59 protein-coding genes, 1 tRNA gene and 1 pseudogene (2 of these 61 cut by a window edge) are annotated in these 54,375 nt (G+C 62.3%); 32 read left to right on the top strand and 29 right to left on the bottom strand.

The window, feature by feature from the left end:
* The 4 genes from ACZ9EJ_RS11630 to purM form a co-directional block, all read right to left on the bottom strand.
* Window positions 1-295 carry the 5' portion of an RES family NAD+ phosphorylase gene (locus tag ACZ9EJ_RS11630; protein ID WP_046640432.1) on the bottom strand. Its footprint begins 224 nt before the window's first position, so 295 of the gene's 519 nt are visible here — the first part of the coding sequence; the start codon lies at window positions 293-295; its stop codon lies off the left edge, out of view.
* A complete protein-coding gene (locus tag ACZ9EJ_RS11625) occupies window positions 292-609 on the bottom strand; it encodes an antitoxin Xre/MbcA/ParS toxin-binding domain-containing protein (protein WP_370649720.1) in 318 nt (105 codons plus the stop codon). The genes ACZ9EJ_RS11630 and ACZ9EJ_RS11625 overlap by 4 nt, the downstream gene beginning before the upstream one ends.
* A gap of 114 nt (window positions 610-723) precedes the next feature.
* On the bottom strand, window positions 724-1,407 hold the full coding sequence (purN, locus tag ACZ9EJ_RS11620) for a phosphoribosylglycinamide formyltransferase (RefSeq protein ID WP_046640434.1): 684 nt from the start codon (window positions 1,405-1,407) through the stop codon (window positions 724-726).
* A complete protein-coding gene (gene purM, locus ACZ9EJ_RS11615; protein WP_046630019.1) occupies window positions 1,404-2,477 on the bottom strand; it encodes a phosphoribosylformylglycinamidine cyclo-ligase in 1,074 nt (357 codons plus the stop codon). The genes purN and purM overlap by 4 nt, the downstream gene beginning before the upstream one ends.
* Window positions 2,478-2,656: 179 nt before the next feature.
* Here purM and ACZ9EJ_RS11610 point away from each other — a divergent pair, with 179 nt between their 5' ends.
* From ACZ9EJ_RS11610 to ACZ9EJ_RS11585, 6 genes are all read left to right on the top strand, one after another.
* Window positions 2,657-3,853: an AI-2E family transporter gene (locus ACZ9EJ_RS11610; RefSeq protein WP_046630020.1), complete on the top strand. Its 1,197-nt coding sequence runs from the start codon at window positions 2,657-2,659 to the stop codon at window positions 3,851-3,853.
* A 7-nt stretch (window positions 3,854-3,860) separates the two neighbouring features.
* Entirely contained in the window at window positions 3,861-4,580 is a 720-nt protein-coding gene (gene hdaA / locus ACZ9EJ_RS11605) for a DnaA regulatory inactivator HdaA (RefSeq protein ID WP_046630021.1), read from the top strand.
* Between the two features lie 92 nt (window positions 4,581-4,672).
* Window positions 4,673-4,879 carry a hypothetical protein gene (locus tag ACZ9EJ_RS11600; RefSeq protein WP_052764591.1) on the top strand — a complete coding sequence of 69 codons (207 nt, stop codon included), beginning with the start codon at window positions 4,673-4,675 and terminating at the stop codon, window positions 4,877-4,879.
* Window positions 4,860-7,052, top strand: a complete 2,193-nt coding sequence (locus ACZ9EJ_RS11595) for an RNA degradosome polyphosphate kinase (protein ID WP_046630022.1) — start codon at window positions 4,860-4,862, stop codon at window positions 7,050-7,052. The genes ACZ9EJ_RS11600 and ACZ9EJ_RS11595 overlap by 20 nt, the downstream gene beginning before the upstream one ends.
* A 5-nt stretch (window positions 7,053-7,057) precedes the next feature.
* Complete coding sequence (ppx, locus tag ACZ9EJ_RS11590; protein ID WP_046640435.1) at window positions 7,058-8,578, top strand: exopolyphosphatase; 1,521 nt, start codon at window positions 7,058-7,060, stop codon at window positions 8,576-8,578.
* A 137-nt stretch (window positions 8,579-8,715) separates the two neighbouring features.
* Entirely contained in the window at window positions 8,716-9,423 is a 708-nt protein-coding gene (locus ACZ9EJ_RS11585) for a DJ-1/PfpI family protein (protein ID WP_251089987.1), read from the top strand.
* Between the two features lie 62 nt (window positions 9,424-9,485).
* Here ACZ9EJ_RS11585 and ACZ9EJ_RS11580 read toward each other — a convergent pair whose 3' ends face one another.
* Window positions 9,486-10,844 carry an esterase-like activity of phytase family protein gene (locus tag ACZ9EJ_RS11580; RefSeq protein ID WP_046640436.1) on the bottom strand — a complete coding sequence of 453 codons (1,359 nt, stop codon included), beginning with the start codon at window positions 10,842-10,844 and terminating at the stop codon, window positions 9,486-9,488.
* A gap of 128 nt (window positions 10,845-10,972) precedes the next feature.
* Window positions 10,973-11,930 (bottom strand): annotated as a pseudogene (locus ACZ9EJ_RS11575) (AraC family transcriptional regulator).
* Between ACZ9EJ_RS11575 and ACZ9EJ_RS11570 the strand changes: the two are divergent.
* Window positions 11,929-12,336, top strand: coding sequence for a DUF2000 family protein (locus ACZ9EJ_RS11570; RefSeq protein ID WP_046640437.1), 408 nt, complete (start codon window positions 11,929-11,931; stop codon window positions 12,334-12,336). The pseudogene ACZ9EJ_RS11575 and the gene ACZ9EJ_RS11570 overlap by 2 nt on opposite strands.
* Here the strand turns inward: ACZ9EJ_RS11570 and ACZ9EJ_RS11565 are convergent.
* The gene (locus tag ACZ9EJ_RS11565) at window positions 12,308-12,625 is read right to left on the bottom strand and encodes a hypothetical protein (protein WP_046640438.1); all 318 of its coding nucleotides are present in this window, start codon (window positions 12,623-12,625) and stop codon (window positions 12,308-12,310) included. The genes ACZ9EJ_RS11570 and ACZ9EJ_RS11565 overlap by 29 nt on opposite strands.
* 97 nt (window positions 12,626-12,722) lie before the next feature.
* Between ACZ9EJ_RS11565 and ACZ9EJ_RS11560 the strand changes: the two genes are divergently transcribed.
* Together ACZ9EJ_RS11560 and ACZ9EJ_RS11555 are read left to right on the top strand one after the other, a co-directional pair.
* Window positions 12,723-12,998 (top strand): FitA-like ribbon-helix-helix domain-containing protein, encoded by a 276-nt coding sequence (locus ACZ9EJ_RS11560; RefSeq protein WP_052764592.1) that lies wholly within the window; start codon window positions 12,723-12,725, stop codon window positions 12,996-12,998.
* Entirely contained in the window at window positions 12,995-13,414 is a 420-nt protein-coding gene (locus ACZ9EJ_RS11555; protein ID WP_046640439.1) for a type II toxin-antitoxin system VapC family toxin, read from the top strand. The genes ACZ9EJ_RS11560 and ACZ9EJ_RS11555 overlap by 4 nt, the downstream gene beginning before the upstream one ends.
* On the opposite strand, the gene rnd is transcribed toward ACZ9EJ_RS11555, so the two are convergent.
* Complete coding sequence (gene rnd, locus ACZ9EJ_RS11550) at window positions 13,411-14,556, bottom strand: ribonuclease D (protein WP_046630029.1); 1,146 nt, start codon at window positions 14,554-14,556, stop codon at window positions 13,411-13,413. The genes ACZ9EJ_RS11555 and rnd overlap by 4 nt on opposite strands.
* A gap of 77 nt (window positions 14,557-14,633) precedes the next feature.
* A complete protein-coding gene (locus ACZ9EJ_RS11545; RefSeq protein ID WP_046640440.1) occupies window positions 14,634-15,872 on the bottom strand; it encodes an MFS transporter in 1,239 nt (412 codons plus the stop codon).
* A gap of 337 nt (window positions 15,873-16,209) precedes the next feature.
* On the opposite strand from ACZ9EJ_RS11545, the gene aspS reads away from it, so the two are divergent.
* Window positions 16,210-18,000 (top strand): aspartate--tRNA ligase, encoded by a 1,791-nt coding sequence (gene aspS, locus ACZ9EJ_RS11540; RefSeq protein WP_037080690.1) that lies wholly within the window; start codon window positions 16,210-16,212, stop codon window positions 17,998-18,000.
* Between the two features lie 70 nt (window positions 18,001-18,070).
* On the opposite strand, the gene ACZ9EJ_RS11535 is transcribed toward aspS, so the two are convergent.
* Complete coding sequence (locus tag ACZ9EJ_RS11535) at window positions 18,071-19,225, bottom strand: serine hydrolase domain-containing protein (RefSeq protein ID WP_046640441.1); 1,155 nt, start codon at window positions 19,223-19,225, stop codon at window positions 18,071-18,073.
* A 245-nt stretch (window positions 19,226-19,470) separates the two neighbouring features.
* Here ACZ9EJ_RS11535 and ACZ9EJ_RS11530 point away from each other — a divergent pair, with 245 nt between their 5' ends.
* Window positions 19,471-19,791: a DUF1236 domain-containing protein gene (locus tag ACZ9EJ_RS11530; protein WP_046630032.1), complete on the top strand. Its 321-nt coding sequence runs from the start codon at window positions 19,471-19,473 to the stop codon at window positions 19,789-19,791.
* A 74-nt stretch (window positions 19,792-19,865) separates the two neighbouring features.
* On the opposite strand, the gene ACZ9EJ_RS11525 is transcribed toward ACZ9EJ_RS11530, so the two are convergent.
* Window positions 19,866-21,056, bottom strand: a complete 1,191-nt coding sequence (locus ACZ9EJ_RS11525; RefSeq protein WP_046640442.1) for a hypothetical protein — start codon at window positions 21,054-21,056, stop codon at window positions 19,866-19,868.
* Between the two features lie 256 nt (window positions 21,057-21,312).
* Here ACZ9EJ_RS11525 and parC point away from each other — a divergent pair, with 256 nt between their 5' ends.
* A complete protein-coding gene (gene parC / locus ACZ9EJ_RS11520; RefSeq protein ID WP_046640443.1) occupies window positions 21,313-23,595 on the top strand; it encodes a DNA topoisomerase IV subunit A in 2,283 nt (760 codons plus the stop codon).
* On the opposite strand, the gene ACZ9EJ_RS11515 is transcribed toward parC, so the two are convergent.
* From ACZ9EJ_RS11515 to ACZ9EJ_RS11495, 5 genes are all read right to left on the bottom strand, one after another.
* Window positions 23,596-24,483 (bottom strand): DMT family transporter, encoded by an 888-nt coding sequence (locus tag ACZ9EJ_RS11515; RefSeq protein ID WP_046640444.1) that lies wholly within the window; start codon window positions 24,481-24,483, stop codon window positions 23,596-23,598.
* A 10-nt stretch (window positions 24,484-24,493) separates the two neighbouring features.
* A complete protein-coding gene (locus ACZ9EJ_RS11510) occupies window positions 24,494-25,255 on the bottom strand; it encodes an arginyltransferase (protein WP_046630036.1) in 762 nt (253 codons plus the stop codon).
* Window positions 25,256-25,382: 127 nt separating this feature from the next.
* Window positions 25,383-25,841, bottom strand: a complete 459-nt coding sequence (locus tag ACZ9EJ_RS11505) for an RDD family protein (protein WP_046630037.1) — start codon at window positions 25,839-25,841, stop codon at window positions 25,383-25,385.
* 61 nt (window positions 25,842-25,902) lie between these two features.
* The gene (gene hemB / locus ACZ9EJ_RS11500) at window positions 25,903-26,916 is read right to left on the bottom strand and encodes a porphobilinogen synthase (RefSeq protein ID WP_046640445.1); all 1,014 of its coding nucleotides are present in this window, start codon (window positions 26,914-26,916) and stop codon (window positions 25,903-25,905) included.
* A gap of 92 nt (window positions 26,917-27,008) precedes the next feature.
* The gene (locus ACZ9EJ_RS11495) at window positions 27,009-27,389 is read right to left on the bottom strand and encodes a cupin domain-containing protein (RefSeq protein WP_046640446.1); all 381 of its coding nucleotides are present in this window, start codon (window positions 27,387-27,389) and stop codon (window positions 27,009-27,011) included.
* Window positions 27,390-27,506: 117 nt separating this feature from the next.
* On the opposite strand from ACZ9EJ_RS11495, the gene ACZ9EJ_RS11490 reads away from it, so the two are divergent.
* Window positions 27,507-27,944 carry a DUF6163 family protein gene (locus ACZ9EJ_RS11490; protein ID WP_046630040.1) on the top strand — a complete coding sequence of 146 codons (438 nt, stop codon included), beginning with the start codon at window positions 27,507-27,509 and terminating at the stop codon, window positions 27,942-27,944.
* Between the two features lie 233 nt (window positions 27,945-28,177).
* Complete coding sequence (gene ldtR / locus ACZ9EJ_RS11485; protein ID WP_037081118.1) at window positions 28,178-28,693, top strand: transcriptional regulator LdtR; 516 nt, start codon at window positions 28,178-28,180, stop codon at window positions 28,691-28,693.
* A 132-nt stretch (window positions 28,694-28,825) separates the two neighbouring features.
* Here the strand turns inward: ldtR and ACZ9EJ_RS11480 are convergent, their stop codons facing one another.
* The gene (locus tag ACZ9EJ_RS11480) at window positions 28,826-29,062 is read right to left on the bottom strand and encodes a hypothetical protein (protein WP_046630041.1); all 237 of its coding nucleotides are present in this window, start codon (window positions 29,060-29,062) and stop codon (window positions 28,826-28,828) included.
* Between the two features lie 122 nt (window positions 29,063-29,184).
* Entirely contained in the window at window positions 29,185-29,406 is a 222-nt protein-coding gene (locus tag ACZ9EJ_RS11475) for a hypothetical protein (protein WP_046630042.1), read from the bottom strand.
* 421 nt (window positions 29,407-29,827) lie between these two features.
* On the opposite strand from ACZ9EJ_RS11475, the gene ACZ9EJ_RS11470 reads away from it, so the two are divergent.
* From ACZ9EJ_RS11470 to ACZ9EJ_RS11450, 5 genes are all read left to right on the top strand, one after another.
* The gene (locus tag ACZ9EJ_RS11470; RefSeq protein ID WP_046640542.1) at window positions 29,828-31,159 is read left to right on the top strand and encodes a L,D-transpeptidase family protein; all 1,332 of its coding nucleotides are present in this window, start codon (window positions 29,828-29,830) and stop codon (window positions 31,157-31,159) included.
* A gap of 177 nt (window positions 31,160-31,336) precedes the next feature.
* Complete coding sequence (glyA, locus tag ACZ9EJ_RS11465) at window positions 31,337-32,626, top strand: serine hydroxymethyltransferase (protein ID WP_046640447.1); 1,290 nt, start codon at window positions 31,337-31,339, stop codon at window positions 32,624-32,626.
* Between the two features lie 61 nt (window positions 32,627-32,687).
* Window positions 32,688-33,167, top strand: coding sequence for a transcriptional regulator NrdR (gene nrdR / locus ACZ9EJ_RS11460; RefSeq protein ID WP_007771094.1), 480 nt, complete (start codon window positions 32,688-32,690; stop codon window positions 33,165-33,167).
* Window positions 33,168-33,169: 2 nt separating this feature from the next.
* Window positions 33,170-34,480 carry a bifunctional diaminohydroxyphosphoribosylaminopyrimidine deaminase/5-amino-6-(5-phosphoribosylamino)uracil reductase RibD gene (ribD, locus tag ACZ9EJ_RS11455; protein ID WP_046640448.1) on the top strand — a complete coding sequence of 437 codons (1,311 nt, stop codon included), beginning with the start codon at window positions 33,170-33,172 and terminating at the stop codon, window positions 34,478-34,480.
* A complete protein-coding gene (locus tag ACZ9EJ_RS11450; RefSeq protein ID WP_046630045.1) occupies window positions 34,480-35,094 on the top strand; it encodes a riboflavin synthase in 615 nt (204 codons plus the stop codon). Before ribD ends, ACZ9EJ_RS11450 begins: the two co-directional genes overlap by 1 nt.
* Before the next feature lie 15 nt (window positions 35,095-35,109).
* On the opposite strand, the gene ACZ9EJ_RS11445 is transcribed toward ACZ9EJ_RS11450, so the two are convergent.
* A complete protein-coding gene (locus ACZ9EJ_RS11445) occupies window positions 35,110-35,631 on the bottom strand; it encodes a GNAT family N-acetyltransferase (RefSeq protein ID WP_046640543.1) in 522 nt (173 codons plus the stop codon).
* A 205-nt stretch (window positions 35,632-35,836) separates the two neighbouring features.
* On the opposite strand from ACZ9EJ_RS11445, the gene ribH reads away from it, so the two are divergent.
* From ribH to ACZ9EJ_RS11425, 4 genes are all read left to right on the top strand, one after another.
* Window positions 35,837-36,295, top strand: a complete 459-nt coding sequence (gene ribH, locus ACZ9EJ_RS11440; protein ID WP_007759364.1) for a 6,7-dimethyl-8-ribityllumazine synthase — start codon at window positions 35,837-35,839, stop codon at window positions 36,293-36,295.
* 4 nt (window positions 36,296-36,299) lie between these two features.
* Window positions 36,300-36,779 carry a transcription antitermination factor NusB gene (gene nusB / locus ACZ9EJ_RS11435; protein ID WP_007759363.1) on the top strand — a complete coding sequence of 160 codons (480 nt, stop codon included), beginning with the start codon at window positions 36,300-36,302 and terminating at the stop codon, window positions 36,777-36,779.
* Between the two features lie 29 nt (window positions 36,780-36,808).
* Entirely contained in the window at window positions 36,809-38,032 is a 1,224-nt protein-coding gene (locus ACZ9EJ_RS11430; protein WP_046640449.1) for an MFS transporter, read from the top strand.
* Between the two features lie 218 nt (window positions 38,033-38,250).
* Window positions 38,251-40,392: a sodium-translocating pyrophosphatase gene (locus tag ACZ9EJ_RS11425; protein ID WP_046630047.1), complete on the top strand. Its 2,142-nt coding sequence runs from the start codon at window positions 38,251-38,253 to the stop codon at window positions 40,390-40,392.
* A 74-nt stretch (window positions 40,393-40,466) separates the two neighbouring features.
* Here ACZ9EJ_RS11425 and ACZ9EJ_RS11420 read toward each other — a convergent pair whose 3' ends face one another.
* Window positions 40,467-40,982 (bottom strand): outer membrane protein assembly factor BamE, encoded by a 516-nt coding sequence (locus tag ACZ9EJ_RS11420; RefSeq protein WP_037080654.1) that lies wholly within the window; start codon window positions 40,980-40,982, stop codon window positions 40,467-40,469.
* Here ACZ9EJ_RS11420 and ACZ9EJ_RS11415 point away from each other — a divergent pair.
* From ACZ9EJ_RS11415 to ACZ9EJ_RS11380, 8 genes are all read left to right on the top strand, one after another.
* The gene (locus ACZ9EJ_RS11415; RefSeq protein WP_251090017.1) at window positions 40,903-41,256 is read left to right on the top strand and encodes a hypothetical protein; all 354 of its coding nucleotides are present in this window, start codon (window positions 40,903-40,905) and stop codon (window positions 41,254-41,256) included. The two genes, ACZ9EJ_RS11420 and ACZ9EJ_RS11415, sit on opposite strands and share 80 nt — an antisense overlap.
* Window positions 41,207-41,758 (top strand): ubiquinol-cytochrome C chaperone family protein, encoded by a 552-nt coding sequence (locus ACZ9EJ_RS11410; protein ID WP_046630048.1) that lies wholly within the window; start codon window positions 41,207-41,209, stop codon window positions 41,756-41,758. Before ACZ9EJ_RS11415 ends, ACZ9EJ_RS11410 begins: the two co-directional genes overlap by 50 nt.
* 6 nt (window positions 41,759-41,764) lie before the next feature.
* Window positions 41,765-42,331 (top strand): YceD family protein, encoded by a 567-nt coding sequence (locus tag ACZ9EJ_RS11405; RefSeq protein ID WP_046640450.1) that lies wholly within the window; start codon window positions 41,765-41,767, stop codon window positions 42,329-42,331.
* Window positions 42,332-42,482: 151 nt separating this feature from the next.
* Window positions 42,483-43,529, top strand: coding sequence for a phosphate acyltransferase PlsX (plsX, locus tag ACZ9EJ_RS11400; protein WP_046630083.1), 1,047 nt, complete (start codon window positions 42,483-42,485; stop codon window positions 43,527-43,529).
* A 17-nt stretch (window positions 43,530-43,546) separates the two neighbouring features.
* Window positions 43,547-44,518: a beta-ketoacyl-ACP synthase III gene (locus ACZ9EJ_RS11395; RefSeq protein ID WP_046640451.1), complete on the top strand. Its 972-nt coding sequence runs from the start codon at window positions 43,547-43,549 to the stop codon at window positions 44,516-44,518.
* Window positions 44,519-44,639: 121 nt separating this feature from the next.
* Window positions 44,640-44,978, top strand: coding sequence for an integration host factor subunit alpha (locus tag ACZ9EJ_RS11390; RefSeq protein ID WP_007770264.1), 339 nt, complete (start codon window positions 44,640-44,642; stop codon window positions 44,976-44,978).
* A 153-nt stretch (window positions 44,979-45,131) separates the two neighbouring features.
* A complete protein-coding gene (locus ACZ9EJ_RS11385) occupies window positions 45,132-45,665 on the top strand; it encodes a MerR family transcriptional regulator (RefSeq protein ID WP_046640452.1) in 534 nt (177 codons plus the stop codon).
* 99 nt (window positions 45,666-45,764) lie between these two features.
* Window positions 45,765-46,229 (top strand): BA14K family protein, encoded by a 465-nt coding sequence (locus tag ACZ9EJ_RS11380; protein WP_046640453.1) that lies wholly within the window; start codon window positions 45,765-45,767, stop codon window positions 46,227-46,229.
* A 129-nt stretch (window positions 46,230-46,358) separates the two neighbouring features.
* Here the strand turns inward: ACZ9EJ_RS11380 and ACZ9EJ_RS11375 are convergent.
* The 9 genes from ACZ9EJ_RS11375 to ACZ9EJ_RS11335 all read right to left on the bottom strand — a co-directional run bounded on the left by ACZ9EJ_RS11375 (window position 46,359) and on the right by ACZ9EJ_RS11335 (window position 52,593).
* Window positions 46,359-46,435 (bottom strand) — tRNA-Pro (locus ACZ9EJ_RS11375).
* 179 nt (window positions 46,436-46,614) lie between these two features.
* A complete protein-coding gene (locus ACZ9EJ_RS11370) occupies window positions 46,615-46,938 on the bottom strand; it encodes a hypothetical protein (RefSeq protein WP_046640454.1) in 324 nt (107 codons plus the stop codon).
* A 182-nt stretch (window positions 46,939-47,120) separates the two neighbouring features.
* The gene (locus ACZ9EJ_RS11365) at window positions 47,121-47,309 is read right to left on the bottom strand and encodes a hypothetical protein (protein WP_046635375.1); all 189 of its coding nucleotides are present in this window, start codon (window positions 47,307-47,309) and stop codon (window positions 47,121-47,123) included.
* 105 nt (window positions 47,310-47,414) lie between these two features.
* The gene (locus ACZ9EJ_RS11360) at window positions 47,415-47,564 is read right to left on the bottom strand and encodes a hypothetical protein (protein ID WP_046635376.1); all 150 of its coding nucleotides are present in this window, start codon (window positions 47,562-47,564) and stop codon (window positions 47,415-47,417) included.
* 75 nt (window positions 47,565-47,639) lie between these two features.
* Entirely contained in the window at window positions 47,640-47,882 is a 243-nt protein-coding gene (locus tag ACZ9EJ_RS11355) for a DNA-binding protein (RefSeq protein WP_251091090.1), read from the bottom strand.
* 82 nt (window positions 47,883-47,964) lie between these two features.
* A complete protein-coding gene (locus ACZ9EJ_RS11350; protein ID WP_046640455.1) occupies window positions 47,965-49,236 on the bottom strand; it encodes an O-antigen ligase family protein in 1,272 nt (423 codons plus the stop codon).
* Window positions 49,233-50,786 carry an undecaprenyl-phosphate glucose phosphotransferase gene (locus ACZ9EJ_RS11345; RefSeq protein ID WP_046640456.1) on the bottom strand — a complete coding sequence of 518 codons (1,554 nt, stop codon included), beginning with the start codon at window positions 50,784-50,786 and terminating at the stop codon, window positions 49,233-49,235. Before ACZ9EJ_RS11345 ends, ACZ9EJ_RS11350 begins: the two co-directional genes overlap by 4 nt.
* Window positions 50,787-50,867: 81 nt before the next feature.
* Entirely contained in the window at window positions 50,868-52,028 is a 1,161-nt protein-coding gene (locus tag ACZ9EJ_RS11340; RefSeq protein ID WP_046640457.1) for a glycosyltransferase family 4 protein, read from the bottom strand.
* A 7-nt stretch (window positions 52,029-52,035) separates the two neighbouring features.
* Complete coding sequence (locus ACZ9EJ_RS11335) at window positions 52,036-52,593, bottom strand: polysaccharide biosynthesis/export family protein (protein WP_251091099.1); 558 nt, start codon at window positions 52,591-52,593, stop codon at window positions 52,036-52,038.
* A gap of 214 nt (window positions 52,594-52,807) precedes the next feature.
* Between ACZ9EJ_RS11335 and ACZ9EJ_RS11330 the strand changes: the two genes are divergently transcribed.
* On the top strand, window positions 52,808-54,375 hold the 5' portion of the coding sequence (locus tag ACZ9EJ_RS11330; RefSeq protein WP_046640458.1) for a GumC family protein. It continues 664 nt past the right edge of the window; the window shows 1,568 of its 2,232 coding nt (coding positions 1-1,568); its start codon is at window positions 52,808-52,810; its stop codon lies off the right edge, out of view.

The raw sequence follows: 54,375 nt of genomic DNA, 5'->3' as shown, positions 1-54,375 counted from the left end.
AGGCGGACGCCATGACATCGAACGATATGCCAAGCGCATTTTGCGAAGCCTCGTCCGTGAGGTCGGCGACGTCGTCGCAATCGATGTCGTATGAGCAGATGGTCAACGGGTGGATCCTGTGCCCAAACCCTTGGCTTGCTTCGGTGATCGCCCCCTCGATCGAAGTAGAGAGGTAGAGTGCCGGTACGCCCTTGGGATTGAAACGGGCACCGCGAATTGCCGCGCCTTCGCCGGATATCGGGCTGATCGCCCAGCGAGGATCATGGGCGCGATAGCAGACGCCCTGGAACCTCAAGCAAAGCCGCCGGTCGCTAGGTGATCGAGGTAGTCGCGCAAGGCTGCCGCTTTGCCGCTCTTGACGATGCTCTCTGCTGTCCGGCCACCGAAGGCCGGAATTGGCTCGGCGCGATACCAGGCGAGGGCTTGCCGTTCGCTTCCTGCCCATTCGCTGACGCGGTGAATAATCTCCGCCATTTCACCGATCCGTGTGGTCGCTGCGGGAGACTGCGCACGCTCCTTGCGCTGGAGCGTGTTGGCGGAAAGCCCGGCCGTCTCGGCCAGTTCGCGTTTCGAGATCCCGAGGCGGATGGAGACAGCTTCGGCTTCCATCGAAGGCATCCCTAGATCGCGAATCCTCTGAGTTGTGCTGGCCATGCCGGTCTCCTGTACGAAGATTACGTACAGAATGTAGGACGTGGGGCGGCGCTTGTCGAGTCCGGGCGCTTATCTGCCCGCCGAGAAGATCCGCTGATCCGCGATATCGGTCGCAGTGCCGGGTGAGGTAACCGCCCGGCCATCCTCCATCCGCACCTTGCCTTCCGCCAGCAGCTTCAGCGCCAGCGGGTAAAGCTTGTGTTCGACAGTCAGCACGCGGCCGGCCAGGGTCTCCGGGGTGTCGTCGGCAAGCACCGGGACGGCGCCCTGGGCGACGATCGGGCCTTCATCCATGCCCTCGGTGACGAAATGCACGGTGCAGCCGGCGATCTTTACGCCGGCCTGGATGGCGCGTTCATGGGTGTGAAGGCCGGGGAAGAGCGGCAGAAGGGCAGGGTGGATGTTGAGGATGCTGCCTTCGTAGCGGCTGATGAATTCGGCGGAGAAGAGCCTCATGTAGCCGGCGAGGCAGAGGATGTCCGGCTGGACCTCGTCGAGGGCCGCGAGGATCGCCGCCTCGTGTTCGGCCTTGCCGGCAAAACCCTTGCGTTCGAAGACGAAGGTTTTGATCCCGCGCGCTTGCGCCTTCTCTATACCGCCCGCCGAGGGCTTGTCGGAAAAGACGGCGACGATTTCCGCCGGGAAATCCGGCGCGGTGCAGGCATCGGCAAGCGCCAGCATGTTGGAGCCGCCACCGGAAATGAATACGGCGACGCGCTTTCTGCGCGCCGTTTCTGCCGCCGGTGCGCTCATAGACCGAGCGTGCCCTGGTAGATCACGCCGGGGCCGCCTTCGGCGCGTTCGACCATGCGGCCGAGCGGCACGACGATCTCGCCCTCATTGGTCAGAGTGTTGGTGACGGCCTGGGCGTTTTCAGGCGCGACCACAACGATCATGCCGATGCCGCAATTGAAGGTGCGCAGCATTTCCTTCGGCTCGACGCCGCCGGTCTTGGCCAGCCACGAGAACACGGGCGGCACGGGGATGCTGTCGAGATCGACTTCGGCCGCCAGGTGCTTCGGCAGCACGCGCGGAATGTTTTCCGGAAAACCGCCGCCGGTAATGTGGGCGAGGGCCTTCAACGCGCCGGTCTCGCGGATCGCCTTCAGGAGCGGCTTCACGTAGATGCGGGTGGGCGTCAGAAGAGCCTCACCCAGAGTCATGCCCTCACGGAAGGGAGCGGGTGCGTCCCATGCGAGGCCGGAAAGCGTCACGATCTTGCGGACCAGCGAGAAGCCGTTCGAATGAACGCCGGACGAGGTAAGGCCGAGGATGACGTCGCCGGAAGCGATATCGCCGACCGGCAGCAGCTGGCCGCGCTCGGCGGCGCCGACCGCAAAACCAGCCAGGTCGTAGTCGCCGTCGGAATACATGCCGGGCATTTCGGCGGTCTCGCCGCCGATCAGCGCGCAACCCGCCTCGCGGCAGCCGGCAGCAATGCCGGAGACGATCGCCGCGCCCTGGTCCGGGTCGAGCTTGCCGGTCGCGAAATAGTCAAGGAAGAGCAGCGGCTCGGCGCCCTGGACCACCAGATCGTTGACGCACATGGCGACGAGATCGATGCCGACCGTGTCGTGGAAATTAGCGTCGATGGCGATCTTCAGCTTGGTGCCGACGCCGTCATTGGCGGCAACCAGGATCGGATCGGTGAAGCCGGCGGCTTTCAGATCGAAGAGTCCGCCGAAGCCGCCGATCTCGCCGTCGGCGCCGGGGCGGCGGGTCGAGCGTACGGCCGGTTTGATCTTCTCGACCATGAGGTTGCCCGCGTCGATATCGACGCCGGCATCGCTATAGGTGAGACCGTTCTTGCCCGCCTCGCTCATCGTTCATCTCCAATGATCGTTGTAGCGGCCCGCAATTGCACGACATGGCGCTGGATGCAAGCGTTGGACGCGGTTTTGAAGGCTTTTCACAGGTCTTGCTGCGCCGCTTCCAAACCCTTGACCTGGGTCAAGGGCTTCCCTATCCCTTTTTCCGCCCGGGCAATTCAGAGGAAGCGGCGATGGCATATCATATCAGCGGCGCGAGTCTGAAGCGCTACATCTTCTTCTGGGTCGGCGTTCTCATCGTCTTCGTGGTGTTCCTCTGGTTCTTCCGTTCGATCCTGCTGCCTTTCGTGGCCGGGATGGCGCTCGCCTATTTCCTCGATCCGGTGGCCGACTGGCTGGAGAGACGGGGCTTGAGCCGGCTGATGGCGACGGTGGTGATCCTCGTCTGTTTCGTGCTGGTCTTCGCGCTGTCGCTGATGCTGGTGATCCCGATCATCATCAACCAGTTCACCGAGTTCGCGGCCGCCCTGCCGGGCTATATCTCCCAGCTGCAGCAGATCATATCGAGCCCGGAAAGCTCTTTCCTGCCCCATTGGATCAGCGCCCAGATCGAGACGGTCAAGCAGAACTTTTCCGAAGTGCTGAGCCAGGGTGCCGGTTTCGTAGGCTCGCTGCTCGCCCAGATCTGGAATTCCGGCAAGGCGATCATCGACGTCGTGTCGCTGTTGATCGTCACGCCCGTCGTCGCTTTCTATATCCTGCTCGACTGGGACCGGATGGTTGCCAAGGTGGATAGCTGGGTGCCGCGCGACCAGGTGGCGACGGTCCGCGAGATCGCCCGGGAAATGGATGAATCCGTCGCTGGCTTCATTCGCGGCCAGGGCTCGCTCTGCCTCATCCTCGGCATCTTCTACGCGGTCGGCCTGTCGGTCGTCGGGCTCAATTTCGGGCTTCTGATCGGCTTCATCGCCGGCATGATCAGCTTCATTCCCTATATCGGTTCGCTGATCGGGCTGGTTCTTTCGGTCGGCGTCGCGCTGGTGCAGTTCTGGCCGGATTATCCGTGGATCCTCGCCGTCGCCGGCGTCTTCTTCGTCGGCCAGTTCATCGAGGGCAATATCCTGCAGCCGAAGCTGGTCGGCGAAAGCGTCGGCCTGCATCCGGTCTGGCTGATGTTTGCCCTGTTTGCCTTTGGCGCCATGTTCGGTTTCGTCGGTCTGCTGATCGCAGTTCCGGCCGCCGCCGTGGTCGGCGTGCTTGTCCGCTTCGCGCTGTCGCGGTATCTTGACAGCGACATCTATTTCGGGCGAGCGGCTTCGCTTCCCTGGGAAGAGGCCGAGCGGCCGCACGTGCTGGAACACGGCGAAAGCGCTGGGCAGATAACCGCCCCGAATGAACCTCACGCGAATGACTCTCAGAAGAGCATTTGAAAGACCAATGACCGAGACGAGCGAGCGCGAGCGGCGCAGGCAAGAGCAGTTGCCGCTGCAATTCACCCATGATGCGGCGAGAACCCGGGACGACCTCCTGGTGTCCGAACGCCTGGCTGCGGCCGTGGCGATCGTTGACGAATGGCCGGCCTGGCCGTCGCCGGTCGTCGTGCTGGCCGGCCCGGTGGGGTCCGGAAAATCGCATCTGGCGCATATCTGGCGGGAAAAGGCGAGGGCGGCCGAGATCCATCCGATCGCCGGTTCGAATGCCGCGGCGGTTGCCGCTGCAGGCCCGGTCCTGTTCGAGGATGCCGAACGCCGCGGTTTCGACGAGACCGAACTCTTCCACGTCATCAACAGCGTGCGCGAAAACGGCCACAGCCTTTTGATGACCTCGCGCCTCTGGCCGGTTTCCTGGGGCGTCACCCTGCCGGACCTCAAATCCCGGCTGAAGGCTGCGACCGTGGTGGAAATCGGCGAGCCCGACGAGGACCTGCTGGCCCAGGTGATCGTCAAGCTGTTTGCCGACCGCCAGCTCTATATCGACGACAAACTGGTGGGCTACATCGTCAACCGGATGGAACGGTCGCTCGGGGCGGCGCAGACGATCGTCGAGCGGCTGGATCGCCTGGCGCTGGCGCGCGGCACGCGAATAACGCGTCCGCTGGCCGCCGAGGTGCTGAACGATTTTGGGAATTCCGGAACCGGGGCCCAAGACGGCGATTGACTGTGACAAGATGGTTGCCGAGTTTATGGTGTTGCGTAACGATTTGCCCGACTGGGACGAATGTCGCGCAACGGATGAGATGAGGGTGGCAAGTGGATACGTTCGCCATCCTCATTCCTGTGCTTGTCGCAGGAATCCAGCAACCGCGCGTCTGCGCGGTGAAAGGCTCTTCTCAGCCCGAGGACTTGGGCTGGCTGGATCCCTGTGACAAGCATAGGGATGAGGACGGAGAATTTAGCCTGCCATCGGGAAACGATGGTGCGGCGGTGGAGGTGAAGAATGGATTCGATCACGACTGAAACGCGCGAGCCTGGTCTGGAAGCGGCCAATACCGACTTCGACCTGATGACCAGTCCGGACCGGTTCATCAATCGTGAATTCTCCTGGCTGCAGTTCAACCGCCGCGTTCTCGAGGAAACGCTGAACACCGCCCATCCGCTTCTGGAGCGGGTCCGCTTCCTGTCGATCTCGGCGGCCAATCTCGACGAATTCTTCATGGTGCGCGTCGCCGGCCTCGAAGGCCAGGTACGTCAGGGCATCGTCATTCGCAGCCCGGACGGCAAGACGCCGGCCGAACAGCTCGACAATATCCTGCAGGAGATCGACAACCTGCAGATGGAGCAGCAGGCCTCGCTCGCCGTGCTGCAGCAGTATCTCGCCAAGGAAGACATTCTGATCGTCAGGCCCGGGGCTCTGTCCGCCGAGGATCGCAACTGGCTGGCGAACTCCTTCGACGACGAGCTTTTCCCGGTCCTGACGCCGCTGTCGATCGACCCGGCCCATCCGTTCCCGTTCATCCCGAACCTCGGTTTCTCGATGGGCCTGCAGCTGCACAGCAAGCACGGCAAGGAGCCGATGACCGGCCTGTTGCGCCTGCCGACCACGCTCGACCGCTTCATCCGCCTGCCGGATCTCAACACGGCGATCCGCTACATCACGCTGGAGGATGTGGTCGGCATGTTCACCGACCGGCTTTTCCCCGGCTACGAGGTGAAGGGGGCCGGCACGTTCCGCATCATCCGCGACAGCGATATCGAAGTCGAGGAAGAGGCCGAAGATCTGGTGCGCTTCTTCGAGACGGCGCTGAAGCGCCGCCGTCGCGGCAAGGTCATCCGCATCGAGACCGATTCGGAAATGCCGGCGTCGCTGCGCCAGTTCGTGGTGCAGGAACTCGGCGTGCCGGAAAACCGCGTCGCGGTTCTGCCGGGCCTTCTGGCGCTCAACACCATGTCGGAGATCACCAAGGCGCCGCGCGACGACCTGCGCTTCGAAACCCACAATGCCCGATTTCCCGAGCGGGTTCGCGAACACGCCGGCGACTGCCTCGCCGCCATCCGCGAAAAGGACATGGTGGTCCACCATCCTTATGAGTCATTTGACGTGGTTGTGCAGTTCCTTCTGCAGGCGGCGCGCGACCCGGACGTGCTCGCCATCAAGCAGACGCTCTACCGCACCTCGAACGACAGCCCGATCGTCCGGGCGCTGATCGACGCGGCCGAAATGGGCAAGTCGGTGACGGCGCTGGTCGAGCTCAAGGCCCGATTCGACGAAGAGGCGAACATCCGCTGGGCACGCGACCTGGAGCGCGCCGGCGTGCAGGTGGTCTTCGGTTTCATCGAACTTAAGACCCATGCCAAGATGTCGATGGTGGTCCGCCGCGAAGACGGTAAGTTGCGCACCTATTGCCATCTCGGCACCGGCAACTACCACCCGATCACCGCCAAGATCTATACGGACCTGTCCTTCTTCACCTGCAACCCGAAGATCGCCCATGACATGGCGAACATCTTCAACTTCATCACCGGATACGGCGAGCCGGCCGAGAGCATGAAGCTGGCGGTCTCGCCCTATACGCTCCGGCCGCGCATCCTGCGCCATATCGAGGAGGAGATCTGCCACGCCCAGGAAGGCAAGCCGGCGGCGATCTGGATGAAGATGAACTCGCTGGTCGATCCGGAGATCATCGACGCGCTCTATCGCGCCAGCCGCGCCGGCGTCGAGATCGATCTCGTGGTGCGCGGCATCTGCTGCCTGCGTCCGCGGGTGGCCGGGCTCTCCGACAATATCCGCGTCAAGTCGATCGTCGGGCGCTTCCTGGAGCACAGTCGCATCTTCTGTTTCGGCAACGGGTTCGGCCTGCCGTCCGACAAGGCGCTGGTCTATATAGGCTCCGCCGACATGATGCCGCGCAACCTCGACCGCCGGGTCGAGACGCTGGTGCCACTCCTCAATCCGACCGTGCACGAGCAGGTCTTATCCCAGATCATGCTCGGCAACCTGATTGACAACCAGCAGAGCTACGAGATATTGGCCGACGGCACGTCGCGGCGCATGGAAGTGCGCAAGGGCGAGGAACCTTTTAACGCGCAGCACTATTTCATGACCAATCCGAGCCTCTCGGGGCGCGGTGAAGCCCTGAAGTCGAGTGCTCCGAAACTTATCGCCGGCCTTGTGTCGGGACGCAAGAAATAGGCAATATGGTACGATCAGAAGCCCAGGGGCGCCTTCCGGGGATCGCTCCTGTCTCCGTCATCGACATCGGCTCGAACTCCGTCCGCGTCGTTATCTACGAAGGCCTGTCCCGCGCGCCAACCGTCCTCTTCAACGAGAAGGTGCTGTGCGGCCTCGGCAAGGGATTGGGCTCGAACGGCCGCATGGACGACGAGGGCGTCGCGCGCGCCCTGTTGTCGCTGAAGCGTTTTCGCGCGCTATCCACCCAGGCTCGCGCCACCGAAGTCTATGTGCTGGCGACCGCTGCTGCCCGCGAAGCATCCAACGGGCCGGATTTCATCCACCAGGCGGAAGAGATCCTCGGCCAGCAGGTGCAGCTTCTGTCCGGCGAGGAGGAGGCGCGGTATTCGGCACTCGGCGTCATCAGCGGCTTCCATGATCCCGACGGCATTGCCGGCGACCTTGGCGGCGGCTCGCTGGAACTGATCGACATCAAGGGCAAGGAGTTCGGCAAGGGCATCACCCTGCCGCTCGGCGGGCTGCGGCTGTCGGAATCCTCCGGCAATTCGCTTTCCAAGGCGCGCACCTTCGCCCGCAAGCAGGTGAATACGGCGCGGTTCCTGGAAAACGGCGCGGGCCGCACCTTCTATGCCGTCGGCGGCACCTGGCGAAACATCGCCAAGCTGCACATGGAAATGAGCAAGTATCCGCTGCACATGATGCAGGGCTACGAGCTGTCTCTCGAGGACATGCAGAAATTCCTCGACGAAGTGATTGCGGCCAAGGACAGCAAGGACCCCGCCTGGCAGGCCGTCTCCAAGAGCCGCCGTTCGCTGCTGCCCTTCGGTGCCATCGCCATGCAGGAAGTCCTGGCGGTGATGAAGCCCGCCAGGGTGAGCTTTTCGGCGCAGGGCGTTCGCGAGGGCTATCTCTATTCGCTGCTTTCCGACGAGGAGAAGGCGGGCGATCCGCTGCTGGTCGCCGCCGACCAGCTCGCCATCCTGCGCGCCCGATCGCCCGAACACGCCCGCGAGCTCGCCGACTGGACCGGCCGCATGGTGCCGGCCTTCGGGATCGTCGAGACGGAAGAGGAAAGCCGTTATCGCCAGGCCGCCTGCCTGCTCGCCGATATCAGCTGGCGGGCCCATCCGGACTATCGCGGCCTGCAGGCGCTGAACCTGATCGCCCACTCCTCCTTTGTCGGCATTACTCATGCCGGCCGCGCCTATCTGGCGCTCGCCAACTACTACCGTTTCGAGGGCCTGCACGACGACGGCGCGACCGGGCCGCTGGCCACGATCGCCACGCCCCGGCTGCTCGACCTTGCAAAACTGCTCGGCGGCCTGCTCCGGGTCGTCTACCTGTTCTCGGCCTCGATGCCGGGCCTCGTCGACCAACTGACCTTCCGCCCGTCCTCCGAGCCGGATCTCGACCTTGAATTCGTTGTGCCCTCCACCTACCGCGACTTCGCCGGCGAACGGCTGGACGGGCGTTTGCAGCAGCTGGCGAGGCTGACGGGCAAACGGCTGGCTTTCCGGTTCGAGTAGGGCGGGCTCGCGGGAGAGGGCAGGAGAGCGGCTGCCTCGCGGCAGGGCATCAGAAATTGTCAGGTTGCGTCCAGCAGTATTTTCTCGTGTATGCTCGCGAAGTGACATTATTCGTTTAATCGGCTGAGCAAGATTCGATGTCTCTGAATGCGCGCCCTCGTGAGATCGGCTTTGTCCTGTTTACCGGACTGACGCAGCTCGATTTGACTGGGCCTTGGGAAGTTCTGACGCGGCTGCCCAATACCCGTTGCCATTTGCTGGCTGACGGTCACGCTCCCGTTCGAAGTGCGAGCGGACTGAGTATTGTTCCAAACATGCTGCTTGAAGCATGCGGTCAGCTCGACATCGTGGTTGTTCCGGGCGGGCCCGGCCATCTGGATGCGATGCAGGATGAACGCCTTCTCTCGTTTCTACGGCGCCAGGAGCCTGGTTGCCAATTCCTGATGGCGGCCTGCACGGGTACGCTGGTGCTTGCTGCCGCCGGCCTGCTTCAGGGCTACGAGTGTACCACCCACTGGACGGCGCTGCATAGGCTCTCAGCTTTCGGAGCAATTCCCGTAAACCGGCGGGTCGTATTTGACCGGACGCGGGCCACCGGTGGCGGCGTGACGGCAGGTATCGATCTTGGTTTGGTCATGGCCGCCAAACTGGCAGGTGAAGATGTCGCGCGGAAAATCCAGTTGATGATGGAATATGCGCCTGAACCTCCATTCGCCGGATCGCCGATGACGGCCGACCCTGCGACAGTAAAGGCGTTGGAAGCACCATCGGATATCGCAGATCAGATAAGAGCCATCGATGCCGACGCGATATCCCGACTTAGGGGAGAAGCTCGGCCCGCATAGCGGTTGCGGACCTGAGCGCCCGGCTTCCACCGGACGCTCTTTGCTTCTGAGACGCTTCCCGCTTACTTCGCAGCCAGAAACTCACCCACTTCGAGCACGCTGAACTCGTTGTTGTCGGCCTTGTCGACGGCGCGGCCTGCCGAGAAGGGCAGGTTGTTGTCGTTGCCGATGATGATGTGGGTGGCGTCGATGACATCGACGTTCTCGATCGTCACGAACGGCATGTCGTAGACGCCGGCGACACTGCCGGCCTTCTTCTTGTTGTCCGGGTCCTGGATGTTCATCAGGTCGATATAGCCGATCTTGCGGACGGCCTTGCCGACATTGGCGTCGGTCATTTCGATCTTGTAGACGCGCTTGTGTTTGGCCGGTGCGTTGAAGCAGGTCGGCTCCGGCTTTGCCGGGTCGGCGCAGGGCTTGTCGGCGGTGCCGGCACCGTTGTCTCGCTCGATGACGAGAGCGGTGGTCGCGTCGATCATGTTGAAGTCGCCGATGGCTTCGCCGCCCTTGGAGAGCGGATAAAGCCAGGAGCGGCCGGTCCATTTCTTGGAGGCGACGTCGAACTCGATGACGCGCAGTGCCGTCAGCCCCTCTGCGTCTTCGACCTTGCCGTCTTCCTTGTAGAGCGGGCCTTCGAGCAGGCCGTAGAGCTTGGCCCCGTCCTTGGACATGGCAAGGCCTTCATAACCGCCGGAGCGCTTCACGTTGAAAACCGGTACCTTGGCGACCGGGTTCGCCTGCAGCTGCACGAGCGGGCTGTCGGGAGACGTGACCGGCTTGCCGTCGACCGTAGTGGCGACGACGTCGGTCAGCCGGCCCTGCATGTCGACCTTGATCAGGTAGGGGCCGAATTCGTCGCCGAGCCAGAAGCCGTCGGCAACCGGCTGGATCGATTCGATGTCGAAATCGGCGCCGGTGAGGTAACGGGTTTCCGAAGCTTCCGTGGCGATCGGGAATGGCGCGATCTTGTTCGGGTCGGAGAGGAAGACGTTCTTGACGACTTCGGCCTTGTTGGCGGCCCAGTCGAATTTCATCTGGTGCAGGAACAGCATCGCGTCGGAGGAATTGCTCTTGCCGCCGAAACCGTTGTCCGACAGCGTCCAGAATGTGCCGTCGGCCATGGTCTTGATGCCGGAGAAGCCCTGGACCGGCTGACCGTCGAGCGGCAGCTTGACGTCGGTGACGCGGGCGCCGTCCTTGCCCGGCAGGGTGCCGAGGGCCTCGGTGCGCTTGCGGTCGGCGGTGGTGAACTTGCCGGAGGTCTTGAGGAACGCCGGCGCATCGGCCGGAGCCGGAACGACCGTGTTGGCAGGCAGGATCGCCTGGCCGGTGAGCTTGGCCGGGAAAACCTTGTCGTCGGCGGAAGCAGAGCCGCCGATCAGCGCGGCGAGCGCGACGGTAGCGAGCAGAATTTTGGTCATGGGATCACCTGTTGGTTGGCGCGTCAAAGACGCCAACCGGTTAAGGTGAGTGCATGACGGCGAGGTGATGGAAGATTGACGCTTCGATGAAGCTTTGATGACGGTAATTTCACAAATGCCACGAGAGCTTAGGCGCTGCGCGTGAGCGCCATCCAGCGGCCCGGCGTCATGCCGAATGTCTTCTTGAAATGACGGGTGAAATGCGCCTGATCGGCAAAGCCCGTATCGATCGCGACATTCGCCAGCGTGCCGCCCTGTGACAGCAGGATCTTCGCCCGGTCGAGCCGGCGCATGATGAGATAGCGGTGTGGGCTGGTGCCGAGAAGCTTCCGGAATTGCCTGGCGGTGGTGTAGCGGTCGAAGCCGCTGACCTCCTCAAGTTCCTCGGAAGAGATTGTTCGGTCAGAATTCGCCTGAAGGTAGTCGCGGCAGCGCAGAACCGCCTGCTGCGCGCGCGGGGTGCCCGGTGCACCACCCCTACCGTCCGCATGGCGCCACAGGCTTGTTGCCATGCGGTCGATCAGGTCGTCGAGCAACAGGTCCCGCGGTTCGGCCTCAAGATCGTCCAGGGCTTCGAAAAAGACACTGCCGGAATTCCGCATCCGCGATGATCGGGTCCGGCACGAAGGGCAGGCCGCGCGAACCGCCGGCCGCCTCGATCAACCGCTCCGGCGGCAGGTAGAGCATGCGGTAGCGCAGCCCGGCGTCGGTGCCGGCCGCTCCGTCATGCACCTCGTCCGGATGCAACACGATGACATTGCCGGGCAGGCTGGCGCGGGCGGCACCGCGATACTGGAAGGTCTGTACGCCGGAAAGCGTCATCCCGATCGCGTAGGTGTCGTGGCGATGAGGCTCGAAACCGAGCCCGTGGAACCGTGCCTCGATCCGCTCGATGCCGCGCGAGGAGGGCGCCTGGACGATGCCGTCAGGCGCGCCTCCTGCGCTGCCGTCAGGCGCGCCCCTTGCGCTGCCGCCGGATGTGCTTGCGGCGCTGCACGAACGTTCAAGACCGGCCGCATCGGCTGCCGCTATCTCGTCAGTTCTTGCATGACCTTTGGCATAACCTTCAACGGAGTTGTTCTTCATGTTCGATACCAAGATCGCGATCGTGCTTCGCGATGACCTCGCCCCCTGGCAGGAGCTCAACGTGACCGCGTTTCTGACGAGCGGCATCATCGCGCAAAATCCCGCGATCATTGGTGAAGCATATCGGGATGCGGCGGGTCATGTCTACAATCCGATGAGCATCCAGCCGATCGTGGTACTGACCGCCGACCAGGAGACGCTGCGCACCATCCATCAGCGCTCGCTTGAACGGGAGGTGACGACGTCGGCCTATGTCGAGGAAATGTTCTCGACCGGGCATGATGCGGCCAATCGCGAGGTATTCGCGCAGTTCTCGCCGGAGGATGCGAAACTGGTCGGCATAGCGCTCAGGGCCGAGAAGAAGATCGCCGACAAGATTACCAAAGGTTCGAAAATGCATAAGTGACTGCGAAGAACATATTCTTCGGAATGATCCAGAGCGCGGCGATCGGCGTGGCCGAGGCCATGACATAGGCGGTGATGCTCAACAGCAAGTAGTTGATCCAGGCAGTTGTCCGCGAGGTTCCGAGGCCTGCAAGGGCGACGAGCAGGTTGGCGGCGCAGATCACCCGGATGATCGGGCGGATCCAGAGCGGCGAAAAGGCTCCAAGGCCCACCGCTTCCATGAGGAGGACGAGCAACAGCGAGAGCAGGACGACGACTGCGATCAGGACATTCGATGTCGGGTAGCGCATCGGTCGCTCCGGACTTGAGGCATGGATGGGCTCGCGTTGAAAAGGGTCTACCGAATGGATATTATAGGAAAATAAGCAATATCTGATCGGAGGTGAGATGATGAATGCAATCACCATACGAAACCTGTCCGACGAAGTCAGCCGCGCATTGGAAGCTCGGGCGGTAAGGAATGGAACGACTGCGGAAGCTGAAATCGAGCAGATTTTGGAGGACGTGCTGCTGCCGAAGGAGCCGATCGCCCACGATGTCTCGCAGGCGGTAGAATCGCTGAAACTCGGGACAGCGTTGTGGGAGCTCGGCCAGGAATTCGGGGGGCTAGACCTGGACATTACGCGTGATCCTGCTCCGATCAGGCCGGCCTCGTTCGAATGATCGTTCTCGACACGAATGTGATTTCTGAGCCGGCAAAGCCGATACCCAATCAATCCGTCGTCACGTGGCTGAACGCTCAGCCCGCCGAGACACTCTATTTGACGGCAACGAGCTTGGCGGAACTGTTCGCCGGAATCGAGATATTACCGGATGGCAAGAGGAAGGCGCAGGTCCATCAGAGAATGTCAGATCTAGTCGGGATGTTCTTCGGCCCGAGAATCCTGTCATTCGACCGGGATGCTGCAATCGCCTATGCCTTGATCATGGCGCTGGCGACCCAAAAGGGGCGAGCTATTTCATTCGCCGACGGTCAGATCGCCGCGATAGCCCAGGTCCACAGCTTCACCGTCGCCACCCGGGATACCGCGCCGTTCGAAGCGGCGGGCATTCCGGTCATCAATCCCTGGAAGCTCTAAAGCTCCACCGCCTCGACCTTCTTGTTGACGAAGCGAAGGGCCACGCCGCCACTGATCAGTTTCAAGGCGGTTTCGCCGAAAAGGTCGCGGCGCCAGCCGTGCAAGGCTCCGACATCGGCGGCCTCGCCTTCGGCGGCGATCCTTTCGAGATCGTCGGTGTTGGCGATGATCTTGGCGGCGACGCCCTGCTTGTCGGAGATCAGCTTCAGGAGAACCTTCAGCAGCTCGACGGCGGCGGCGGTGCCTTCCGGGACATGCACATGTTTCGGCGCATGCGGCATCTCGGTCTTCGGCAGGGCGAGCGCGGCATTGACCGCTTCGATGATCGCGGTGCCGGAGGCGGAGCGCTCCCAGCCCTTTGGAATGGTGCGGAGCCGCGACATGGCTTCCACGTCCTTCGGTTGCTGCTGGGCAATCTCGTAGATCGCGTCGTCCTTCAGCACGCGGGAACGCGGCACGTTGCGGCTGCGCGCTTCGCGCTCGCGCCAGGCGGCGACGTATTTCAGGACGGCGAGTTCGGCCGGCTTGCGCAGTCGCGACTTGAGGCGCGCCCAGGCGTCGTCGGGATGCAGGTCATAGGTGCCGGGCGATTCCAGCACGGCCATTTCCTCGGTCAGCCACAGCGCCCTGCCTTCCCGTTCGAGCTGGGCCTTGAGGAAGAGATAGACGTCGCGCAGATGGGTGACATCGGCCAGCGCATATTCGAGCTGCTTGTCGGAAAGCGGCCGGCGGCTCCAGTCGGTGAAGCGCGAGGACTTGTCGATATGGACGTCCTTGATGCGGCTGACGAGCTGATCGTAGGAGACCGAATCCCCGAAGCCGCAGACCATGGCGGCGACCTGGGTGTCGAAGATCGGATGCGGCACCAGATTGCCGAGATGGTAGATGATTTCGATATCCTGGCGGGCGGCGTGAAACACCTTGGTGACGGCGGGATTGGCCATCAGCTCGAAAAAGGGTTTCAGGCTCAGCCCCTTGGCGAGCGGATCGACAAGGACTTCGACAGTCGGGCTTGCCATCTGGATGAGGCACAGCTCAGGCCAGAAGGTCGTTTCCCGGAGGAACTCGGTATCGATAGTGATGAAGTCCGATTGGGCCAGCTGGATGCAGGCTTCTTCGAGTGCGGCGGTCGTTTGGATCATCGTTTCATTCACGTGAGGGTGATCAACCTTCCTTCTCCTTCCGGCCGCATATGTCAATACGGAACGGTGTTTAAGCGTTACTCGCGCTCGTCTTTATCGGGCGGGCCGGCGAGCCGGTTGAAATAAGCCGACGTCCGGAGCAATGCCCGAAACCGCCAGGAACGCTCCGACGGGGGCACGGAGGGACGCGCCCGCATGCGCCTCAAGGTGAAGATCATGAAGCCGAGGAAGATGAACGAGGTGTAGGCGAAAAAGGCGCGTGGCCCGAAATACTGCAGCAGGATCGAGGCGAGCAGCGGCCCGATGGTCGCACCAACCGACCAGTAGAACAACAGGCCGGCCGAAACCAGCGCATGCTCGCCGGGCTTGGCATAGTCGTTCCCATGCGCCGAGCACAGCGAATAGAGCGGCATCGAGAAGGCGCCGAACAGGAAGACGCTGACGATATTGGCAGTCTCGTTGGTACCCGCCCCGAAGGAGAGGTAGGCGCCTGTTATGATCGAGCCGATCGTCGTCCACAGGATGACACGGCGCCGGTCGAGCCGGTCGGAATAAAGGCCGAGCGGATATTGCAGCACCACGCCGCCGATGATGCCGGCGCTCATGAAGGTGGCGATCGAGGTGATGCTCATGCCGATCTCCGCCGCATAGATCGGCCCGATATTGCGGAAGGCCGCCATAGACAGGCCGACCGAGATGACGCCGACGACCGCCAACGGCGAAATCCGCCACACAGCCTTCAGGTCGAACGTGATCGTTTCCGGCGGCGCCGGGCTCGATTTGTCGGCGATCGAGATCGGCACCAGCGACAGGATCAGCGCGATCGCGATGATGTTGAAGATGACCGGCCCTTCGATGCCGACGGTCGGGATGATGTATTGCGCCACCGTCACCGAGCCGAGGTCGACGAAACGGTAGATGGAGAGCGTACGCGCCCGGTTGGCGTTGGTGACCTTGGCGTTGATCCAGCTCTCGACCGTTGCAAACAGGCTGGCGACCGCTATGCCGATCACGAAGCGCATCGCGAACCAGAAGGTCGGGTCGATGATCATCGATAGCCCGATCGAAGCGGATGCGGTGACCGCCGCCATCGCCGAGAAGGTGCGGATATGGCCGATCTGCCGGAGCAGCCGCGTCACATACATACAGCCAACGGCGAAGCCGATGCTGTAGCCGGCGCCGATCATGCCGATGGTCGACGGCGAAAACCCCTCGGCCGAGCCTCGCAGCGCGATATAGGTTCCCTGAAGTCCGTTGCCGCCGATGAGGATGCCTGCGGTGACGAGAAGGGGGATCAGCGGACGGATATGGCTCATCGGGGAGGGCTTTGCAGGGGAATCGGGAGAGGTTTTGGGCGGTTCCACCCGTTCTATATCCCGAACCATCGGCAGGGCCAGCGATAAGCGACATGCCCGGTCTTTCTGATGCGAGCGCCTTAGGGAGAGGGCGATGCGCGGCCTGTTCGGGACTGCCGCGGCACGCTGACCACAGCCGGATCTCCTGTCATTCACTGGCGGCGTTTTGGGCGGCAGATCGGTTCTGCCTTGACAAAGCATGTCCATCATGCGCTTTTCCCGCCGATTTTCCATAAAGCCGGCAGGCCGTGCTACGCACGCCGAAAGACCGCAAAACTTAACCGTCCAGGATACTGAAATGCACCGTTACCGCAGCCATACCTGTGCCGCCCTCAAGAAGTCCGACGTCGGATCGACCGTCCGCCTGTCCGGCTGGGTGCATCGCGTGCGAGATCACGGCGGCGTGCTGTTCATCGACCTTCGCGACCATTACGGCATGACCCAGGTCGTCGCCGATCCGGACAGCCCCGCCTTCAAGACCGCCGAAATCGTTCGCGGCGAGTGGGTCATCCGCATCGACGGCCTCGTCAAGGCGCGCTCGGAAGACACCGTCAACAAGGGCATGGCGACCGGCGAGATCGAACTCTACGCCCAAGAGATCGAAGTGCTCTCCGCCGCCAAGGAACTGCCGTTGCCGGTGTTCGGCGAGCCGGACTATCCGGAAGACGTGCGCCTCAAATATCGCTTCCTCGATCTGCGCCGCGAAACCCTGCACAGGAACATCGTCAAGCGCACCCAGATCATTTCCGACATGCGCCGCCGCATGGGCGAGATCGGTTTCGCCGAATATTCGACGCCGATCCTGACCGCGTCGTCGCCGGAAGGCGCGCGCGACTTCCTGGTGCCGAGCCGCATCCATGAAGGCAAGTTCTTCGCGCTGCCGCAGGCGCCGCAGCAGTACAAGCAGCTTTTGATGGTCGCCGGTTTCGACCGTTATTTCCAGATCGCTCCCTGCTTCCGCGACGAAGACCCGCGCGCCGACCGTCTGCCGGGCGAGTTCTACCAGCTCGACCTGGAAATGAGCTTCGTGACCCAGGAAGACGTCTGGAACACGATGGGTCCTGTGATGACCGGCGTGTTCGAACAGTTCGCCGAAGGCAAGCCGGTCACCAAGGACTGGCCGCGCATTCCCTATGACGTGGCGATCCGCAAATACGGCTCCGACAAGCCGGACCTGCGCAACCCGATCGAGATGCAGGCCGTCACCGAACATTTCGCCGGCTCCGGCTTCAAGGTGTTCGCGGGCATGATCGCTTCGAACCCGAAGGTCGAAGTCTGGGCGATCCCGGCCAAGACCGGCGGTAGCCGCGCATTCTGCGACCGTATGAACGCCTGGGCGCAGTCGACCGGCCAGCCGGGCCTCGGCTACATCTTCTGGCGCAAGGAAGGCGACAAGCTCGAAGGCGCCGGCCCGCTTGCCAAGAACATCGGCGAGGAACGCACCGAGGCGATCCGCACCCAGCTCGGCCTTGATGACGGCGATGCCTGCTTCTTCGTCGCCGGCGACCCGGCCAAGTTCTACAAGTTCGCAGGCGAAGCCCGGACCCGCGCCGGCGAGGAACTGAACCTCGTCGACCGCGACCGTTTCGAAATGTGCTGGATCGTCGACTTCCCGTTCTACGAATGGAGCGAGGAAGAAAAGAAGCTCGATTTCGCTCACAACCCGTTCTCGATGCCCCAGGGCGGCATCGAGGCGCTGGAAAACCAGGATCCGCTGACGATCAAGGCATTCCAGTATGACGCGGTGTGCAACGGCTTCGAGATCGCCTCCGGTTCGATCCGCAATCAGTCGCCGGAACTGATGGTCAAGGCCTTCGAAAAGGTCGGCCTCAGCCAGGCGGATGTCGAGGACCGGTTCGGCGGCATGTACCGCGCCTTCCAGTACGGCGCGCCTCCGCATGGCGGCGCTGCCTTCGGCATCGACCGTATCGTCATGCTGCTCGTGGGCGCCAAGAACCTGCGCGAAGTGACGCTGTTCCCGATGAACCAGCAGGCCCAGGACCTGTTGATGGGCGCCCCGTCGCCGGCAACGCCGCAGCAGCTGCGCGAACTGGCCATCCGGGTGGTTCCGACGCCGAAGAAGGACTGAGTTCTCTGAAGAACGTAAAAAGCCCGGCCATGTGCCGGGCTTTTTGATTCAATCTCTGAGGATGATGGACCTAAAGGTCGGCAGCGACGGCCTTTTTCAGGTCCAGCGTGAACTGGCCCGACATGCCTTCGAGCGTCGTATTGGTCAGCCCCACCAGCGTGATTTTCTTCGTCTGGTCCATGAACCAGTGGTGGCCGTAGACCCCGCCCCATTGCAGCGAGCCGGGCGACACCGGCAAGCCGGCCTTTACCGGATCGCGCACGATCGCCCAGCCGAAACCGAAACCGAAGCCCGGCCGTGCAGGCTCCAGCAGATCGCCGATCTGGTTGGTCGTCATAGCCCTGACCGTCTTTTCGGACAGCAGCGGCGCGCCGCCCCTGGCGATGGTTTCGAGCACGGTCAGCACGTCGGAGGCGGTCCCGGCCATGCCGCCGCCGCCGGAGTGGAACGAGGCGAGGTCGAAGATGCGATCGGGGGCGAAGGTCACCGTGCCGTTGAGGACGGGCACCTTTTCCGTCTCGCTCATCCGCTTCGGTTCGGGCGAACCGTCGACGTAGGGGGCCGCGAGCCGGCTGCGGTCGGTGACGGTGAAGCCGGTATCGAAGAGGCCGAGCGGCTGCATTACCAGTTCGGCAACGGCCTCGCCGAGGCGCTTGCCGGTTTCCGTCTCGATGACGCCGCCGAGTACGTCCATCGAGACCGAATATTGCCAGCCGGTACCGGGCGCAAAGAGCAGCGGCACCGAGGCGATACGGCGCAGGTTCTCCTCGAGCGAAAGGCCCGGCTGATCGACGCCGTCCGAGACGCCGGCGCGGACATAAGGTCCATCATCCCGCTCGAAGCAATAGCTGAGGCCGGACGTGTGGGTGAGAAGATGGCGGATGAGGATGACCGGCTCGAAGCCGTCCTCGAGGCGGGGCCGGAAGTCCGGCAGCCATTTCGTCACCGGGTCATCGAGGCCTATCCGGCCCTGTTCGACCAGCCGCATGGTGGCGATGGTGACGATCGGCTTGGTGATCGAGGCCAGCCGGAAAATCGTGTCCTCGCTGGTTTTGAGGCCCGCTTCCCGGTCCGCAAAACCGGCGGCGCGGCGGTAGACGATCTCGCCATCCCTGGCGACCATCACGACGGTGCCGACGAGCCGTTTGGAGGCGAGCGCATTGTCGATCGCCGCGTCGATCGTGGGGCAGGATATCCGGATCGATGGTTGCATTGGCAAATTCATGGGGCAAAACCTCCGCTAAAGACACCGTTATCTAGGGTCACCTCGGAGAGGGACGATCCTGTGAGCGACAAGAAACATCTGCATCTGTCCGGTTGTCGGTCCCCGCTTCACCACCGCAATGCTGTCGCTCATGCCTGCCTGTGACGTCAGGATGCCGTCCCGGCGTCCCGTGCGTCAAGCGAATAGGGGGAACCATATCCGCGTGCTGGTGTTGTTAGGACAGCAGAAGCATAGGGAGAAAACACATGCGCAAAACCCTACTGGCCGCATCGGCGGTCGTGATCGCCCTCTCGGGCGCGGCTTACGCCCAGACGACGATCATCACCCAGGATCCGGTTACGACCAATTCGACGGTGGTCCTGCCCGGCGAAGTCCGCACCTACGTCATGGAGCAGAGCGTTCCATCAATCTCCTACCAGGGAGAGATCGCTGTCGGAGCCGCCCTGCCGGAGACGGTAGAAGTGCGCAGGGTCGATGGTTACGACGATTACGCCTATACGGTCGTCAACGATCGACGCGTTATCGTCAATCCGCAGACCCGGACCGTCATCCAGGTTCTGGAATAGCGTCATCCGGCTCTTTTCGAGCAACAAAAAACCCGGCGAGCGATCGCCGGGTTTCTCATGTTGAGGGCGGGGACTCAGTCGTTGGCGGTGACCTTGACGCCAAGAACCTTCGGCAGCGTGTTGGGGGCGCCCATGGCGGCACCCATGATCATCGGGAAGGGGACGGCATCGGCCGGTTCCGCGCTGATCGTGAAGCTGCCGGGCTTGTCGAGATAGGTGTTGACGGCCGCGCTCACCATGTTCTGCAGTTCCGGCACGTTGTACTGCGCCAGCATCAGCGGCGTCATGCCCTTCAGCATCTGTGCCATGGCTTCGCCCGTGGTGCCTTGGCTCTTGCCGGCGTAGTCGAGCGCCTTCTTGGTGATGCCGGCATCCTCGAAGCGAATCTCGGCGCTGTTGAAGGTGAGGCGCTGCATCAGGCCGAGCATCGCAAGGCCCGCGGCCTGCTGGGCTTCTTCCTTGTTCGGATTGGCTTCCATCGCCTTGGCGGTCTCGTTCGCCGACTTGATGAAGTCGAGCGTGTAGCCGGACATGCTGAAGGCGAGGTTGAATTTGCCGACCTTGGCGAAATCGAGCGCGTATTCGTCGATGTCGAGCGTGCCGTCCTCGAGGGTCCAGGCGCCGGACATGGCAACCTTGCCGTCAAGCGAGGTGATGCCGAGCTGCTGCAGCGTGTCCTTGGTCTGGGCGTCCTCGACAAGGCTGAGGTCGCTCTTGATGCCGTTGACCTGGAGGTCGAAGCCTACGGCGGAGTTGTCGTCGGCGACCTCGGTGGTGACGTTCGTCTCTTCGACCGAGAAGGCCGGCTTGCCGTCGATGGTGGCCGTTATCTTGCCGACATGGGCTTCATCATAGAGCAGGATCGCATCGAGGCTGTCGCCGGTCGCATTGGCCGGCACGGTGAGGCCGCTGATCGAGATGTCCGAGGCGGTGAAGGCGGTCTTGTCCTCGGTCGCATTGACGTTGTCGAACGTGACCTTCTCGACCGTGTAGCCGCCGCTATCCTCTTCGACGCCCTCGAACTTGACGGTGCCGAGCGGCAGGCTCTGCTTGCCGGCCTCGACCAGGAACTTGGCATTGGTGAGCGTGACGTCCGAACCGCTGACGGTGGCCTTTTCCGCCGAGAAGCCGGCGCCGCCCTGGATCGAGAGCGCGTTGTTGATCTTGGCGACGAGATCGTTGCCGTCGAGCGCAAACGCCGGGCCGGCGAAAGTCGAAATCGCAGCGCCTGCGAGCAGAAGCCGGGCCTTCGTGGAGTATTGCATCGGATTTCCTCCTGGCGGGCAATGATCCGGCCCGCGTTTGGTTTTGGGTTTGTCGGTAGTTCGGTTACTGTTCGCGGCACCTTATAGGCAAGCCGGGTAAAAGGTTTATGGCTTTGTTCCACATTCCTTTCGTCAAAATTGCGGCTGACGATTCAGGGTAAACCAAACGCTGATTTCAGCTTCGGAAAAGCCTTCATCCACAGGCTGTCGCCCGGTCTTTCTTGCCGAGAATCAGGCTTTCCGCTAGTCAAGGCCCATGGGAAAAAACCTGACACCACCTTCCGGCGACGGCGGCGACAACATCCTGCCGGTCGATCTGAAAGCAGCGCTCGAAGAGCGTTACCTCGCCTATGCGCTTTCCACAATCATGCACCGTGCGCTGCCGGACGTGCGCGACGGCCTGAAACCCGTCCACCGCCGCATCGTCTACGCGATGAGCGAGATGGGCCTGCGCCCCAACGCCGCCTTCCGCAAATGCGCCAAGATCGTCGGCGAGGTGATGGGTAATTTCCATCCGCACGGCGACCAGTCGATCTACGACGCGCTGGCGCGCCTGGCGCAGGATTTCTCGCAGCGTTATCCGCTCGTCAACGGCCAGGGCAATTTCGGCAATATCGACGGCGATAGCCCCGCCGCGATGCGTTACACCGAATCGAAGATGACGGCGGTTTCCGAACTCCTGCTCGAAGGCATCGACCAGGACGCGGTGGATTTCCGCGACACCTACGACGAATCGAACTCGGAACCGGTCGTGCTGCCCGGCGCCTTCCCGAACCTGCTCGCCAACGGCACGTCGGGCATCGCGGTCGGCATGGCGACGTCGATCCCGCCGCACAATGTCCATGAGCTCTGCGACGCGGCGCTGCACCTGATCAAGAACCCGGCTGCCACCGTCGAGGATCTGATGGCGGATCCGGCCGAACCCGCCAAGGGCGGCATCGAAGGTCCCGATCTTCCGACCGGCGGCATCATCATCGACAGCCGGGAATCGATCGTCGAAGCCTACAAGACCGGCCGCGGCGGTTTTCGCGTCCGCGCCCGCTGGGTGATCGAGGATCTCGGCCGCGGCGGTTATCAGATCGTCGTCACCGAAATCCCGTTCCAGGTTCAGAAGTCGCGACTGATCGAAAAGATCGCCGAACTGCTGCTCGCCCGCAAGCTGCCGCTGCTCGAAGACGTGCGCGACGAATCGGCCGAAGACGTGCGCGTCGTTCTGGTGCCGAAGAGCCGCACGGTCGATGCGACGCTGCTGATGGAATCGCTGTTCAAGCTTTCCGAGCTCGAGACCCGCCTGCCGCTCAACATGAACGTTCTCTCCATGGGCCGCGTGCCCAAGGTGATGGCGCTCAACGAAGTGCTGCTGGAATGGCTGGCGCACCGCCGCGACGTGCTGGTCCGCCGCTCGCGCTTCCGGCTGGCGGCGATCGACCGGCGCCTGGAAATCCTCGGCGGCCTCTTGATCGCCTACCTCAACATCGACGAGGTGATCCGCATCATCCGCGAGGAGGACGAGCCGAAGCCTGTGATGATGGAGCGCTGGTCGCTCTCCGACATCCAGGTCGAGGCGATCCTCAACATGCGGCTGCGCGCCTTGCGCAAGCTCGAAGAAATTGAGATCCGCACCGAGCACGACAACCTCACCAAGGAGAAGGCGGATATCGAATCGCTGCTCGCCTCCGAGGACAAGCAGTGGCGGGTGATCGAGCACGAGATCCAGGACGTCCGCAAGAATTTCGCCAAGGGCCGGGGCAAGCCCTATGCCCGCCTGACGACCTTCGCCGATGCGCCGGACGCCGATATCGACGCGATCAACCAGGCGATGATCGAGAAGGAACCGATCACCGTCGTCGTCTCCCAGAAGGGCTGGATCCGCGCGCTGAAGGGCCATATCTCGGATACCTCGACGCTCACCTTCAAGGAAGGCGACGGGCCGAAGATCGCGTTTACGGCACAGACGACCGACAAGCTGCTGCTCGTCACGACGGGCGGCAAGGTCTATACGCTCGGTGCCGACAAGCTGCCGGGCGGCCGCGGCCACGGGGAGCCGATCCGCATCATCGTCGACATGGAGAACGATCAGGACATCCTGACCGCCTTCGTCCATGAACCATCGCGCAAGCTGATCGTCGCCTCGACCGCGGGCAACGGTTTTATCGTCGCCGAGAGCGAGATGATCGCCAATACCCGCAAGGGCAAGCAGATCATGAACGTCGCCATGCCCGACGAGACGAAGCTGGTCGTGCCGGTTTCGGGCAATCACGTCGCGGTCGTCGGCGAGAACCGCAAGCTGCTGCTCTTCCCGCTGACCCAACTGCCGGAAATGACCCGCGGCAAGGGCGTGCGCCTGCAGCGCTACAAGGACGGCGGAATTTCCGACATCCGCTGCTTCACCATGGCCGACGGTCTTTCCTGGGAAGACAGCGCCGGCCGCTCCTTCACCCGCAACAAGGACGAACTGCTCGAATGGATCGCCGACCGCGCCACCGCCGGCCGCGCCGTTCCGAAGGGCTTTCCGCGGAGCGGGAAGTTTGCGGGGTGATCACGGACTGATAGGGGGCGTCGCGAGATAGTCGCGGCGCGCAATCCGCCGCATCTGCCACGCCGAATAGCCGATCAGCGCCAGCACCAGGATCGAGCCGCCGAGCAGCGTGCGCGCGGACGGGATTTCGGCAAAGATCAGCCAGACCCAGATCGGTGCGAGAATGGTTTCGAGCAGGTAGAACATGCCGACTTCGGGGCCGGAGAGGTATTTCGGGCCGGTCGCCAGGCACCAGAAGGCGAGCGGCATCATGATCGCGCCGTCGAACACCACCCAGATGGGGTCCGCGACCGAAAAGCCGTTGCTGGCGACGAAGGAAAGCCCGACCGCCGCCGGAATGATGGTCGCGACGAGCGGCACGAAGCCCATGTCGATACGCGCTACCCGGCTGAACGTGATTGCTAAAGCCAGCAGGAACGAGGCCGTTGCCGCCAGGATATCGCCGAGGAGATGGCCGCCCGTAAGGCCGCCCGAAACGATCAGGCCGACGCCGAATAACATCACCAGCATGGTGACGAGCGTCGAAGGCGAGGGGCGCTCCTTCAGGACCAGCCAGCCGAGAATGGCGGCATACATGGGCGTGAAGGCGACGATGAAGACGACGTTGGCGGTGGCCGTGTTGAAGACGGCGCCGAGGAAGGCGATCGTCGAAATGCCGTAGCAGAAGCCGGCGGCAAGCCCCGCCTTGCCGGGGATCAGCACGGGGCGGGTCGAGCCGAAGCGGCGGACGAGCAGCCAGAGGATGATGGCGGCGGCGAAGGTCGCCGTGCTGCGCAGCGCGACCGTCGACCACATCTCGCCATGCCCAAGCCGCACGAGCGGCACGTCGAAGGAAAGCGCAAGGCCGCCGATTGCGGTGAGCACGAGGCCCTTTTTATGATCGTTCATGGGGATGATTTCAGATGTCCGTGGCGGGATCGAAGATTTCCCAGCCGCGCGGGGTCAGGTGTTCCTGGGGCTGGAAGCGGGTCTTGTAGCCCATCTTCGCCGAACCCTTGACCCAATAACCGAGATAGACATGCGGCAGGCCGAGCGTCCTTGTGCGGGCGATATGGTCGAGGATCATGAACGTGCCGAGCGAGCGTTTTTCATACTCGGGGTTGAAGAAGGAATAGACCATCGACAGGCCGTCGCTCATCATGTCGGTGAGCGCCACGGCAAGCAACTCGCCCTTCGGCTCGGCGCTGATGCCCGAGCCCGGCTCGCGGCGGCGGTACTCGATGATTCGGGTGTTGACATGCGTGTCCTCGACCATGATCGCATAGTCGAGCGCCGACATGTCCGACATGCCGCCCCGCTGGTGACGGTCGTCGAGATAGCGGCGGAAGAGCGAGAACTGTTCGGTGGAAGGCTGCGCGGGGTAGACCGTCGCGATCACGTCGCGATTGGTGGCGAGAACCCGCTTCATCGAACGCACGGGCTCGAATTCGTGAGCGAGGATGCGCACGGAAATGCACGCGCGGCATGATTCGCAGGCCGGCCGGTAGGCGATGTTCTGCGAACGGCGAAAACCGCCCTGGGTCAGTAGGTCGTTCATCTCGGCGGCGCGAGGGCCTACCAGGTGAGTGAAGACCTTTCGCTCCATTTCACCCGGGAGATAGGGACAAACTGCCGGGGCCGTCAGGTAGAACTGCGGTGAGGGCGTTGCCTGGGTGTTCATTGCGTCGTGGAAGTCCGGTCTTAAGGATCGTAAATGTCATACCATGGCGCATAAAAGCGAAACGTCAACCATATGCTGCGGCATGCAGCCGGCTCTTGCCATAAACTTTTGGCCAGTAGCGTAATCGTTACGAGGTACGCACCACGACAGTGCCAAGCAGCAGGTCGTGCACGAGGCGCGAACGCTCGATGAACAGGCCGGCCAGCAGAATGAGCGGCGTCAGCACCGAGTTGATGATCCAGAAGATCACCGTGTGGGCCATGGCGGTGAGGAAATCCATCCGCCGGCCGTCGAGCCGTGCCATGGCAAGCCCCATGGCGCGCATGCCGGGCGAAGCTTGAGCCGAGCCGCCGAGCGTCATCCCGAAATAGAGAAGCGCGACGACCACGAACAGGACCGGATAGAGCATGAAGCCGAGACCGAGTGTGATGATTCCGAGGAAGAACACCACGACCGCGGCCGGAATGCACAAGAGCAGCACGATCACGTAGTCGATGATGAAGGCGAACACCCGCCGAGAAAGAACGCCACTATAGGCGCGCCAGTCGTCCGGTGCGGCATAGGCTGGGTTCGGGTCGAGGCTCATCGTTCCAACATCTCCTGTTTCTCGAACATTGATATGGGATGAAACCGCCTCGGCAACAAGATCATCCGTTCTTCGCCAGTTTTTTCGCCACGTCCATCGCGAAATAGGAAAGAATGCCGTCGCAGCCGGCGCGTTTGAAGCAAAGCAGCGTCTCCATCATGACCCGTTCGCCGTCGATCCAGCCGTTCATCGCGGCAGCCTTGATCTGGGTGTATTCGCCGGAGACCTGGTAGGCGAAGACGGGCAGGCCGAACGCTTCCTTGATACGCCAGCAAATGTCGAGATAGGCGATGCCGGGCTTGACCATCAGCATGTCGGCGCCCTCCTCGACGTCGAGGGCAGCGTCCCGAACTGCTTCGGTGCCGTTCGCCGGCGAGATGTAGTAGCTGTTCTTGTCGCCCTTCAAGAGGCCGCTGGTATTGATCGCCTCGCGATAGGGGCCATAGAAGCCGGAGGAGAATTTCGTCGCATAGGACATGATGCCGACATCCTGATGGCCGGCAGCGTCAAGGCCGCGGCGGATGGCGCCGATGCGGCCGTCCATCATTTCCGACGGCGCGATGATATCGGCGCCGGCATCCGCCTGCATGACGGCGGCGCGGACGATCTGGTCGACCGTCTCGTCGTTGACGATGATGCCGTCTCGCAGGATGCCGTCATGGCCGTGGCTGGTGAACGGGTCGAGCGCCACGTCGGTGATGATGCCGATATTCGGCACGGCCTTCTTGAAGGCGGCGGTCGCCTGGTTGATCAGGTTGTTGGCGACGAGGCTGTTGGAGCCGGTCTCGTCGCGCAACGCCATCTCGATATCGGGGAAGGTGGCGATCGCCGGAATGCCGAGATCGGCAGCTTCCTTGACCGCCTCGACCGCCTTGTCGACGCTCATGCGGTTGACGCCGGGCATGGCGGCGATCGGATCGACGATGCCGGTGCCGGGGACGATGAAGATCGGCCAGATCAGATCGTCCACCGTCAGCCGGTTCTCCTGCACCAGCCTGCGCGTCCAGTCGGCCTTGCGGTTGCGCCGCATGCGGCGGTGGCCTGTGATTTCGTCGACCAGATGCGTCTTGTCCATGGCAAAGTCTCCAACTTCTCTTCCCGTGCGCGCGTCATTATCATGCAGCACGCCGTTTGCGAATGGGAACGATCGCCGCAGTCGAGACCCTGCTAGATCCAGAGATCGTTTCGGGCCGTACGTTCGCCGCCCTCGTTGCCGGTGTTCAAGACGCCGCGCGGCTCGATAACCATCATCTTCACTTCCTTCTCTGCGAACGGCTTATGCTGCACGCCTTTCGGCACGACGAACATCTCGCCCGGGCCGACGTGGACGCTGCCATCGCGGAAGTCGATCCGCAAACGGCCTTCGATGACAATGAAGGCCTCATCCGTTTCCGGGTGATCATGCCATATGAAATCGCCTTCGATGCGGACGAGCTTGAACTGGTAGTCGTTCATTTCGGCGACGACGCGCTGCTGCCAGAGATCGGGTATCCGGGCCAGCTTCTCGGCGAGATTTATCGGCGTATGTGAAAAGTTCCGATCGGTCATGTCTTCTCCTTTAATTGGCGGCAAACCCTATCAGGAGGAAGCGCAGGGCTCTTGAACGATCGTGCAGGCGGCAGGCTGCTACTGGCGGTCGGCGGTCGTGGCGGCTAGTGTAGTTCCATGGAACCCGATTCACTCACGGTGCCGAAGCGCACGCTGACCGAAATTCTCTACGTGGCCTTCCTCAGGCTGGTCGCGGTCGCGTGTTTCTGGTTCGGCCTGCAATATTGGGCGATGCTGGTGGGCTATTCGCTGAAGGGCATGGCCCGCTTCGATCTGCTGGCGCTTCCCTGGAAAGTGGCGGCGTCTTCGCTTGCCGTGCTGTTTCCGGTCGCTTCGCTCGGCCTCTGGCTTACCGTGTCCTGGGGCCCCGTGCTCTGGGCGCTTGCCGCAATCTCGCAGGTGTCGATGTATATCGTCTGGCCGGAGATCTTCGGACACAACCGTCTCGTTCCCCTCATGCACGGCCTTGTTGCCGCGCTTTACGTCGTATTTCGGCTCTCCTTGTGGGTCGAGGCGCGCCGCAAGGCGGAGCGGGTAAGGATTGATTCACCCTGAAATTAAAGCTTTGACGGCCGGATTTGACCGGGAATTCGCCGCTAAGTGATTGATTTATTTTAAATCTGAATGGCCGCATTCTGGGCTGGCGAGGGCCGGCCGGAATTCGAGGGAACGCGTTAAGCGCTTGTTAAGCTTATGTTTTAAGTCGAATTTTATGCGTATTGGATAGTGTCTGTCTCAAGGCGGGAAGAAACAAACACCGCCAAACAAAACAGGATGAGGCAGTCATGATGAACACGAAACTGAAGCCGCAGGCGGCACCGGCAGTAGCAGATCCGCATGAAGATACCATTCGCGCCCTGTACATGGAGTCGCTGCATCTGGTCGAGCGCCTGCACCGCCGCCTTCTCGATGTGATCAAGGACGAGTTCGACCGTCAGGGTCGCGACGACGTCAACGCCGTCCAGGCTCTCCTGCTCTTCAACATCGGCAATTCGGAACTGACGGCCGGCGAACTGCGCTCCCGCGGTTACTATCTCGGTTCGAACGTCTCCTACAACGTCAAGAAGCTGGTCGATCTCGGCTTCATCAATCACCAGCGCTCGCGCATCGACCGCCGCTCGGTCCGCATCAGCCTGACGCCGGAAGGCCAGGAGATCGCCGAGGCCGTCGGCAAGCTCTACGAGCGCCATATCGGCTCGATCGAAAAGGTCGGCGGCATCGGCGAGGGCGAGTTCTCCCAGATGAACAAGCTGCTCCAGCGCCTCGACCGCTTCTGGAACGACCAGATCCTTTACCGCCTTTAATCCACCGGGGGCTTGCGAAACACTTCATTACCTCCAGTCATGCGGTGCTACGCAAAAGCGTAACGGGGTGTCGAAAGACGCGCCGTTACGCTTGTTTGCGTGTGAACTGCATAGGCCCTGGCGGATGCCGGCCTATCGCTGGGCCAGCAGGGCGCGGCCGGCGTTTCTGATGGTCAGAGCCGAGTCCGCCATCTGCGCAACCAAGCCGGCGGACATCGCTGCGGCGAGGGTCTCTGTATAGTCTTCGCCGTGCAGCCCGTGCTTTTTACAGTAATTCTGTACGGCTCCGCGGGTGGAGGTCGGCGAGACGCCAAACTTGTTGTTCTGGAAAGCATTGACAATAATTTGGTATTTTTCGTCCAGGGTCACGGTAGCTCTCCAATGGGTGCTGTTTGGGGTGCCTACCAGTATGGGGGCCTGGTTGATAGACGAATTCTGTCATGAGCGTCGGAAATACGTTCCGGTACGTCCGTTTGCGCCGAAATGCTCGCCTATAACGTAGCCGCCGCGACCCGGCGAATTTCGGTCCTCATGTCCGCAAACATCGAGGAGAGGTCGAGCCAGCCGTCAGGTCTGCGGCCGGTCACCTTTTCCGGCCACCCGCAGACGCCGTCCTGTTCGACATAACCGACGCATTGCGGGGCGGTCTCATCGCGAAAATGCAGGACGACCAGCTTTCCAGGCTCAAGGGCTTCGATCGGGTACCAGTTCAAATCTCAAATTCCTCATTTATGAGGGATAATTTTTGGCCAATCCGCTTGCCCCAGGCTTACGGCTTTGACGTTTCGGCAAGGGACGCGGTACCCAGAGCGCCCGACGGTTTTGTATAAAAAAGGCCGATCGCAGCCGACGATCTCCCAGACCGTCCCGGGACCACATGCCATCTGGCGGTGTGGCGTATTTGCCGCCTGAAAAAATCACGTGCCAACACGGCTTTGTGACGCTCAAGTACCTGACACGAATTGGCCATATTGCTATGGGACCGGCTGGATGCAACGGGCCGGCGGGAATTCGCGCTTTCACGACATTGCGATGACGACGAAGCCCCAATGCGGCTGCGCTAACTTTTTGCGCGTTCTTAACCATATCCCTGTAGGCGTCTTTGATGCTGCTCGGGACCAGATGGGTATTATGATGTCGAAGAAGATCGGATCTGAAGCTCTTTCCCGCCGTGCTTTGCTTCGCACGGCCTTCTCTGCGGGTGCCGCCGCACTTGCAGCGCCCGCATTCGCCCAGACGGCGATGGACGATCTGATCAATGCGCCTCGCCGCGGCACCTGGGACGACCAGTTCGACGCGAAGGCCGCATCCAGAACCGCCGTCAACGTCGTGTCCAACAACCCGGTGCTCGGCGCCGGCGGACCGGCGAACATCCAGCAGGCGATCATCGACTATCAGCAGATCGTCGCCAACGGCGGCTGGCCCGAAGTCAATCCCGGCCAGCAGCGCCTGCGCCTCGGCGTCGTGGATCCGTCCGTACAGCAGTTGCGCCAGCGTCTGATGATTTCGGGCGACCTGCCGCGCGAGGCGGGCATGTCTTCTTCGTTCGACAGCTATGTCGACGGGGCGGTGAAGCGGTTTCAGGCTCGTCACGGCCTGCCTGCCGACGGCGTGATGGGCGAATTTACCGTCAAGGCGATGAACATATCGGCCGATGTGCGCCTGCGCCAGCTGGGCACCAATCTGGTGCGCCTGCAGTCCATGTCCGGCGATCTCGGCCCCCGCTATGTCATGGTCAATATTCCGGCCGCCTATATCGAGGCGGTAGAAAACGACCGCGTGGCGCTGCGCACCAATGCCGTCGTCGGGCGCATCGACCGGCCGACCCACGCCATCAACTCGAAGATTTACGAGGTCATCCTCAACCCTTACTGGACTGCGCCGCGCTCGATCGTCGAGAAGGACATCGTGCCGCTGATGCGCAAGGATCCGACCTATCTCACCCGCAACAACATCCGCCTGATCGACGGCAAGGGTAACGAAGTGGCGCCGGAAACGGTGGACTGGTTTGCGCCGAAGGCGCCGAACCTGATGTTCCGGCAGGATCCGGGCAAGATCAACGCCATGGCCTCGACGAAGATCAACTTCCACAACCCGAACAACGAATACATGCACGACACGCCCCAGCAGGGCCTGTTCAACAAGCTGATGCGCTTCGAGTCGTCGGGCTGCATGCGTGTTCAGAACGTCCGCGACCTGATCACCTGGCTGCTGCGCGATACCACCGGCTGGTCGCGTCAGGAGATCGAACGGGTGATCTCGACGCGCCAGAACAACCCGATCAAGCTCGCCCAGGAAGTGCCGGTCTATATCGTCTACATCACCGCGTGGTCGGCGAAGGACCGCGTCGTGCAGTTCCGCGACGATATCTACGAGCGTGACGGCAACCAGGAACTGGCACTGCAGACGACCACCGGCATCGAAAAGCCGGTCGGCGCTGCCGACGACGATCTTCTGCCGCAATAAGATCTGCGTCTTTTTTCATTTACCGGAAGCCGCATCCGCCAAGGGTGCGGCTTTTTCGTTCTCCAGGAGCATCTCCGCGTCTTCGGGCGAGCAAATGTCGTTCCCCGTATTGCTCTGTGCAAGGCGTAAGGCTAAGACGCGACATTGCAATGCCCACCCCTTTGAGGAGCCTCGCACATGTCGAACACCGACGTCTTCTTCTCCCGCCCGCTCGCAGAATCCGATCCGGAAATCTTTGGCGCGATCGAGAAGGAACTGGGTCGCCAGCGCCACGAAATCGAGCTGATCGCATCGGAGAACATCGTTTCCCGCGCCGTGCTTGAGGCGCAGGGTTCGATCATGACCAACAAGTACGCGGAAGGTTATCCGGGCAAGCGTTATTACGGCGGCTGCCAGTTCGTCGATATCGCCGAGGAGCTCGCCATCGAGCGCGCCAAGAAGCTGTTCGGCGTCAACTTCGTCAACGTCCAGCCGAATTCCGGTTCCCAGATGAACCAGGCCGTGTTCCTGGCGCTGCTGCAGCCTGGCGACACGTTCATGGGCCTCGACCTCAATTCCGGGGGACATCTCACCCACGGCTCGCCGGTCAACATGTCCGGCAAATGGTTCAACGTCGTGTCCTACGGCGTGCGCGAAGGCGACAACCTGCTCGACATGGACGAAGTGCAGCGCAAGGCCGAAGAGCACAAGCCGAAACTGATCATCGCCGGCGGCACCGCCTATTCCCGCATCTGGGACTGGAAGCGTTTCCGCGAGATCGCCGATTCGGTCGGCGCCTATCTGATGGTCGACATGGCCCATATCGCCGGTCTGGTTGCCGGCGGCCAGCATCCGTCGCCGTTCCCGCATTGCCATGTGGCCACCACCACCACCCACAAGTCGCTGCGCGGCCCCCGCGGAGGCGTCATCCTCACCAATGACGAGGAACTGGCCAAGAAGTTCAATTCGGCTGTCTTCCCGGGTCTCCAGGGCGGTCCGCTGATGCACATCATCGCCGCCAAGGCGGTTGCCTTCGGCGAGGCGCTGCAGCCGGACTTCAAGGACTATGCCGCCCAGATCGTCAAGAATGCCAAGACGCTGTCCGAAACGCTGATGGCCGGCGGCCTCGACATCGTCTCCGGCGGCACCGACAACCACCTGATGCTGGTCGACCTGCGTAAGAAGAACGCCACCGGCAAGCGCGCCGAGGCGGCTCTCGGCCGCGGCTACATCACCACCAACAAGAACGGCATTCCCTTCGACCCGGAAAAGCCCTTCGTCACCTCGGGTATCCGCCTCGGAACCCCGGCCGGCACGACGCGCGGCTTCAAGGAAGCGGAATTCAGGGAGATCGGCAATCTCATCATCGAGGTTCTCGACGGCCTGAAGGTCGCCAATTCCGACGAGGGCAATGCCAGCGTCGAAGCCGCCGTGCGCGACAAGGTCGTGGCACTCACCGGCCGCTTCCCCATGTACCCGTATATGTGATCCCAACCGGTACCAACGGGGACCGCATTCGCGGTCCCTCTTGCACATCCAAGGAGAGCCGATGCGCTGCCCCTATTGCGGTTCGGAAGACACGCAGGTCAAGGATAGTCGTCCGGCGGAGGATTACACCTCCATTCGCCGGCGGCGTATCTGCCCGGATTGCGGCGGCCGCTTCACGACTTTCGAGCGCGTGCAGCTTCGCGAACTGATGGTCACCAAGAAGACCGGCCGCAAGGTGCCGTTCGACCGCAACAAGCTGGTACGGTCGTTCCAGATCGCGCTGCGCAAGCGGCCGGTCGACAACGACCGCATCGAGCGGGCGGTGTCAGGCATCGTTCGGCGGCTAGAAAGCTCCGGCGAGAACGAGATCTCGTCGGAAGAGATCGGCCTGCAGGTGCTGGAGGCATTGAAGAGCCTCGATGACGTCGCCTTCGTGCGTTACGCCTCCGTCTATCGCGATTTCTCCCATGCGGAGGATTTCGAGAAGGTGATCCAGGAGATCAACGCCAAGATCGCCCGCGATCCCGGCATCGAGCCGTAGCCATGACGAGCGCTGCCGAAGACCGGTGGTTCATGGCGTCGGCCCTGCGCCTGTCGCGCCTCCATACCGGTCAGACGGGCACCAATCCCTCGGTCGGCTGCGTCGTCGTCAAGGACGGCGAGATCGTCGGTAGCGCCGTCACCGCGCCCGGCGGTCGGCCGCATGCGGAAACCCAGGCGCTCGAGATCGCCGGGGAAAAGGCGAGGGGAGCGACCGTCTATGTCACGCTCGAACCCTGCTCGCACTACGGCCGCACGCCGCCTTGCGCCAATGCGCTGGTCGAAGCCGGCGTCGCCCGCGTCGTAATCTCATTGACCGATCCAGATCCGCGCGTTTCCGGCCGCGGGATTGCGATCCTGCGCGATGCCGGGATCGTCGTCGAAACGGGGCTGATGGAGGAGGAAGGCCGCCGCGCGCTCGCCGCCTACCTCACCCGCCAGACGAAGGGCCGCCCGCATGTGACTCTGAAGCTTGCAGTTTCCGCCGACGGCATGCTCGGCCGGCGGGGCGAGGAAGTGTCGATCACGGGTGCGGACGCGCGGGCGGAAGTGCACCGGCTGCGGGCCGAAACGGATGCGATTCTCGTCGGCATCGGCACGGCGCTGTCGGATGATCCGGAGCTGACGGTGCGCATTCCCGGACTGGAGAAACGCTCTCCGATCCGCATCGTGCTGGACCGGTGGCTGGAGCTGCCGCTGACGTCCAAGCTGGTGGAGACGGCGAGGGACGTGCCGGTGATTGTTGTGGCTCAGCCGGGTTTAACTTCTCAGGTTGATAGTGGGGCCGCACCCCCCTCTGCCCTGCCGGGCATCTCCCCCTCAAGGGGGGAGATCGACCAGCGGCACGCTCATCCGTCCCATTCGACCCTCGATATCGGAGCGGCAGAGGAATCGGCTGGAGTTGTGCAGGTTGCTGGCTCCCTGCCGATCTCCCCCCTTGAGGGGGAGATGCCCGGCAGGGCAGAGGGGGGCGATCTGGCTCCGAGGCTAGTAGGTGATCTGGCCTCGAAGGTCGCCGCTCTCCAAGCTGCCAGCGTCGAGATCATGGACGCCACCGAACTCGATATCCTGCTGGCGATTCTTGCGGTTCGCGGCATCTCCTCGCTTCTGGTCGAAGGCGGCGCGAGCGTCGCAAGAGCTTTCCTCGAAGCAGACCTCGTCGACCGAGTCCTCCTTTTCCAGGGCACCGGCATCGTCGGCGAGGGCGGGCTTGAATCGCCGGTGGCGCCATCCGATATGCCGGCAGGATTTAAGTTCGTGCGCGAGGAAAGCTTCGGGCCGGACCGCTGTTTTGAATACGAAAGAGGTTTCTGATGTTCACCGGAATTGTCACCGATGTCGGCACGGTCGCGGAAACGACGCCGATGGACGAAGGCGTCAAGCTGCGGATCGCCACCAATTACGACCCGAAGACCATCGACATGGGGGCTTCGATTTCCCATGGCGGCATCTGCCTGACGGTGACAAATCTGCCGGATGAAGGCAGCAACGAGCGCTGGTTCGAGGTCGAGGCCTGGGAAGAAGCGCTGCGGCTGACGACGATCGCGGCCTGGACCGAGGGCACGCGCGTCAATCTGGAGCGGGCGCTGAAGATCGGCGACGAACTCGGCGGCCATATCGTCTCCGGCCATGTGGATGGCACGGCGGAAATTCTCGGCATCGAACATGAAGGCGAGGCGGTACGCATTCGTCTTCGCGCGCCGGAAGCGCTTGCCCGCTTCGTCGCACCGAAAGGCTCGGTCGCGCTGGACGGCACGTCACTGACGGTCAACGCAGTCGAAGGCACCGATTTCGACGTGCTGCTGATCCGCCACACGCTTGCCGTCACCACCTGGGGCGATCGCAAGGCGGGCGATTTCGTCAATTTCGAAGTCGATACGATGGCGCGTTACGCGGCAAGGCTCGCGGAGTTCCCGGCGAAAAGCTGACGGCTCGCCCGGCGATCAGTTTTCGCGAGCCAGCACCACGATCGGGCCATGGTAATCGGCGCGGGCGAACTCGCGGAAGCCGAATTTGGATGCGACCCTGAGAGAGGCGGCATTTTCGGGGCTGATGATGCAGGTCATCCGGCGATCGGGAAAATGGGCTTGGCCCCAGGAGATCATTGCGCCCACCGCTTCGGTCGCATAACCGCGGCCATGGACGGACGGGATGAGTGCCCAACCCGTCTCGAGCGTTCCCTCGATGGAGGGTTGAAATTCCCGGCGCATGTCCTGGAAACCGGCTTCGCCGAGAAAGCGGCCGGTGGCCTTTTCCTCGATTGCCAGGAAGCCGAAACCCATGAGCTGCCACATGCCGTTGACGCGCAGCATGCGGCTCCAGCTGGTTTCGCGGGACGACGGGATGCCGGAAATATAGCGAACCACGTCCGGGTCGGCCCAGAAATCCGCATAGGTCTCGAACTCCTCCAGCCGGTGAGGACGCAGGATCAGCCGTTCGGTTTCGATGGTCGGAATGGTGGTCATGGTGGGCTCCATGGTGCAAATGGCACTGATCTTTATCGTCGCTCGCTCAGCTATTCCCGATTCGCATCGCTGCGTTCAGCGAAAATTGCTTGCCATTCCCCTCAGAGCGTGTTTTGACCGCCACCTGCCCGAGACCCATATGACTATCGGCCCGCCTTCAGGCGATATCGATCTCATCCTGGGCCGATTTGAACAAAGGTGAATCATGTCACGCGAAACCGCTCCACACCTCCTCGTCGTCGAGGCGCGTTTCTACGACGATATGTCCGATGCGCTGCTCGAAGGCGCAACCCATGCGCTGAAGGAGGCCGGGGCGACCTATGACGTGGTCACCGTTCCGGGTGCCCTCGAAATCCCGCCGGCAATCGCCATGGCGCTCGATGCGTCGGAAGAGGGCGGCACCGACTATGACGGCTTCGTCGCGCTCGGTATGGTCATTCGTGGCGAGACCTATCACTTCGATATCGTCTCCAACGAATCCTCCCGTGCCCTGATGGACCTCGCCGTGTCTGAATCGCTTGCGATCGGCAACGGCATTCTGACCTGCGAGAACGACGAACAGGCCTGGGCGCGCGCCCGCCGTTCGGACAAGGACAAGGGCGGCTTTGCCGCCCGCGCTGCGCTGACCATGATCGCGCTGCGTGAAAAGATGAACGGCGGTTGATTTGATGGCCAAGGAAGGCGAACACCCGGTCAAGCCGGCCAACCAGCGTGGTGCAGCCCGCCTGGCGGCCGTGCAGGCGCTCTACCAGATGGATGTCGGCGGGACCGGCGTGCTGGAAGTCGTGGCCGAATATGAGACCCACCGCCTCGGACAGGAACTCGACGGCGACACCTATCTGAAGGCCGACGCCTCCTGGTTCCGCTCGATCGTTGCCGGCGTCGTGCGTGACCAGGTGAAGATCGACCCGCTGATCCGCGCCTCGCTGCAGGAAGACTGGCCGCTGTCGCGTCTCGATTCGACGCTGCGCGCCATCCTGCGCGCGGGCACGTTCGAGATCCTCGAGCGCAAGGACGTGCCGGTTGCCGTCATCGTCACCGAATATGTCGAGATCGCTCACGCCTTTTTCGGAGAGGAAGAGCCGCGCATCGTCAACGCTGTCCTCGATCGCATCGCCAAGCAGGTGCGCGGCGAAGCCAAGAAATAAGAAGCAACGATTAAGTCAGGCAGGGCAGCATGGACGGCGCGGTGGACGGTCTTCAGACGCAGATGAGCACCGCCCGGCGCAGTGTCGCTCTGCTTGCCGGCGCCCAGGCCGTCCTCGGTTCGGCGCCGCCTCTGGTGTTCGCGCTCGGCGGTCTCGTCGGCTACCAGCTGCTGGGTGATGACAAGTCGCTGGCGACCGCTCCGCTGACCGGCTTCAATATCGGCATGGCGGCCGGTGCCGTCGCCGTTGCCATCGCCTCCCGGTTCCTCGGCCGCAAGGCGAGCTTCATGCTGGGTTCGGTCCTCGGAGCGGTGGGAGCCGCCACGGCGGCAATCGCGCTCTTCCATTCGAACTTCTGGCTTTTTGCAGTCGGCCTGCTGCTGATCGGCCTCTGCAACGGTTTCACCCAGAAGATCCGTTTCGCCGCAGCCGATGCGTCGCCCTCGTTCTACAAGCCGAAAGCGATCTCCTGGATCCTTGCGGCCGGCATTGTTTCGGCGGTCCTCGGACCGCAGCTTGCGATCTGGACCAAGGACCTGCTGTCGCCGGTGCTGTTCGCCGGCGCCTTCGTGGCCGTCATTCCGCTCTATCTGATCGCGCTGGTGATGCTGGCGCCGCTGAAACTGCCGCCGACGACCGGCGGGCCTGCGGCTTCGGCGCCGGCACGGTCACTGGGCGAGATCGTCGTCACCCAGCGGTTCCTGACCGGCATGATCTGCGGCATCTCCTCCTACGCGCTGATGACCTTCATGATGACCGGCGCGCCGCTTGCCATGGTGATCGGCTGCGGCTTTCCGTCGGAAATGGCCACTCTCGGCATCCAGTGGCACGTGCTTGCCATGTTCGCGCCGAGCTTTTTCACCGGCATGCTGATCTCCCGCTTCGGCGTCGAGAAGATCGTCGCAGCTGGCCTCATGATCCTGATGGGCTGCGCCGTGATCGCCCATATGGGCATCGAACTCTGGAATTTCTGGGGCGCGCTGGTGCTGCTCGGCATCGGCTGGAACTTCGCCTTCATCGGCTCGACCGCGATCGTCGCCTCCAGCTATCGCCCGCATGAGGCCGACAAGGTGCAGGGTTTTCACGACATCATCCTGTTCACCACGGTGGCGTTGTCCTCCTTCTCCTCGGGCAAGGTGTTCACTGCCTACGGTTGGTCCTTCATGAACCTGATCATCTGGCCGGTGACGATCGTCTGCCTCGGTCTGGTGCTGGCGCTGATGTTCAAGCGCTCTTCCGTGAAATCCGCCTAGAGTCTTGTCCCTTCGGGGCTTGACGCCAATTCATCTCCACCGCAATCTCCCGTCCGCGTAGGCGATCCCGGATTCCTGGGGAGGGGAGCGGTCGGCTGCGCGGGAATGCGCACTATGGAGTATTGCGGCGGTCTTGCTCATCTCGTGGATGTGCACCGCTGCAGGGGTGCACGGCCGGAGGGTATGGACCACCCGGCGCTAAGGGAGAGGAAAAGCGAATGACCGTAATTATGGGTGTGATCGTGTGCGGGTTGCTATCGATCATTTATGCCGCCTGGGCGACGCGTTCCGTGCTGGCTGCCGATCAGGGCAGTATCCGCATGCAGGAGATCGCCGGATATATCCGTGAAGGCGCACAGGCCTATCTGGCGCGTCAATACATGACTATTGCGATTGTCGGCGTCGTCGTAACGATCCTGGCTTGGGTATTGCTGTCCGGCACCGCTGCGATCGGCTTCGTCATCGGTGCCGTACTCTCGGGCGCCGCCGGGTTCATCGGCATGCATGTCTCGGTCCGCGCCAACGTACGCACCGCCCAGGCTTCTTCCCAAAGCCTTGCGGCCGGTCTCGACATCGCTTTCAAATCCGGCGCCATCACCGGCATGCTGGTGGCAGGCCTCGCTCTCCTCGGCGTCTCGATTTATTACTGGATTCTGACGGCCGGTCTCGGCCATCCGAGCGGCTCGCGTGAAGTCATCGACGCGCTCGTCTCGCTCGGCTTCGGCGCTTCGCTGATCTCGATCTTCGCCCGTCTCGGCGGCGGCATCTTCACCAAGGGCGCCGACGTCGGCGGCGACCTCGTCGGCAAGGTCGAAGCCGGCATTCCGGAAGACGATCCGCGCAACCCGGCGACGATCGCCGATAACGTCGGCGACAATGTCGGCGATTGCGCCGGCATGGCCGCCGACCTTTTCGAAACCTATGCGGTCTCCGTCGTCGCCACCATGGTGCTCGCAGCGATCTTCTTCGCCGGCGCGCCGATCCTTGCGACCGTCATGGTCTATCCGCTGGCGATCTGCGGCGCCTGCATCATCACCTCGATCATCGGCACCTTCTTCGTCAAGCTCGGCTCCAACGGCTCGATCATGGGCGCTCTCTACAAGGGCCTGATCGTCACCGGCCTTCTGTCGATCGTCGGTCTCGCCATTGCCACCTCTCTGACCATCGGCTGGGGCACGATCGGCACCGTCGCCGGCAAGCCGATCACCGGCGCGAACCTCTTCATCTGCGGGCTGCTCGGCCTCGTGGTGACGGCGCTGATCGTCGTCATCACCGAATACTACACCGGCACCAACAAGCGCCCGGTAAACTCGATCGCCCAGGCCTCGGTGACCGGTCACGGCACCAACGTCATCCAGGGCCTCGCGGTCTCGCTCGAATCGACCGCCCTTCCGGCGATCGTCATCGTCGGCGGCATCATCGCCACCTACCAGTTCGCCGGCCTGTTCGGCACCGGCATCGCCGTCACCACCATGCTCGGCCTCGCCGGAATGATCGTGGCACTCGATGCCTTCGGTCCGGTCACCGACAATGCCGGCGGCATCGCTGAAATGGCGCACCTGCCGCCGGAAGTGCGCAAATCGACGGATGCGCTCGACGCCGTCGGCAACACCACCAAGGCCGTCACCAAGGGTTATGCAATCGGCTCTGCCGGCCTCGGCGCGCTGGTTCTCTTCGCCGCCTATTCCAACGACCTCAAATATTTCGTCGCCAACAGTGCCCAGTACCCGTATTTCAACGGCGTTGGCGAAATCGACTTCGACCTCTCCAACCCTTACGTCGTCGCCGGCCTGATCTTCGGCGGCCTCATCCCATACCTGTTCGGCGGCATCGCGATGACCGCCGTCGGCCGCGCTGCGGGCTCGATCGTCGAGGAAGTGCGCAGGCAGTTCCGCGAAAAGCCGGGCATCATGGAGGGAACCGAAAAGCCTGATTATGGCCGCGCCGTCGACATCCTGACCCGGGCTGCGATCCGCGAGATGATCGTTCCGTCGCTGCTGCCGGTTCTCGCCCCCATCGTCGTCTATTTCGGCGTCCTTCTGATCTCCGGCGGCGACAAGGCCTCGGCCTTCGCGGCGCTCGGCGCATCGCTGCTCGGCGTCATCGTCAACGGCCTCTTCGTGGCGATCTCCATGACCTCGGGTGGCGGCGCCTGGGACAATGCCAAGAAGAGCTTCGAGGATGGCTTCGTCGACAAGGACGGCACCCGCCACATGAAGGGATCCGAGGCCCACAAGGCTTCGGTCACCGGCGACACCGTCGGCGATCCCTACAAGGATACGGCAGGCCCTGCCGTCAACCCGGCGATCAAGATCACCAATATCGTGGCGCTTCTGCTGCTGGCGGTTCTTGCCGGCTGATATCCGGCCCGAACGTGAAATAAAAAAGCCCGCGGGGAGCGATCCTCGCGGGCTTTTTGTTTCGTTCGAGGTTCTTACCTGCCGAAGTTCGACAGGATGCTGCGAGCTGCTGCCCCACCGGCACCGGAACCGCCGGAAAGCAGCTGCTGCAGGAAGGTAAGGTCGCGGCCGCCGGTCGGCGTCGTGCGCGAAATCGTGTCGAACACCTTGCCGTCCTGCATCGTATAGTTGGCGCGACGTGCGACGACGCCGTCCTTGTCAAAATAGATGGCGAGCACGGTCTGATCGACGATCTTCGGCTTCATGAAAGCCGCAGCGCGCGTGCGTTTCTGCGAGATGTAATAGAATACCTCGGTATCGAAGGTCGCCGTCGTCGAGGGCGTGCCCATCGTCAGCAGCACCTGCTCGCGGCTCGACCCGACCGGAATAAGCTCCAGCGACTTCTGGTCGACCACGTAGCCGTTATACATGGTGTCGCCGATCTGCATGGACGTGCAACCCGAGACAGCGATGGATGCGACGACCATTGCCATCGCGGTTTTACTCAAGAATGTCATCTCGTATCCGAAAACCCGCTTGTTCAACGGCATCCCCCAAACTCAACCTGCCCCTGCTGACCCTACCATTGTGGCTATTCAGGGACATAGGATCGATCCCGACCTGGATGTTAAGGCCGCGAAGATCCGACCCCGTTCGCTGATCCGGCGGAACGGCATTGCAATTCGTGCATGCTTCGGTAAACCAGCTTTCGTTTCCATGCAACATGGCCGGTGGCAGGCCAGGGGGTTCCTGGAGGCAAATAACGGGAATTCAGATGATCTTCGGCCTTTTCAAGAAGAAAAACCAGAACCAGGCGATCGTTGACCGCCAGTATTCGACCTTGACATCATTGGCGCGCGTTCCGTTCTTCTACAGCGATCTGGATGTGCCGGACACGGTCATGGGCCGTTTCGAGATGCTTTCGATCGTGATGATCCTGTTCTTCAGGCGGACGGCGAAATCCGATTCGAGCGGTCAGGAACTGGCCCAGGAGATCGTCGATGCGTTTTTTCAGGATATCGACCATTCGATCCGCGAACTCGGCATCGGCGACCAGAGCGTGCCGAAACGCATGAAGAAGCTGGCCGGCATGTTCTATGGCCGCGTGGAGACCTATGCCGCCGCTCTCGAAGACAAGGACGGCGAGGCGCTTGCCGCTGCCCTTAGCCGGAATATCTATCCCAAGACGGAGGATGCGCCTGGGATGCGAGGGCTGGCGGACTGGATGATTGTTGCGGAGACGGCGCTCGCCGGCATTTCCGAGGATGAGATTTCCCGCGGCCATGCGGTTCTGCCCCTGCCGGGCCCGCTGCCGCGAGAAGAGTGAGGTTTGATGAAGAACGATAGTGGCGCAGGCGAAAAGCCTCCCTTTTCCTATCCCGTCAAAGTCGGGAATATTTCCGCGAATGCGGTGACGGTAAAGCTCGAAGCCGACGCGCGCGAACTCGAGGGCCTGGCAAAGCTGTGGCAGGTCGTTTCGGTCGGTTCGCTGAAAGCGGAGCTGCAGATCGCCCGGTGGAAGAAGGACGGCGTGCGCCTCAAGGGGCGCGTGGAGGCCGATATCGTCCAGTCCTCCGTCGTCACGCTCGAACCTGTCGCATCGAAGATAAACGAAGAGTTCGAGCAGATCTTCGTGCCTGAAGGATCGAAGCTCGCGCGGATCGTCACCAGCGATACCGCGGAGATGGTGATCGATCCCGATGGCCCCGATCTTCCCGAAATGTTTGTCGGCGACACGATCGATGTCGGCGAAGTGGTGGCGGAGTTCGCGGCACTTGCGATCGATGCCTATCCGCGCGAACCGGGCGCGGAGTTCGCCGATCATCTGGAAAGCGATCCAGAGGAAAAGTCCGGGCGCCCCAATCCCTTTGCCGTTCTTAAGGACTGGAAAAAGGATTGAGGACGGGTTGTAAGCGACAGCAAAAACTATATTTTGGCCACGAATTCGCCGGCACGGCCCCGCATGAGGAGCGAAGGGCCGTTGGAGACGTGAGAACTGGCGCATGGCCGACAAGGGTGGTGCGTTCGGCGAAGATAAGGATCAGGGACGCGTGATCAGAATTTCTATCGATGCCATGGGCGGCGATTTTGGTCCCGAGGTCGTCATTGCCGGTGCCGCCAAGGCACTGGAACGCCACCCGGATGTGACCTTTCTCATCTATGGGCTGAAGGCCCAGTGCGATCCGGTTTTGGCGAAATATCCGAAGCTCCGGGATAAGTCCGTCTTCCACGAATGTGAACTTGCCGTCAGCATGGAGGAGAAGCCGAGTGCAGCCCTCCGACGCGGCCGGTATGTCTCCACCATGTGGCGTTCGATCGAGGCGGTGAAGCTCGGCGAGGCTGAGGTCGTGGTTTCGGCCGGCAATACCGGCGCCCTGATGGCGATGGCCAAGTTTTGTCTGCGCACCATGGCCAATATAGAGCGCCCGGCAATCGCCGGCATCTGGCCGACCTTGAAGGGCGAAAGCATCGTCCTCGATATCGGCGCGACGATCGGTGCCGATGCCCAGCAGCTTCTCGATTTTGCGATCATGGGCGGCGCCATGGCGCGCTCCCTGTTCGAAGTGGACCGGCCGACCGTCGGGCTTCTGAACGTCGGCGTCGAAGAAGTGAAGGGCCAGGAAGAGGTCAAGGAGGCCGGGCGGCTGATCCGCGAGGCCAACCTGCCGACGATCGCCTATCACGGTTTCGTCGAGGGCGACGACATCGGCAAGGGCACCGTCGATGTGGTGGTGACCGAAGGCTTTACCGGCAATATCGCGCTGAAGGCGGCGGAGGGCACGGCCCGGCAGATCGCCACGCTTCTGCGCGAATCGATGTCGCGTACGCTGCTGGCAAGGATCGGCTATCTTCTTGCCAAGCCCGCCTTCGACAGGCTGCGTGAGAAGATGGATCCGAACAAGGTCAATGGCGGCGTGTTCCTGGGCTTGAACGGCATCGTCATCAAGAGCCACGGCAGTGCCAATGCCGACGGTTTTGCGGCCGCGATCGATGTCGGTTATGACATGGCACGCAACGATCTCAACGCGAAGATCCGGCAGGATCTCGCAATTTACCATGCCCGTCGCCAGCCGCCGGCTGGCCCCGAAGCGGCATGACGACAGGATGTGAGTGAATGATCCGTTCAGTGGTTCGCGGTTACGGGGCAGCGCTCCCGAAGCGGGTAGTGACCAATCGCGAGTTGGAAGACATCGTCGAAACCTCCGACGAATGGATCGTGCAGCGCACGGGCATTCGTCAGCGCTATCTCGCCGGCGAGGGCGAGACGACCGCGTCTCTCGGCGAGCAGGCCGCGCGTGCGGCGCTTGAAAACGCCGGGCTGACGCCGGATGACATCGATCTCGTGCTGGTCGCGACGTCGACGCCCGACAACACGTTTCCGGCGACCGCCGTCAACATCCAGAACCGGCTGGGCATGACCCATGGCTACGCCTTCGACTTGCAGGCGGTCTGCACCGGCTTTGTCTACGCGATGGCGACCGCCGACCTGCACATTCGCGGCGGCATGGCGAAGCGTGTCCTGGTGATCGGCGCCGAGACCTTTTCCCGCATCCTCGACTGGAAGGACCGCACCACCTGCGTGCTGTTTGGCGACGGCGCAGGCGCGCTGGTGCTCGAAGCGGCGGAAGGCGAGGGGACGATCGCCGATCGCGGCGTGCTGACCGCGCATCTGCGTTCCGACGGTTCCCACAAGGACAAGCTCTATGTCGATGGCGGCCCGTCCTCGACGGGCACGGTCGGGCACCTGCGCATGGAGGGCCGCGAGGTCTTCAAGCATGCGGTCGGCATGATCACCGACGTCATCGACAGCGCGTTCGCGGCGACCGGCACGACGGCGGAGGATCTCGACTGGCTGGTGCCGCACCAGGCCAATCGTCGCATCATCGACGGGTCGGCGAAGAAACTCGGCATTCCTTTGGAAAAGGTCGTCGTGACGGTCGATCTGCATGGTAATACCTCGGCTGCATCGATTCCTTTGGCACTTTCGGTTGCCGCCTCCGACGGGCGCATCAAGAAGGGTGATCTGGTGATGCTCGAAGCCATGGGCGGCGGTTTTACGTGGGGCGCATTGCTGGTCCGCTGGTAGGGCGGCAATGATCAGCCGAAACGTAAATAAGCGATTGAGCACAGGCGCTTGACCCTCGCGCTCAAGCAAAATACTCTCTATCGGCTTTGATAAGATCAATTTCGAAAATTGGGCGGGGATCATGGCCGGCAAGACAGTAACACGCGCGGATCTGGCGGAATCGGTTTTCCGCAAGGTCGGACTTTCGCGGACGGAATCGGCCGAGCTCGTCGAGACGGTCATAGACGAGATATGCAATGCGATCGTCCGGGGCGAGGTGGTCAAGCTTTCCTCCTTCGCGACCTTCCAGGTGCGTTCCAAGAACGAGCGCATCGGCCGCAATCCGAAGACCGGCGAGGAAGTGCCGATCTCTCCGCGTCGGGTGATGACGTTCAAGGCCTCCAACGTACTGAAGAGCCGTATCCTCAAGGCGCACACGGCGCGCAAGGCGAAACTGAAGCCCGCAAGCCCGGTTGCCTGAAGCCGCCACCTTTTCCGCAATCCTGTGAACATGCTTGAATCTCCCGGCTTAAACCGTTGAGATATGTCCGATTCGGCGCATAATTCGCGCATGTATCGGAGGCTATGAGTCTGCCCTTGGGGCATGGGCAGCCTGCCGTTTGGAGTATGAATCTTGGAGAAGAGCCCGGACGCCTTTCGTACGATCAGCGAGGTCGCCGACGACCTTGACTTGCCGCAGCATGTGCTGCGCTTCTGGGAAACGCGATTCCCGCAGATCCGGCCGATGAAACGCGGCGGCGGGCGACGTTATTATCGGCCCGAAGACGTCGATCTCCTGAAAGGCATCCGCCACCTGCTCTACGATCACGGTTACACCATAAAGGGCGTACAGAAGCTTCTGAAGACGAACGGCAACAAGTTCGTCTCTGCGATTGCCTCAGGCGACCTCGCCACGATGGAAGCGATCATGGCGGCAAACAGCGAAAAGCAGGCCGAGCCGAAGATCAGCACGGCCGAAGAGGATCAGATCGTCGGCCGCCCCAAGGTGAAGCCGAGCGGCCGCTTTTTCGGGTTTGGCGCCTCCCAGGAGGAGGACATGGAAGTGTCGATCGGCAAGTCCAGCATCGGCAAGGAAGATCGTGCCTTGCTGCAGGAAGCGCTCTTCGACCTCCTGGAATGCAAGCGCCTCTTGGATCAGGTTCGCTAACTCAACACACGGCAACGTTAAGCAAAATTTACCATTCACCTCTGGTTCAGGAGAAATGGAGGATCATTTCTTCCTAAGGAAAATCAGAGGAGGTGAATTATGAAGAAGAAGCTCGCTGTAGCCGTTCTGTCCCTGATTACGGCTTTTAGCGGCGTCGCTCCCGCCCAGGCGTTTCCGTCGATTGACGCCCCGCGCATCGAGAGATCCCAGGATATCCAGCAGGTGCAGTACTGGCGCGATCGTGACGGCTGGGAAGGGCGTCGCTATTATCGCGACCGCTACGATGGCGACCGGCGTTACCGCCGCCACCGCCGTGGCCCGGATGCCGGTGCGATCATCGGGGGGCTTGCATTGGGCGCGATCATCGGCGGAGCGCTGGCCCAGCCGCGCTACACACCGAGATATGCACCGAGATACGCACCGCGTTACTACGCGCCCCGGCGTTATGTCGGCGGCAATTCGCACGTGAACTGGTGCTACGCACGCTACCGGTCCTACAGGGCCTACGACAACACGTTCCAGCCCTATTACGGGCCGCGCCAGCAGTGCTATTCGCCCTACTGATATCCGTCGTGGAACGAATGAAAACCTCAAGCCCGCCCTGCCGACCCGGTGGGGCGGGCAAATTGTGTGGGGAAGTCCCGGTTCTCGGAAAAGGCTTTTGATCTGACTGAGATTTCAAGGGGATTTAATTGGTCGGGGCGGCCGGATTTGAACCGACGACCCCTTGACCCCCAGTCAAGTGCGCTACCGGGCTGCGCTACGCCCCGACCTGCTCAATGAGCATGTTTTCCCTAGTCGCTCCGCTATCGCGGCGCAAGCTCAAAATCCCTTGATCGCAAGAAAAAGAGGATGGTCGGCATCAGAATGCGCCGGTGAACATAAAAGCCGCGCCCCGAATTCGGGCGCGGCTTTTGATTTCAATGGAGCGATCAGCTTCGGCGACAGGTCAGATTTCCGGACAGCCGCGGCGGTTGGCGAAGGTGATGCGATCCGGTCCGTTGCGTGTGAAGCCCTCGACGGTGACGCTGCGGCTCGTCACCCGGACGACCCGGGCGTTGCGAAAGCCTTCGTCGCGGGCCGCGGCACGCGCTTCACCGGCGCTGCAGCCGCGACGATCGTAATCGCGGTCCCGGTCGCGGATCATCGGGCGCACGCCGTCTGGTCCGACGCGCAGTTGGATATCCTGTGCGGAAGCGGGAACGGAGAAGGCGCCCATGGCGCCCAACGAGAGGGCAACTGCAAGCCCGGCATTCGAAATCAGTCTGATCATGATTATCCTCCTTCTGCGCGGCGGCTTGACCGCCTGAGCGCCAATTGGTTCACGGCAGACCAACTAGAAGAGGATGACAAAGGTTCCGGTAAAGGAGAGCTTGAATGTAACCAAAGTTACCCATGCTCTCGACTTTTGCATGGAAGCCGGGCGAAAAGATTGAAAAGGATATCTGGAAACGTCTAACGGAAACGCGGTGCGCGGCTTGCATTCATCAGCAGTTCCTGCTGGGACGCAAACGGCCCGAGAAGCTTCAGCAGGCGGGCTTCCTCTCCACGGTCAAGACGATAACGCTTGGCGAATTCGGCAACGCTCCAGACTTTCTTCAAGCCTTTACTGTTGACCTCGTCGAGATTCATATGCGTGGTCATAAGTATCCCCTTTTCTTGCTTATTTGAAACTAAATTCACACGGTGAATTTTTGCTCCGGACAACTCTGAGCTTCTATCGTTAATAATGTATCCTCTAACGAACCCTCACTTCTCTTCGACCTTTATACCATTCTGGCCGATGCTGAGCTGGACCCCCTTCGGCTGGGTTTCTTCGCGATAGACGTAAAAACCGAGGCCGACGACGGCGACGAGCAAAGCGCCGATAACGAGATAGAGATTGTTGGTGCGTGTCATGCGTGACCCCCTGCATAATCGTCTGATGCGGGGAAACGCGTGAGATCTCAAAGAGTTCCCGCGCCGCAGCGATTTTCAGTCGTCGTTTGCGGCGTTGAGGTTCTGAGGGCGGATTCCCTCGTCGTGAAAATGCTGACGTAGCCTCAAACCCGGCCCGGCGCCCGCATCGTCCTCGCCCGCGCCAAGGAAAAGCACGCCCTTCGACTCGAAGATCGAGCGGAGCCGATCGGTGACGGCCGCGTTCGCGAAGACCTGCGATGCCTCTGCTTCTTCGATGGCGGATTTGGAGAGCCCGGATGCGGCGGCGAGTTCCTCCACCGTCATTCCTGTCATCGCGCGTGCGGCGCGGAGTTGAGAAACCGTCAGCATGATAGGAAATCTGGGGCGCTGGGCCCTAAAGTCAAGCGGTCTTGGCGACCGGCGAGGGGGATCGTTGCTGCGACCGGACGAAACGGTGTTCCAGCGCAATGCAGCCCCAGACGATGCCGAGCAGGAGGTAGAAGTGCCGCCAGTGGTCGGTGTCGATAACGTTGCCGATGATCGCATGGCCCAATATCATCACCCATGCGATCATCAGATAGGCCTGCCACGGGCGTTCGCGCAGCATGTAGCGGAAGCCGAACCACAGCGTCGACCAGATCATGATCTGATAGGTGACGGCGCCGAGCCAGCCATAGGTGGTCAGCGTCTTCAGCCAGATATTGTGTTCGTCCTCGCCGAAGATCTTGCCGAAGGCCATCGGCCCGAGGCCGAGCGGTCGTTCCATGGCCATCAGGAAACCGATCTTGTGGCGCTCGAAACGGCCAAGCCGGGCGCCGTCATATTCCTGCACGAGCTTGGCGCGGTTCATGAACAGGTCGGAGACCTGCGGGAACTGCAGCGCGATCGCCAGCGCCAGGACCAGGAAGATCGCGGCTCCGCCGGCGATTGCCAGGATCTTGAACCGGAAGGCGGTCGTGCGCTCCTTGAGCAGCATGACGATGACAAGCGCGATGCCGGCGAACACCAGCAGACCCCAGGCGGCGCGCGAGAAGGAGAGGAAGATGCCGAGAGCCAGGATGAGAATGCCGCCGATCAGCAGCGGTGCCTTCATCAGCGGTCCGGTCAGTAACCGGTAGAGGAGATAGAGGAGGGGGGCGACGAGATAGGGGCCGAAGACGTTCGGGTCCTGGAAGGCGCCCATGGCGCGATTGTAGCGGGTGAACACATGCGAGCCCGGAAAGGCGTTGAAATAGCCGAGAACGCCGAGCAGCGAGGTGATGATCGCAGCGGCCACCCAGGCCTTGAAGATCAGGTTGAGGCGCCGGTGGTCGCTCTCGATGATCGCTGCGTAAAAGACCGAGCTCAGTGCCAGGAAGGTGGAGACGGCGAAATACATCGGCGCCCCGCTCATGTCCTTCATGATGAACATGGAGAACAGCCCGCTCATGTTGAACGTCAGCAGCATCACCAGAAGCGGTGCGACGGTGCGCGATATCTTCAGGCCGAGCAGGAACCAGATGCCGATCTGGATCACCATGATCAGTTCGTAAGGGGCAGGCTCGGAAATGACGAAGCCGGACAGGAATACGCCAAAGGCGATCAGGCCGGAACCGGCCAGCTTCACCGCGGCAAGGCGGCCGTCGAAACCCGCCGGGTGGCCGCCTGCGCGGCTATAGTCGAGCGTGCTCAATAGGCGTTGTCCGTGTTGAGCAGCCGGATCGGCGTCAGGAACAGAATCTTGAGGTCGAAGAGCAGCGACCAGTTCTCGATATAGTCGAGGTCGTAGGCCGTGCGGGCGCGGATCTTTTCGTCGCTGTCGAGTTCGCCGCGCAAGCCATTGATCTGCGCCCAGCCCGTGACGCCCGGCTTGACACGGTGGCGGGCGAAATAGCTCTCGACCACGTCGACATATTTGCGCGTGCCGGTCTGGGCGAGCACCGCATGCGGGCGGGGGCCGACGAGCGAAAGCTGGCCCCGCAGCACGTTGAACAGCTGCGGCAGTTCGTCGATCGAGGATTTGCGCAGGAAGCGGCCGACCGGCGTGACGCGCGGGTCGCCCTTGGTAACGGCCTTGACCGCGGTCTGGTCGCCGAGGTCGGTGTACATCGAGCGGAACTTCAGGACGTCGATGATCTCGTTGTTGAAACCGTGGCGCTTCTGGCGAAACAGGATCGGCCCCTTCGACGTCGCCTTCACGGCAATCGCTGCGGCCAGCATGATCGGCCAGGTGAGGAGGAGGCCGACCACCGAAAAGACGATGTCGAAGACGCGTTTGGCGACCGAATCCCAGTCGCGGATCGGCTTGTCGAAAATGTCGAACATCGGCACCGCGCCCACATGTGAGTAGGAGCGGGGACGGAAGCGCAGGCGGTTGGCATGGGCGGCCAGCCGGATATCGACCGGCAGCACCCAGAGCTTGCGCAGCAGCTGCAGGATGCGGGCCTCGGCGGTCGCCGGCAGCGCGATGATCAGCATGTCGATGCGGGCGAGGCGGGCGAATTCGATGAGTTCAGCGAAGGTCCCGAGCTTCGGGTAGCCGGCGACGACGGTCGGAGAACGTTCGCTGTTGCGGTCGTCGAAGATGCCGCAGATGCGGATGTCATTGTCGGGTTGCTGTTCGAGCTGGCGGACGAGCTGCTTGGCCGGTTCGCCGCCGCCGACGATGATGGCGCGGCGTTCCATCACGCCGTTGCGCCCCCAGTGACGGATGGCGAAGGCCGTGAGCTGCCGTTCGAGGAACAGGAAAGAGGCGCCGGTGACGAACCAGGCGAAAAGGCCGGCAAGCGGATAGGGCTTGGGTTCGACGAGATAGAGGGTCGATGCGGTCAGCAGGAAACCGATCGTCCAGCCGACGAAAACCCGCCTGGCGGTGCGCGAGGCGCCGCGTAGCGACGGGATCTGATAGGTGTCGGCCACCTGCAGAAGCAGCACCGTGAGCGTCGAGCCCCAGGCGACGAGAGCGAAACGGGCAAGAAAGCCGGTAAGATCGATCGGCGCGAAAAGCGCGCCCACACCAAGTCCGATTGCGAGCATCGCGAGGATCTCGAACAGCCGGAACAGGCCGATCAGCATCGTGGGCGAATAGCTGTCGTTGCGGAACTGATCGGCGATCTGGCGGGCAAACGGATTGAGCACAGTGGCGTTGGCCGGATCGTGCTTTTCGTCGGCTGCGCGGAGTTCCGAAACCTTCTTGCGAAGACTTTCGACATCGAACTGCTCGGACTTGTTCGGCTGGTTCATGGACCGATCCCTTTGGCCTTCCTGGCCCGGCGGCGCAGGAAGATATGGGAAACGCATACCAAAAAGAGGTGAAGGAAGCCTTTAGCCGCGGCCTGAATCAGGCCCCGAACCTGTCAGATCTTGATACAGGCCGAGCATTTCGCCGGCCATGACAGAGGCGGAAAACACCGCCTTGAAGGCTTCCGGCTTCGGCATCACGGCATCCTGCCAGCCGGGTGTGGTGACCGCTTGCGTCATGACGCGGGCGAGATCCTCGGCGTCGCCGGGAACGGCAAGTGCAGCACTTGCCTCGCCGAGCACTTCCGGAATGCCGCCGACCCGGGAGGCGATCACCGGCTTGCCGGCCGCAAGCGCTTCGAGCACGATATAGGGCATCGCTTCGGCGCGGGAGGGGACGACGACGATCTTGGCCATGGCAAACGCGTCGCGCGCCGGCATGGCGGGCTTCATCTGGATGCGGCGGCCAAGCCCGCGCTCGGCCATCATCGCCTCGTAGCGGTCGCGATCCGGGCCGTCGCCGACCATCAGCGCCGAAAGCGGATGGCCGATCTCCCTCTCTGTCCGGGCGAAGGCGTCGATGAACACGTCCGGTCCCTTGAGGTCGCGCAGCATGCCGATATAGAGGAAATGCGGTGCCGCGGGATCCGTGGCGATCGTCTCGAACTCGGCGTCCTTGATGCCGTTGTAGATGACGCGGGAAACCTTGCGCGGCTTGCCGACCTTGGCTTCGTAGGTGCGCCGCTCGTAGTCGCAGACGAAGACGAGCGCGTCGCCGAAATGCTCCTGGAAACGTTCCAGCCGCAGCACGGCCTGGCCGGAAAGGCTCGACCGGCTGAAATGCAGGCTGCCGCCATGCGGCGAATAGAGGCGGGCTACGCGATACCTGTTGACCCGCAGGGCTGAGCCGATCAGCCGGGCAATGGCGCCACCCTTGGCGCCGTGCCCGTGCAGGATGTCCGGCTGCAAACTCTTGATATGTTTGTAACTTCTGTAGATGGCGGCGAAATCGGAAGGGGCGATCGCGCGGCGCATCGGAATGCGGGTGAGGCCGAGCGAAAGCTGTGGCCTGATGCTGTCGAAGAGACGGTCCTCATGCGCTCCGCCGGTCGAGCTGTCGCACAGGATGCCGACCTCGTGGCCGGCAGCCCGATGCTCCTCGACGAGATCGCGCACATGGCGGAAGATCCCACCGACGGGCGACCTGAAGCAATGGAGTATTCGCAAGGGAGGGCTCTGCGCCATGGACCGGTCAGAACAGCCGCTCGCGGACGTAGATCGTGTCGCCGGCAAGCACTGTGGAAGAGATGACAGTGCGGCCGGTGATCACCTGGCCGTTGATCTTGCGGGTGACGTCGACATCGCGCTGGTTGCCGCGGGAGGTGAAGCCGCCGGCAATCGCGATCGCGTTCTGGGCGGTCATCCCCGGCACGTAGGAATATTGCCCGGGCCGGCCGACTTCGCCCATGACGAAGACGGGACGATAGCGGTCGATTTCGGCGGTGACGTCCGGATCGCGCAGGTAACCTTGCTTGAGCCGGGAAGCGATCGAGCCTTCCAGTGCCGGCAGCGTCTGGCCGCGGGCGGCCACCTGGCCGATCAGCGGGAAGGCGATGTAACCGGCCTGGTCGACCGTATAGGTATTGGTGAGGCCGGGCTGCTCGAAGACGCTGACGCGCAACCGGTCGCCGCTATCCAGCCTGTACGGCTGCATAGCTGCCTGCTGGAAGCTTTTCGGAGCGGGCGCGTAGCTCGAGCAGCCGGCAAGCGCCGTCGCAGCGAGGGCTAACGCCAGCACCTGTTTGGCCATCACGCGTTTGAAGGGGGCGAAGGACATTTCCGCGGTCGAGGCTCCGGCTGTTCATACCATCTGTCCCCGTTATCGATCCGTTAGGGTTAATGCCCGGTAAAGAGGCCGGGAATTTGGGGATTTTCTTCGAGGTGCCGCCACTGTACTTGGCCATTAACCCTCGCGTTACCATGATCCTTTACTCTTCGCCGAAACCGATCAGTTGGAGCGTATCATGTCAGGCGTAAACGGTGGCAATCAGGACGTGGATATAGACCTCGGGCGGGTCATATCGGCGGTCTGGGAACGCAAGGGCAGGATATTGGGCGCGACGATCGTCGCGGCGGCGCTCGCGCTTGTCGGCACCAGCCTGATGAAGCCAAGCTACAAGGGCGAGACGCGGCTCCTGATCGAATCCCGCTCCCCGAACCTCTCGGGAGGGGATGCTGCGGCCCAGGCCAACGACCCGCTGCTGGACTCGCTCAACATCACCAGCCAGGCGCAGCTGCTGCAATCGACCGATCTCATCAAGCGCGTGGCCCGCGACCTCAATCTCGCCAAGCTCAAGGAATTCGATCCGGCCGCGCAGTCCTTCCTGCCCGATCCGCTGGTCCTGATCGGCCTGAAGCAGGATCCGATGTCGCTCGACCCGGAAGACCGCGTGATCCAGGAGTTCCGCGAGAAGCTTGATGTCTATGCGGTCGAGAATTCGCGCGTCATCGCCATCGAGTTCTCCTCGCGCGATCCCAAGCTTGCCGCCGACATCCCGAACAGGATGGCGGAGGTCTATCTCCAGCTCCAGAGCGGCGCCAAGCTCGACACGCATTCCGAGACCGCCAAATGGCTGGAGCCGGAAATTGCCAGCCTGACCCGAAAGGTCCAGGAGGCCGAAAAGAAGGTGGCGGATTACCGCTCCTCCAACGGCCTGTTCCAGACCACCGAGACCAACAGTTTCTCGACCCAGCAGCTCAACGACATCTCGACCGAGCTTGCCCGTATCCGCGGCGAGCGGGCGAATGCCGAGGCGCGTGCCGAAAACGTCCGCACCGCCCTGAAGGCCGGCCGCGCTTCCGACACGCTGAGCGATGTCGTCGGCTCGCAGGTCATACAGCGGCTAAAGGAAGCGGAGGCCAACCTTCAGGCGCAGATCTCCGACTCCTCGACCTCGCTGCTCGAAGGCCATCCGCGGCTGAAAGGCCTGCGCGGCCAGCTTTCCGGCATCCGCCAGCAGATCGAGAGCGAGACCAAGAAGATCCTCGCAAGCCTCGAAAACGAAGCCGAGATGTCGCGCATCCGCGAGCGCCAGTTGATGGGCCAGCTCAACGGGTTGAAGGCTGACTCCGCCAAGGCGGGCGAAGAGGAAGTGGGCCTGCGCGCGCTGGAACGCGAGGCCGCCGCCCAGCGCCAGCTGTTGGAAACCTATCTTGCCCGCTACCGCGAAGCGACGTCCCGCCTCGAGGGGAATTCGAGCCCGGCCGACGCCCGAGTCGTCTCGAAAGCCGTCGAACCGTCGGAACCCTATTTCCCGAAGATCATCCCGATCGTCATCGTCGTGTCGCTCGCCACCTTTATTTTCGGCTGCCTGATCGTCATCGTCAGCGAGCTCTTCTCGGGCCGTGCTCTGCGTCCGTCCAGCGTTCGAGAGATGGATGACGAGACCCTGCCGGCAGCTGGCGCATCCGCGCCCGCCGCTGCGGCCGCTCCGCTGCCGGTTCACCAGATGCAGGCAGAGGCCGCCCGTTTCGACCGGCCGGAACCGGCCCGCGAAAGCGCGAAGAACGCGGCAGCGCTCGCCTATGCCAA

The sequence above is a fragment of the Neorhizobium sp. USDA 3394 genome, from assembly GCF_056280385.1.
The sequence above is the reverse complement of the archived record's forward strand: the minus strand, read 5'-3'. Positions and strand labels throughout refer to the sequence as shown.

Excerpts from the sequence above, each read along its gene's own strand:
- ACZ9EJ_RS11345 (WP_046640456.1), bottom strand. The coding sequence starts at position 50,786 with ATGAACCAGCCGAACAAGTCCGAGCAGTTCGATGTCGAAAGTCTTCGC.
- ACZ9EJ_RS11490 (WP_046630040.1), top strand. The coding sequence starts at position 27,507 with ATGGAACCCGATTCACTCACGGTGCCGAAGCGCACGCTGACCGAAATT.
- ACZ9EJ_RS11610 (WP_046630020.1), top strand. The coding sequence starts at position 2,657 with ATGGCATATCATATCAGCGGCGCGAGTCTGAAGCGCTACATCTTCTTC.
- ACZ9EJ_RS11405 (WP_046640450.1), top strand. The coding sequence starts at position 41,765 with ATGAAGAACGATAGTGGCGCAGGCGAAAAGCCTCCCTTTTCCTATCCC.
- ACZ9EJ_RS11515 (WP_046640444.1), bottom strand. The coding sequence starts at position 24,483 with ATGAACGATCATAAAAAGGGCCTCGTGCTCACCGCAATCGGCGGCCTT.
- ACZ9EJ_RS11595 (WP_046630022.1), top strand. The coding sequence starts at position 4,860 with ATGGATTCGATCACGACTGAAACGCGCGAGCCTGGTCTGGAAGCGGCC.
- ACZ9EJ_RS11335 (WP_251091099.1), bottom strand. The coding sequence starts at position 52,593 with ATGGCCAAACAGGTGCTGGCGTTAGCCCTCGCTGCGACGGCGCTTGCC.
- ACZ9EJ_RS11535 (WP_046640441.1), bottom strand. The coding sequence starts at position 19,225 with ATGAATTTGCCAATGCAACCATCGATCCGGATATCCTGCCCCACGATC.
- ACZ9EJ_RS11425 (WP_046630047.1), top strand. The coding sequence starts at position 38,251 with ATGACCGTAATTATGGGTGTGATCGTGTGCGGGTTGCTATCGATCATT.
- aspS (WP_037080690.1), top strand. The coding sequence starts at position 16,210 with ATGCACCGTTACCGCAGCCATACCTGTGCCGCCCTCAAGAAGTCCGAC.
- ldtR (WP_037081118.1), top strand. The coding sequence starts at position 28,178 with ATGAACACGAAACTGAAGCCGCAGGCGGCACCGGCAGTAGCAGATCCG.
- nrdR (WP_007771094.1), top strand. The coding sequence starts at position 32,688 with ATGCGCTGCCCCTATTGCGGTTCGGAAGACACGCAGGTCAAGGATAGT.
- ACZ9EJ_RS11585 (WP_251089987.1), top strand. The coding sequence starts at position 8,716 with ATGTCTCTGAATGCGCGCCCTCGTGAGATCGGCTTTGTCCTGTTTACC.
- ACZ9EJ_RS11570 (WP_046640437.1), top strand. The coding sequence starts at position 11,929 with ATGTTCGATACCAAGATCGCGATCGTGCTTCGCGATGACCTCGCCCCC.
- ACZ9EJ_RS11445 (WP_046640543.1), bottom strand. The coding sequence starts at position 35,631 with ATGACCACCATTCCGACCATCGAAACCGAACGGCTGATCCTGCGTCCT.
- ACZ9EJ_RS11430 (WP_046640449.1), top strand. The coding sequence starts at position 36,809 with ATGGACGGCGCGGTGGACGGTCTTCAGACGCAGATGAGCACCGCCCGG.
- hdaA (WP_046630021.1), top strand. The coding sequence starts at position 3,861 with ATGACCGAGACGAGCGAGCGCGAGCGGCGCAGGCAAGAGCAGTTGCCG.
- ACZ9EJ_RS11365 (WP_046635375.1), bottom strand. The coding sequence starts at position 47,309 with ATGACCACGCATATGAATCTCGACGAGGTCAACAGTAAAGGCTTGAAG.
- parC (WP_046640443.1), top strand. The coding sequence starts at position 21,313 with ATGGGAAAAAACCTGACACCACCTTCCGGCGACGGCGGCGACAACATC.
- ACZ9EJ_RS11470 (WP_046640542.1), top strand. The coding sequence starts at position 29,828 with ATGTCGAAGAAGATCGGATCTGAAGCTCTTTCCCGCCGTGCTTTGCTT.
- ACZ9EJ_RS11415 (WP_251090017.1), top strand. The coding sequence starts at position 40,903 with ATGGATGCGACGACCATTGCCATCGCGGTTTTACTCAAGAATGTCATC.
- ACZ9EJ_RS11370 (WP_046640454.1), bottom strand. The coding sequence starts at position 46,938 with ATGATCAGACTGATTTCGAATGCCGGGCTTGCAGTTGCCCTCTCGTTG.
- ACZ9EJ_RS11545 (WP_046640440.1), bottom strand. The coding sequence starts at position 15,872 with ATGAGCCATATCCGTCCGCTGATCCCCCTTCTCGTCACCGCAGGCATC.
- ACZ9EJ_RS11380 (WP_046640453.1), top strand. The coding sequence starts at position 45,765 with ATGAAGAAGAAGCTCGCTGTAGCCGTTCTGTCCCTGATTACGGCTTTT.
- ACZ9EJ_RS11565 (WP_046640438.1), bottom strand. The coding sequence starts at position 12,625 with ATGCGCTACCCGACATCGAATGTCCTGATCGCAGTCGTCGTCCTGCTC.
- ACZ9EJ_RS11505 (WP_046630037.1), bottom strand. The coding sequence starts at position 25,841 with ATGAGCCTCGACCCGAACCCAGCCTATGCCGCACCGGACGACTGGCGC.
- ribD (WP_046640448.1), top strand. The coding sequence starts at position 33,170 with ATGACGAGCGCTGCCGAAGACCGGTGGTTCATGGCGTCGGCCCTGCGC.
- rnd (WP_046630029.1), bottom strand. The coding sequence starts at position 14,556 with ATGATCCAAACGACCGCCGCACTCGAAGAAGCCTGCATCCAGCTGGCC.
- ACZ9EJ_RS11450 (WP_046630045.1), top strand. The coding sequence starts at position 34,480 with ATGTTCACCGGAATTGTCACCGATGTCGGCACGGTCGCGGAAACGACG.
- ACZ9EJ_RS11510 (WP_046630036.1), bottom strand. The coding sequence starts at position 25,255 with ATGAACACCCAGGCAACGCCCTCACCGCAGTTCTACCTGACGGCCCCG.
- ACZ9EJ_RS11530 (WP_046630032.1), top strand. The coding sequence starts at position 19,471 with ATGCGCAAAACCCTACTGGCCGCATCGGCGGTCGTGATCGCCCTCTCG.
- nusB (WP_007759363.1), top strand. The coding sequence starts at position 36,300 with ATGGCCAAGGAAGGCGAACACCCGGTCAAGCCGGCCAACCAGCGTGGT.
- purN (WP_046640434.1), bottom strand. The coding sequence starts at position 1,407 with ATGAGCGCACCGGCGGCAGAAACGGCGCGCAGAAAGCGCGTCGCCGTA.
- ppx (WP_046640435.1), top strand. The coding sequence starts at position 7,058 with ATGGTACGATCAGAAGCCCAGGGGCGCCTTCCGGGGATCGCTCCTGTC.
- ACZ9EJ_RS11625 (WP_370649720.1), bottom strand. The coding sequence starts at position 609 with ATGGAAGCCGAAGCTGTCTCCATCCGCCTCGGGATCTCGAAACGCGAA.
- ACZ9EJ_RS11525 (WP_046640442.1), bottom strand. The coding sequence starts at position 21,056 with ATGCAATACTCCACGAAGGCCCGGCTTCTGCTCGCAGGCGCTGCGATT.
- ACZ9EJ_RS11390 (WP_007770264.1), top strand. The coding sequence starts at position 44,640 with ATGGCCGGCAAGACAGTAACACGCGCGGATCTGGCGGAATCGGTTTTC.
- purM (WP_046630019.1), bottom strand. The coding sequence starts at position 2,477 with ATGAGCGAGGCGGGCAAGAACGGTCTCACCTATAGCGATGCCGGCGTC.
- ACZ9EJ_RS11560 (WP_052764592.1), top strand. The coding sequence starts at position 12,723 with ATGATGAATGCAATCACCATACGAAACCTGTCCGACGAAGTCAGCCGC.
- glyA (WP_046640447.1), top strand. The coding sequence starts at position 31,337 with ATGTCGAACACCGACGTCTTCTTCTCCCGCCCGCTCGCAGAATCCGAT.
- ACZ9EJ_RS11395 (WP_046640451.1), top strand. The coding sequence starts at position 43,547 with ATGATCCGTTCAGTGGTTCGCGGTTACGGGGCAGCGCTCCCGAAGCGG.
- ACZ9EJ_RS11410 (WP_046630048.1), top strand. The coding sequence starts at position 41,207 with ATGATCTTCGGCCTTTTCAAGAAGAAAAACCAGAACCAGGCGATCGTT.
- hemB (WP_046640445.1), bottom strand. The coding sequence starts at position 26,916 with ATGGACAAGACGCATCTGGTCGACGAAATCACAGGCCACCGCCGCATG.
- ACZ9EJ_RS11555 (WP_046640439.1), top strand. The coding sequence starts at position 12,995 with ATGATCGTTCTCGACACGAATGTGATTTCTGAGCCGGCAAAGCCGATA.
- ACZ9EJ_RS11495 (WP_046640446.1), bottom strand. The coding sequence starts at position 27,389 with ATGACCGATCGGAACTTTTCACATACGCCGATAAATCTCGCCGAGAAG.
- ACZ9EJ_RS11420 (WP_037080654.1), bottom strand. The coding sequence starts at position 40,982 with ATGCCGTTGAACAAGCGGGTTTTCGGATACGAGATGACATTCTTGAGT.
- ribH (WP_007759364.1), top strand. The coding sequence starts at position 35,837 with ATGTCACGCGAAACCGCTCCACACCTCCTCGTCGTCGAGGCGCGTTTC.
- ACZ9EJ_RS11580 (WP_046640436.1), bottom strand. The coding sequence starts at position 10,844 with ATGACCAAAATTCTGCTCGCTACCGTCGCGCTCGCCGCGCTGATCGGC.
- ACZ9EJ_RS11360 (WP_046635376.1), bottom strand. The coding sequence starts at position 47,564 with ATGACACGCACCAACAATCTCTATCTCGTTATCGGCGCTTTGCTCGTC.
- ACZ9EJ_RS11340 (WP_046640457.1), bottom strand. The coding sequence starts at position 52,028 with ATGGCGCAGAGCCCTCCCTTGCGAATACTCCATTGCTTCAGGTCGCCC.